The 57,671-nt window shown below is 32.2% G+C and carries 55 protein-coding genes (1 of these 55 running past the window's edge); 41 read left to right on the forward strand and 14 right to left on the reverse strand.

Features of this window, described 5'->3' with window-relative positions; genetic code table 11:
• From ACVCZW_RS02185 to tsaB, 35 genes are all read left to right on the forward strand, one after another.
• Positions 1 to 253 (forward strand): hypothetical protein (locus tag ACVCZW_RS02185; RefSeq protein ID WP_452231542.1); only part of this gene is annotated, 253 nt, incomplete at its 5' end.
• Between the two features lie 184 nt (positions 254 to 437).
• Positions 438 to 938 (forward strand): hypothetical protein, encoded by a 501-nt coding sequence (locus ACVCZW_RS02190; protein ID WP_452231543.1) that lies wholly within the window; start codon positions 438 to 440, stop codon positions 936 to 938.
• A gap of 16 nt (positions 939 to 954) precedes the next feature.
• Positions 955 to 1,407: a hypothetical protein gene (locus tag ACVCZW_RS02195; RefSeq protein ID WP_452231544.1), complete on the forward strand. Its 453-nt coding sequence runs from the start codon at positions 955 to 957 to the stop codon at positions 1,405 to 1,407.
• Between the two features lies 1 nt (position 1,408).
• Positions 1,409 to 2,569, forward strand: a complete 1,161-nt coding sequence (locus ACVCZW_RS02200) for a hypothetical protein (RefSeq protein WP_452230957.1) — start codon at positions 1,409 to 1,411, stop codon at positions 2,567 to 2,569.
• Between the two features lie 177 nt (positions 2,570 to 2,746).
• Positions 2,747 to 3,652 carry a hypothetical protein gene (locus ACVCZW_RS02205; RefSeq protein ID WP_452231545.1) on the forward strand — a complete coding sequence of 302 codons (906 nt, stop codon included), beginning with the start codon at positions 2,747 to 2,749 and terminating at the stop codon, positions 3,650 to 3,652.
• 197 nt (positions 3,653 to 3,849) lie between these two features.
• Positions 3,850 to 6,156: an NADP-dependent malic enzyme gene (locus ACVCZW_RS02210; protein WP_452230959.1), complete on the forward strand. Its 2,307-nt coding sequence runs from the start codon at positions 3,850 to 3,852 to the stop codon at positions 6,154 to 6,156.
• Between the two features lie 101 nt (positions 6,157 to 6,257).
• Positions 6,258 to 6,839, forward strand: a complete 582-nt coding sequence (gene ruvA / locus ACVCZW_RS02215) for a Holliday junction branch migration protein RuvA (RefSeq protein ID WP_452230960.1) — start codon at positions 6,258 to 6,260, stop codon at positions 6,837 to 6,839.
• 6 nt (positions 6,840 to 6,845) lie between these two features.
• Positions 6,846 to 14,054 (forward strand): T9SS outer membrane translocon Sov/SprA, encoded by a 7,209-nt coding sequence (gene sov, locus ACVCZW_RS02220; RefSeq protein WP_452231546.1) that lies wholly within the window; start codon positions 6,846 to 6,848, stop codon positions 14,052 to 14,054.
• Between the two features lie 60 nt (positions 14,055 to 14,114).
• Positions 14,115 to 14,495 (forward strand): glycine cleavage system protein GcvH, encoded by a 381-nt coding sequence (gene gcvH, locus ACVCZW_RS02225; RefSeq protein ID WP_452230962.1) that lies wholly within the window; start codon positions 14,115 to 14,117, stop codon positions 14,493 to 14,495.
• Entirely contained in the window at positions 14,488 to 14,862 is a 375-nt protein-coding gene (locus ACVCZW_RS02230; RefSeq protein WP_452230963.1) for a VanZ family protein, read from the forward strand. The genes gcvH and ACVCZW_RS02230 overlap by 8 nt, the downstream gene beginning before the upstream one ends.
• A 61-nt stretch (positions 14,863 to 14,923) precedes the next feature.
• Positions 14,924 to 15,652, forward strand: a complete 729-nt coding sequence (locus ACVCZW_RS02235; protein WP_452230964.1) for an energy transducer TonB — start codon at positions 14,924 to 14,926, stop codon at positions 15,650 to 15,652.
• A 116-nt stretch (positions 15,653 to 15,768) separates the two neighbouring features.
• Positions 15,769 to 16,563, forward strand: a complete 795-nt coding sequence (locus ACVCZW_RS02240; RefSeq protein WP_452231547.1) for an energy transducer TonB — start codon at positions 15,769 to 15,771, stop codon at positions 16,561 to 16,563.
• Between the two features lie 118 nt (positions 16,564 to 16,681).
• Positions 16,682 to 18,769, forward strand: a complete 2,088-nt coding sequence (locus tag ACVCZW_RS02245) for a gliding motility protein RemB (RefSeq protein ID WP_452231548.1) — start codon at positions 16,682 to 16,684, stop codon at positions 18,767 to 18,769.
• Positions 18,770 to 19,369: 600 nt separating this feature from the next.
• Positions 19,370 to 19,927 (forward strand): hypothetical protein, encoded by a 558-nt coding sequence (locus ACVCZW_RS02250; protein ID WP_452231549.1) that lies wholly within the window; start codon positions 19,370 to 19,372, stop codon positions 19,925 to 19,927.
• Between the two features lie 35 nt (positions 19,928 to 19,962).
• Positions 19,963 to 20,922, forward strand: a complete 960-nt coding sequence (locus tag ACVCZW_RS02255; RefSeq protein ID WP_452231550.1) for a hypothetical protein — start codon at positions 19,963 to 19,965, stop codon at positions 20,920 to 20,922.
• The gene (locus tag ACVCZW_RS02260; protein WP_452230970.1) at positions 20,923 to 21,534 is read left to right on the forward strand and encodes a hypothetical protein; all 612 of its coding nucleotides are present in this window, start codon (positions 20,923 to 20,925) and stop codon (positions 21,532 to 21,534) included.
• 190 nt (positions 21,535 to 21,724) lie between these two features.
• Positions 21,725 to 22,171: a hypothetical protein gene (locus ACVCZW_RS02265; RefSeq protein WP_452231551.1), complete on the forward strand. Its 447-nt coding sequence runs from the start codon at positions 21,725 to 21,727 to the stop codon at positions 22,169 to 22,171.
• Between the two features lie 566 nt (positions 22,172 to 22,737).
• Positions 22,738 to 22,905: a hypothetical protein gene (locus ACVCZW_RS02270; protein ID WP_452231552.1), complete on the forward strand. Its 168-nt coding sequence runs from the start codon at positions 22,738 to 22,740 to the stop codon at positions 22,903 to 22,905.
• 129 nt (positions 22,906 to 23,034) lie between these two features.
• The gene (locus tag ACVCZW_RS02275; RefSeq protein ID WP_452231553.1) at positions 23,035 to 23,202 is read left to right on the forward strand and encodes a hypothetical protein; all 168 of its coding nucleotides are present in this window, start codon (positions 23,035 to 23,037) and stop codon (positions 23,200 to 23,202) included.
• Complete coding sequence (locus tag ACVCZW_RS02280) at positions 23,159 to 23,806, forward strand: hypothetical protein (RefSeq protein WP_452231554.1); 648 nt, start codon at positions 23,159 to 23,161, stop codon at positions 23,804 to 23,806. Before ACVCZW_RS02275 ends, ACVCZW_RS02280 begins: the two co-directional genes overlap by 44 nt.
• A gap of 147 nt (positions 23,807 to 23,953) precedes the next feature.
• Positions 23,954 to 24,847, forward strand: coding sequence for a heme o synthase (cyoE, locus tag ACVCZW_RS02285; protein WP_452231555.1), 894 nt, complete (start codon positions 23,954 to 23,956; stop codon positions 24,845 to 24,847).
• Positions 24,848 to 24,849: 2 nt separating this feature from the next.
• Entirely contained in the window at positions 24,850 to 25,431 is a 582-nt protein-coding gene (locus tag ACVCZW_RS02290; protein ID WP_452231556.1) for a cytochrome c oxidase subunit 3, read from the forward strand.
• A gap of 137 nt (positions 25,432 to 25,568) precedes the next feature.
• Positions 25,569 to 26,546: a cytochrome c oxidase subunit 3 gene (locus ACVCZW_RS02295; RefSeq protein WP_452230976.1), complete on the forward strand. Its 978-nt coding sequence runs from the start codon at positions 25,569 to 25,571 to the stop codon at positions 26,544 to 26,546.
• A 56-nt stretch (positions 26,547 to 26,602) separates the two neighbouring features.
• Complete coding sequence (locus ACVCZW_RS02300) at positions 26,603 to 26,983, forward strand: cytochrome C oxidase subunit IV family protein (protein WP_452230977.1); 381 nt, start codon at positions 26,603 to 26,605, stop codon at positions 26,981 to 26,983.
• 68 nt (positions 26,984 to 27,051) lie between these two features.
• Positions 27,052 to 27,768, forward strand: coding sequence for a hypothetical protein (locus tag ACVCZW_RS02305; protein WP_452230978.1), 717 nt, complete (start codon positions 27,052 to 27,054; stop codon positions 27,766 to 27,768).
• 121 nt (positions 27,769 to 27,889) lie between these two features.
• Positions 27,890 to 28,639, forward strand: a complete 750-nt coding sequence (locus tag ACVCZW_RS02310) for an SCO family protein (RefSeq protein ID WP_452230979.1) — start codon at positions 27,890 to 27,892, stop codon at positions 28,637 to 28,639.
• Between the two features lie 96 nt (positions 28,640 to 28,735).
• Entirely contained in the window at positions 28,736 to 29,263 is a 528-nt protein-coding gene (locus tag ACVCZW_RS02315; protein ID WP_452230980.1) for a DUF420 domain-containing protein, read from the forward strand.
• 48 nt (positions 29,264 to 29,311) lie between these two features.
• A complete protein-coding gene (locus tag ACVCZW_RS02320) occupies positions 29,312 to 29,533 on the forward strand; it encodes a hypothetical protein (protein ID WP_452230981.1) in 222 nt (73 codons plus the stop codon).
• Positions 29,534 to 29,669: 136 nt separating this feature from the next.
• Positions 29,670 to 30,371, forward strand: a complete 702-nt coding sequence (locus ACVCZW_RS02325; protein ID WP_452230982.1) for an ABC transporter ATP-binding protein — start codon at positions 29,670 to 29,672, stop codon at positions 30,369 to 30,371.
• A complete protein-coding gene (locus tag ACVCZW_RS02330; protein WP_452230983.1) occupies positions 30,364 to 31,608 on the forward strand; it encodes an ABC transporter permease in 1,245 nt (414 codons plus the stop codon). The genes ACVCZW_RS02325 and ACVCZW_RS02330 overlap by 8 nt, the downstream gene beginning before the upstream one ends.
• A gap of 1 nt (position 31,609) precedes the next feature.
• Positions 31,610 to 32,866, forward strand: a complete 1,257-nt coding sequence (locus ACVCZW_RS02335) for an ABC transporter permease (RefSeq protein ID WP_452230984.1) — start codon at positions 31,610 to 31,612, stop codon at positions 32,864 to 32,866.
• Positions 32,867 to 32,973: 107 nt separating this feature from the next.
• Entirely contained in the window at positions 32,974 to 34,137 is a 1,164-nt protein-coding gene (locus tag ACVCZW_RS02340; RefSeq protein ID WP_452231557.1) for an efflux RND transporter periplasmic adaptor subunit, read from the forward strand.
• A 50-nt stretch (positions 34,138 to 34,187) separates the two neighbouring features.
• Positions 34,188 to 35,630: a TolC family protein gene (locus ACVCZW_RS02345; RefSeq protein WP_452230986.1), complete on the forward strand. Its 1,443-nt coding sequence runs from the start codon at positions 34,188 to 34,190 to the stop codon at positions 35,628 to 35,630.
• Positions 35,631 to 35,635: 5 nt separating this feature from the next.
• Positions 35,636 to 36,925, forward strand: coding sequence for an efflux RND transporter periplasmic adaptor subunit (locus ACVCZW_RS02350; RefSeq protein ID WP_452230987.1), 1,290 nt, complete (start codon positions 35,636 to 35,638; stop codon positions 36,923 to 36,925).
• 8 nt (positions 36,926 to 36,933) lie between these two features.
• Positions 36,934 to 37,611, forward strand: coding sequence for a tRNA (adenosine(37)-N6)-threonylcarbamoyltransferase complex dimerization subunit type 1 TsaB (gene tsaB, locus ACVCZW_RS02355; RefSeq protein ID WP_452230988.1), 678 nt, complete (start codon positions 36,934 to 36,936; stop codon positions 37,609 to 37,611).
• 82 nt (positions 37,612 to 37,693) lie between these two features.
• Here tsaB and ACVCZW_RS02360 read toward each other — a convergent pair whose 3' ends face one another.
• From ACVCZW_RS02360 to ACVCZW_RS02375, 4 genes are all read right to left on the reverse strand, one after another.
• Positions 37,694 to 38,506: a mechanosensitive ion channel family protein gene (locus ACVCZW_RS02360; protein WP_452230989.1), complete on the reverse strand. Its 813-nt coding sequence runs from the start codon at positions 38,504 to 38,506 to the stop codon at positions 37,694 to 37,696.
• A 120-nt stretch (positions 38,507 to 38,626) separates the two neighbouring features.
• The gene (locus ACVCZW_RS02365; protein WP_452230990.1) at positions 38,627 to 38,986 is read right to left on the reverse strand and encodes a DUF1304 domain-containing protein; all 360 of its coding nucleotides are present in this window, start codon (positions 38,984 to 38,986) and stop codon (positions 38,627 to 38,629) included.
• Between the two features lie 106 nt (positions 38,987 to 39,092).
• Complete coding sequence (locus tag ACVCZW_RS02370) at positions 39,093 to 39,293, reverse strand: dodecin family protein (RefSeq protein WP_055443742.1); 201 nt, start codon at positions 39,291 to 39,293, stop codon at positions 39,093 to 39,095.
• A 128-nt stretch (positions 39,294 to 39,421) separates the two neighbouring features.
• A complete protein-coding gene (locus ACVCZW_RS02375) occupies positions 39,422 to 40,324 on the reverse strand; it encodes a NifU family protein (RefSeq protein WP_452230991.1) in 903 nt (300 codons plus the stop codon).
• A 244-nt stretch (positions 40,325 to 40,568) separates the two neighbouring features.
• Here ACVCZW_RS02375 and ACVCZW_RS02380 point away from each other — a divergent pair, with 244 nt between their 5' ends.
• Positions 40,569 to 41,570, forward strand: coding sequence for a PorP/SprF family type IX secretion system membrane protein (locus ACVCZW_RS02380; protein WP_452230992.1), 1,002 nt, complete (start codon positions 40,569 to 40,571; stop codon positions 41,568 to 41,570).
• Positions 41,571 to 41,648: 78 nt separating this feature from the next.
• On the opposite strand, the gene ACVCZW_RS02385 is transcribed toward ACVCZW_RS02380, so the two are convergent.
• Both ACVCZW_RS02385 and ACVCZW_RS02390 read right to left on the reverse strand, forming a co-directional pair.
• Positions 41,649 to 42,806 (reverse strand): vWA domain-containing protein, encoded by a 1,158-nt coding sequence (locus ACVCZW_RS02385; RefSeq protein WP_452231558.1) that lies wholly within the window; start codon positions 42,804 to 42,806, stop codon positions 41,649 to 41,651.
• Between the two features lie 15 nt (positions 42,807 to 42,821).
• Positions 42,822 to 43,838 (reverse strand): SIMPL domain-containing protein, encoded by a 1,017-nt coding sequence (locus tag ACVCZW_RS02390; protein ID WP_452231559.1) that lies wholly within the window; start codon positions 43,836 to 43,838, stop codon positions 42,822 to 42,824.
• Positions 43,839 to 44,043: 205 nt separating this feature from the next.
• Between ACVCZW_RS02390 and ACVCZW_RS02395 the strand changes: the two genes are divergently transcribed.
• From ACVCZW_RS02395 to ACVCZW_RS02405, 3 genes are all read left to right on the forward strand, one after another.
• Positions 44,044 to 46,218 (forward strand): histidine kinase, encoded by a 2,175-nt coding sequence (locus tag ACVCZW_RS02395; protein WP_452231560.1) that lies wholly within the window; start codon positions 44,044 to 44,046, stop codon positions 46,216 to 46,218.
• A gap of 153 nt (positions 46,219 to 46,371) precedes the next feature.
• Entirely contained in the window at positions 46,372 to 47,106 is a 735-nt protein-coding gene (locus tag ACVCZW_RS02400) for a LytR/AlgR family response regulator transcription factor (protein WP_452230996.1), read from the forward strand.
• A 250-nt stretch (positions 47,107 to 47,356) separates the two neighbouring features.
• Positions 47,357 to 47,869: a gamma carbonic anhydrase family protein gene (locus ACVCZW_RS02405; RefSeq protein ID WP_452231561.1), complete on the forward strand. Its 513-nt coding sequence runs from the start codon at positions 47,357 to 47,359 to the stop codon at positions 47,867 to 47,869.
• A 342-nt stretch (positions 47,870 to 48,211) separates the two neighbouring features.
• Here the strand turns inward: ACVCZW_RS02405 and murI are convergent, their stop codons facing one another.
• From murI to ACVCZW_RS02445, 8 genes are all read right to left on the reverse strand, one after another.
• On the reverse strand, positions 48,212 to 48,991 hold the full coding sequence (murI, locus tag ACVCZW_RS02410) for a glutamate racemase (RefSeq protein ID WP_452231562.1): 780 nt from the start codon (positions 48,989 to 48,991) through the stop codon (positions 48,212 to 48,214).
• A gap of 119 nt (positions 48,992 to 49,110) precedes the next feature.
• Positions 49,111 to 49,620: an OmpH family outer membrane protein gene (locus ACVCZW_RS02415; RefSeq protein ID WP_452230999.1), complete on the reverse strand. Its 510-nt coding sequence runs from the start codon at positions 49,618 to 49,620 to the stop codon at positions 49,111 to 49,113.
• 30 nt (positions 49,621 to 49,650) lie between these two features.
• Positions 49,651 to 50,673: an OmpH family outer membrane protein gene (locus tag ACVCZW_RS02420; RefSeq protein ID WP_452231000.1), complete on the reverse strand. Its 1,023-nt coding sequence runs from the start codon at positions 50,671 to 50,673 to the stop codon at positions 49,651 to 49,653.
• A 186-nt stretch (positions 50,674 to 50,859) separates the two neighbouring features.
• Positions 50,860 to 53,478 (reverse strand): outer membrane protein assembly factor BamA, encoded by a 2,619-nt coding sequence (gene bamA, locus ACVCZW_RS02425; RefSeq protein ID WP_452231175.1) that lies wholly within the window; start codon positions 53,476 to 53,478, stop codon positions 50,860 to 50,862.
• 4 nt (positions 53,479 to 53,482) lie between these two features.
• Positions 53,483 to 54,223 (reverse strand): isoprenyl transferase, encoded by a 741-nt coding sequence (locus ACVCZW_RS02430; protein ID WP_452231001.1) that lies wholly within the window; start codon positions 54,221 to 54,223, stop codon positions 53,483 to 53,485.
• Entirely contained in the window at positions 54,224 to 54,916 is a 693-nt protein-coding gene (gene porG / locus ACVCZW_RS02435; protein WP_452231002.1) for a type IX secretion system protein PorG, read from the reverse strand.
• 98 nt (positions 54,917 to 55,014) lie between these two features.
• Positions 55,015 to 55,887 (reverse strand): NAD kinase, encoded by an 873-nt coding sequence (locus ACVCZW_RS02440; RefSeq protein ID WP_452231176.1) that lies wholly within the window; start codon positions 55,885 to 55,887, stop codon positions 55,015 to 55,017.
• Positions 55,888 to 55,889: 2 nt separating this feature from the next.
• Positions 55,890 to 56,549 carry a CBS domain-containing protein gene (locus tag ACVCZW_RS02445; RefSeq protein WP_452231003.1) on the reverse strand — a complete coding sequence of 220 codons (660 nt, stop codon included), beginning with the start codon at positions 56,547 to 56,549 and terminating at the stop codon, positions 55,890 to 55,892.
• A gap of 91 nt (positions 56,550 to 56,640) precedes the next feature.
• Between ACVCZW_RS02445 and ACVCZW_RS02450 the strand changes: the two genes are divergently transcribed.
• Together ACVCZW_RS02450 and ACVCZW_RS02455 are read left to right on the forward strand one after the other, a co-directional pair.
• Entirely contained in the window at positions 56,641 to 57,354 is a 714-nt protein-coding gene (locus ACVCZW_RS02450; RefSeq protein WP_452231563.1) for a pyridoxine 5'-phosphate synthase, read from the forward strand.
• A 59-nt stretch (positions 57,355 to 57,413) separates the two neighbouring features.
• Positions 57,414 to 57,671, forward strand: the beginning of a protein-coding gene (locus tag ACVCZW_RS02455; RefSeq protein WP_452231564.1) for an alpha/beta fold hydrolase. 519 nt of this gene lie beyond the right edge of the window; the window shows 258 of its 777 coding nt (coding positions 1-258); it begins with the start codon at positions 57,414 to 57,416; the stop codon falls past the right edge of the window.

Here is a 57,671-nt window from a genome sequence, read left to right on the forward strand (position 1 = left end):
TAATCATTATGAGGAAAATTTCAGTCCTATTATGTTAGAACCATGTGATTTTGAAACTTCTATTTTTGAAGAATCTATTTGTGAAAACCAACAGAAAAATAAAACATTTATAGAAGAAGTAATTCTTCATTATCGAAATAATCATGTTGTAAATGAAGTGGAAAAAAGCACTCTCAAAAAGCTAGCAATTATTTATGGTGCGAATCACTTTCCAGGAATTGAAAAACAGTTATTATCTAAAGGATACAATTGAATAAAGAGGTATATGCTCTATTGAGCGTAGGTTCTTAATAGTTCTCTAAAACCAAGGTAAATAGTGTTTGTCTTACATTAAGATAAATCTAAGTTTATTTTTAAGAGTGTCTGCTTATACACTTTAAAAAGCCGTGTATACCGAAAAACGAATTGAGTAGGTAATCTTATTTAAAATATAAATCATGAAAACTATACAATATATATATACTATTATTATGGTAATGTGTACCATGAACATGTCTGCACAAACTAAATCTATAGATGATATTAAAGGCATGCAGAAAGAATTAGCAGAAGTATTAAACGGTATGGTAGAAAGTGCAAAGCCGTATTATAAGGAAGGGGATACATATATGGTTTTTAAACAGAAGTTATACGGTGTCACGGAAATTGCTCCAATCTCAAAAGAAGGAGAGCAATTGATTGAAAAAGTGTATTATTATTTAAAAACAAAAGCGACAAGTAGTATTATTCTAAATGATTCTGGTGAGGTTATAGCAGATGCAATAACATATACAAATAGTGCCAAAAAACTAAATAAAAACGCAAACTTAGATCGTGAGCTTTTCGGAGTATCTGCTAATACAGTAGCAAGTAAATATAAAAATAATCATCCCTGTGGTTGTTGTTTTTTCTGCTTTAGATGTCAAGTACAATGTGCTCGTAACATTTTTGGTTTTTAATAATAGTAAATTAAAAATGAAAAAACACACACTCATAGCGATGCTGTGCCTACCTCTTATGCTCTTTTCTCAACAGAAAAACACAACAGAAAAAACCTCAATTAATGGAGAATTAACCTTTGGTAAAAATCCAGATTGTATAAGAAGAGGTGGTATTTGTACTTTTAATACGAGTCAGAGTAAAGCGCAAGGAAACACACAAATAATCTATAATAAAGAGAACAGTATAACTTTAATTATAGATAGAACCAAAATTACAAAAGAGGAAGAATATAAAATTGTTGGTCAATACCTAAATACAACCTCTAAGGTAAATGCATTAACCTTTATAATGGAAGAAGATTTAACGCTAGAAGCAGAAACCAAAACTGGTTTGAAAACAGCAAAGCATCTAACCAAAATAACAAAGGGCAATTATCCTGTATATATTACAAAAGATACGTTTACTATCATTTTAAAACTAGAATAGTATGGTACAATTTATAAAATATCTAGTTCTTTTAGTACTGTTGTTTATAACCTTTTCTGGATTTGCAGGTGTGAATGCAGAAAATGATATAGATACTGTTTTAACCGAATTACAACAAGAAATACAAACGATAACAACTCAGTATCGTTTGAAAAATTATGCGATACAAGAAAAGCTAATACTACTAAACAAAAATCTGCTGCATGCCAAAAGAGCAAACCAGCAAATTACACTTCTAATACAAAAAGACCAATTACAAGAACGTTTAAAACGAAATTCCTTATCGGAAGCTAGCGATATTAGTAAAATCCGTTATTTAAAAGGGTTACAGATTATTAAAATACTGTATGAAAAAACCTTGAGTTTAGATCATCATTTTGCAACCGTGGCTACTTTTAATGAAATAAATAATCTGAGTAACCCAAACCATTATCCAGAGTTTGCTAAGATGAAAGACGTAATTAGTAGTAAGCAAGACAAAAAAACAGGGTTTAACTTATCTAGCATTTTGGGAGATAATATATATACTTCCGTGGTGCATTCCATAGTGTCCTTATTTACTAATTCCAGTTCTAGCCAAATGGAAAAAGAAGCAGATTTAAAAGATGTGGAGTGTATTTTAGATTTTACTTTGCGAATGCATAATGATTTAAATACCATCTATTTTGAAACTGCTTTTTTACAAAAGAGTAATGATAATATTATTATAGAGTTAGAACAGTTGTTCGTAGATTTCACAAAACCTATTCAATATAAAACACCTTTAAAGGAATGTAGAAATGCAGACGATTGGGATGCTGTTAGAGAAAACCTTAATGGGTTTTTAGAGGAATTAAACAAAGTGATAATTGATGATGCACAACGTTACAAGGCGCATAAAATGCAGATAAACTTGGAGTTTCCAATAGATAGATTACTGCAATTTATAACACAATATAATTCGCATATAAATCAAGGCGCAAAATTCTATGAAAAGTTTGGAATCATGCTAAACAGTTATCAAAATGAAAAGCAATGTGCTTCAAAAATACCTGCAGAATATAAAACCTTAAAAGAAAATATAAAAGTTAGTATTGATAAATTTAATACCGCTTATAAACCTGTGGAAATTAATGGAAGTAAAATGAAACAAATCCTTTACGGCATTAATGAATACGATTAGTTTCTTTATTTTCTTCACTTCGGAAAAGCTATTGGATCAAATATTAGGTGTTTAACGATAGAAGTATTAATTTATAGATAAGATTAACATACGACTTCAAAATAAAATTAAGTAATTTTGAAATGTCTGAAGAATTATCTCGACTACTTCCGATTAATTAAAAAAAGAAAATAAAAAATGAAAATAGCACAGAACCTTTTAGGTTTGTTTTTAGTACTAAATCTTGTCGCATGTAAAGAAACTACGAAAAAAGAAGTAGTTACTAGTGTAGAAACGAAAACGTCTGAAACACAATATAATATTCCGGATTCTTGGATACAAGAAAGAGTGGAAAAAGCAAATAAACGATTGAATACAACCGAAGCGGGTAAAGTGCTATGGAATGCCATGAAAGCACACGGTGGATTAGATAAATGGTATGGCAATGGCTACTTTTCATTCCGTTTTAATTATGAACCAGTAGATGGTAAAGGTATTAGAGATTCTTATCAAACGATAGATACTTGGAGTAATAAGGCAAGACATAATAGTATTGCAGATTCAACATCTATTTTTGGTTGGGATGGTCAAGAGTCTTGGGTAAAAGCAAAAGATAGTTCATCGTTTGCTTATGATACTAAGTTCTGGGCTTTAACACCATTGTATTTTTCAGGGCATCCATTTGTATTGGATGGAGAAGGCGTAAATTTAGAATTATTGCCAGAACAAGAATTTCAAGGAAGCATGCAAAAAGTAATAAAAGCGACTTATGATGCTGGTGTCGGTTCTGCTCCAGATGATTATTATATCCTGTATATCAATACAAAAACGAATTTGGTAGATGCCTTTAAATATATTGTTTCCTATCCAAAGTACTTTCCAAATGGAGGGCACGCACCAGAAAAAATTACGGTTACACAAGGAACGACTACTGTAGACGGAATTGTTTTTGCAACTGGTTTTAAAACCTATTGGTCTACTACAGATAAAGATGGATTAGGCCAATACATTACGAAAATAACCGTTAGTGATCTTAGTTTCTCTCCTACCGTAGAAGAGAACTTCTTTTCTAAACCAGAAGGAGCAAAAGTGTTAAACGATTAGTATTGGTAACGAATAGTATTATAAAAGCCTTAGTAATTCTCTTTTGATTACTAAGGCTTTTTGTTTTTCATAGGTTTTATTTAATCCCAAAAAAAGGAATTAATGACATCCATTATTATGCTATTTCCGTGTACTTTTTTCTATGCTCTGTTCTTGTAATAGTTTATATTTGCTAGTTCCATAAAACCATAGTCATTATGAGCAAACAAAGTAAACGTAGAGAAGCTTTAGTATATCATGCAAAGCCAACTCCAGGAAAGATAGAAGTAGTACCAACAAAAAAATATGCGACTCAAAGAGACTTGTCTTTAGCGTATTCTCCAGGAGTAGCAGAACCTTGTTTAGAGATAGAAAAAGACAAAAACAACGCTTATAAATATACCGCGAAAGGGAATCTAGTTGCCGTAATTTCAAACGGAACAGCCGTTTTAGGTCTAGGTAATATTGGCCCATTAGCTTCTAAACCAGTAATGGAAGGAAAAGGACTTCTGTTTAAAATTTTTGCAGGAATAGATGTTTTTGATATTGAAGTAGATACCGAAAATATTGAAGAATTTATAGCTACCGTTAAAAATATAGCACCAACTTTTGGTGGAATTAACCTAGAAGACATCAAAGCTCCTGAAGCTTTTGAAATTGAAAGACGATTAAAAGAAGAATTGGATATTCCTGTAATGCATGATGACCAACATGGTACCGCAATCATTTCTGCGGCAGCATTATTAAATGCTTTAGAGCTTTCCGAAAAAAAAATAGACCAAGTTCAAATTGTAGTTAGTGGAGCGGGGCCAGCAGCAATATCATGTACCAGGCTATATCAAGCCTTTGGTGCTAAACGTGAAAATATTGTAATGGTAGATAGCAAAGGTGTTATTCGTGATGATAGAGGGAATCTTTCTACTGAAAAAGCAGAATTTGCAACACATAGAAAAATAGATACATTAGATGAAGCAATGAACAATGCAGATGTTTTCATTGGTTTGTCAAGGGCAGATGTAGTGACTCCAGCAATGTTAAAAGTCATGGCTAAAAACCCAATAGTTTTTGCAATGGCGAATCCAGATCCAGAAATAGCATATCAACTAGCAATCGATACTAGAGATGATATTATTATGGCAACGGGTAGAAGTGATCATCCTAACCAAGTTAATAATGTACTAGGGTTTCCATTTATTTTTAGAGGCGCTTTAGATGTTCGTGCAACAAAAATTAACGAAGCTATGAAAATGGCAGCAGTTAAAGCTTTAGCAGAATTAGCAAAAGAACCGGTTCCAGAGCAAGTAAATATTGCATATGGTGAAACTAGGTTAACATTCAGTAAAGAATATATCATCCCAAAACCATTTGATCCTCGTTTAATAGCAACCGTTCCCCCAGCAGTAGCAAAAGCAGCTATGGAAAGTGGTGTAGCTAAAGAACCAATAGAAGATTGGGCGAAATACGAAGAAGAATTATTAGAACGTCTTGGTAGTGATAATAAAACAGTTAGACTTCTACTTAACAGGGCAAGAACAAACCCAAAACGTGTAGTATTTGCAGAAGCAGATCAGTTAGATGTTTTAAAGGCTGCGCAAATTGTATATGAAGAAGGCATTGCACATCCAATTCTTTTGGGAAGAAGAGATGAAATTGAAAGACTAAAAGAAGAAATAGAGTTTGATGCAGATGTGCCAATTATCGATCCTAAATCGGATGAAGAATTAGAACGTAAAAACAGATATGCGGATGCCTATTGGCAACAACGTAAACGTAGAGGAATTACATTGTATTCTGCACAAAAAATAATGCGTGAACGTAATTATTTTGCAGCAATGATGGTTAATGAAGGCGATGCAGATGCACTTATTTCTGGTTATTCTAGAAGTTACCCTTCGGTAGTAAAACCAATGTTAGAACTTATTGGTATGGCGCATGGAACAACGCGTGTAGCAACTACCAATTTAATGATGACCAAAAGAGGTCCTTTGTTTTTAAGTGATACCGCAATTAATATTGATCCAACAGCAAAAGATTTAGCTATTATTGCGCAAATGACCGCTAGAACTGTAAGAATGTTTGGTATGGATCCTGTTATGGCAATGACTAGTTACTCTAACTTTGGTTCTTCAACAAATGAAAAAGCATCCAAAGTAAGAGATGCAGTTGCTATTCTTCATAAAGCATATCCAGATATGGTTATTGATGGTGAATTACAAACAGATTTTGCTTTAAATAGCGAAAAGATAAAAGAAGTGTTTCCGTTTTCAAAATTAGCAGGAAAGAAAGTAAATACACTAATTTTTCCTAATCTAGACGCCGCAAATATTACGTACAAACTATTAAAAGTACTTAATAAAGCAGATTCTATTGGGCCAATTATGATGGGAATGCGTAAACCAGTTCATATTCTGCAACTAGGAGCAAGTGTAGACGAAATTGTAAACATGACGGCAATTGCTGTTATCGATGCACAAGAAAAAGAGAAATGGGAATTAAAACAAAGTAAAAAGACAGGCAAAAAGTAAGTATTTTACCGATTAAATTAACGTTTTATTGTGATTTAACATATCACAATGGTATTGCACAATAATTTTATTACATTTGAGAGTTTAATGCGAATTTTTACATGATAACACATATACAAGGAAAGTTAGTAGAGAAAAATCCAACAGATGTAGTAATAGACTGCAATGGCGTTGGTTATATGCTTAATATTTCTTTACACACCTATTCTCAAATTCCAGATCAAGAAAACTTGAAACTGTATACACATCTTCAGGTTAAAGAAGATTCACATACTTTATTTGGGTTTTCTTCTTTGGCAGAAAGAGAAATGTTTAAGCTTTTAATTTCTGTAAGTGGTATTGGTGCAAGTATTGCTCGTACCATGCTTTCTTCATTAACACCAAAACAAGTTAGAGAAGGAATTGCCGTTGGTGATGTTGCTTTAATTCAATCTATTAAAGGTATTGGAGCAAAAACGGCACAACGTGTTATACTCGACTTAAAAGACAAAGTCCTAAAGATTTATGATATTGATGAAGTTTCAGTATCTCAAAACAATACAAGTAAAGATGAAGCGTTATCAGCTTTAGAAGTTCTTGGTTTTAATAAAAAGCAGGCAGAACGCGTGGTAGATAAAGTGATTGCTGTTCAACCAGACGCAAACGTAGAAGTTATTATTAAGCAAGCTTTAAAAAACTTATAATAAGATTTGAATACAACTAACTCTAAATCAGTAAAAGCAATTCAAAAGCAACTCTTTACTACAGTTGCCGTTTTATTGTCTTTTGTCGCTTGGTCGCAAGAGCCAACACCGCAGGACTCCACAAGCACAGGTTACAGTCTTGGTAATTTACAAATGCCAAATCCTACCAGTATTGTTTCGCAATACACCTATGATCCCACAACAGATAGATATTTTTATACAGAAACGGTAGGTACTTTTAATATTAACTATCCGGTAATCTTAACACCAAGAGAGTTTCAAGAACTAGTAGCCAAAGAAAACTCAAGAAGTTACTACAAGCAAAAAATAGACGCTTTCGATGGTAAAAAGGAAGGAAGCGAAGAAGAACAGAAAAACTTATTACCAGAATTTTATGTAAACTCCGGACTTTTTGAAACCATTTTTGGAAGCAATACCATTGAAGTAGTACCACAAGGTTCTGTAGAAATGGATTTAGGAGTGCTATTCACAAAACAAGATAATCCTTCGTTTTCTCCTAGAAACAGAAGTAATTTTACCTTTGATTTTGATCAACGTATTAGCTTAAGTTTATTAGGAAAAGTAGGAACGCGTTTGCAAGTAACCGCTAATTACGATACAGAATCTACTTTCGATTTTCAAAATTTAGTAAAGTTAGAGTACACACCAACGGAAGATGATATCATTCAAAAGATAGAAGTTGGTAATGTAAGCATGCCTCTTAATAGTTCTTTAATTACAGGAGCGCAAAGTTTATTTGGTGTAAAAACACAATTACAATTTGGTAGAACGACCATTACTGCAGTGTATTCCGAACAAAAATCAGATACAAAAACCGTAGTAGCTCAAGGTGGAGGAACACTAGAGGAATTCGATTTTTATGCTAGAGATTATGATGAAAACAGACACTTCTTTTTAGCACATTATTTTAGAAATAATTATGATGTTGCATTAAATAATTACCCATTTATAAATACGCAAGTTCAAATCACTAGAATAGAAGCTTGGATCACGAATCGAAGTAATAATACAGAAAATGTAAGAAATATTGTAGGGTTACAAGATTTAGGGGAAACGGCTAGAGTCGGTTCTGCAGTTGCAGTTAGCGGAGGTCCAAATGCGTATCCAGATAATGAGAATAATGCATTCGATCCAACCAATATTGGTGGCGCAGGATCACAACTTAATAATTTAATTAGAGATATTGCCACTGTACAATCGGGTATTAATGTTGCAGGAGTTACGGAAGGAGCAGATTATGCAAAATTAGAGAATGCACGAAAATTAACAGAAAATCAAGAGTATACGCTAAACACACAATTGGGTTATATTTCTTTAAACCAACGTTTAAATAGTGATGAAGTTTTGGCTGTTGCGTTTCAATTTACAGTTGCAGGGCAAGTATATCAAGTTGGTGAATTTGCAAATGATGGTGTAGACGCAACAGGAGTTACTACAGATACAGACGGGAATGTTACCGCTGTTACAAATAACAACTTAATTTTAAAATTATTAAAAAGTCCGATTACATCTACTTCCCAACCAATTTGGGACTTAATGATGAAAAATATTTATGATACAGGAGCGTATCAATTAAGTCAAGAAGATTTTAAATTAAATATTTTTTACAACGAAGGTTCTCCAGTAAATTTTATTACACCAGTTTCAGGAACGGCATTTCCAACTTTTGATGCCAATACAACCATTACTACAGATGATTCTGAAATTACCGAAACACCTTTAATTCGTTTATTTCATTTAGATAAATTAAACTACAATAATGATCCGCAAGTTGGAGGAGATGGTTTCTTCGATTTTGTTTCCGGAACCACGGTAATCCCGCAAAACGGAAAAATAGTATTCACAAAAGTAGAGCCTTTTGGAGAATACCTTTTTGATGTTTTAGCATTAGGTGGAGAGGATTATGAGATGACTACGTCATACAATGACAATCAGGCCAAATATGTGTATGATGTTTTATATAAAGAAACAAAAACAGCAGCTCTTGAAGCGGTTGAGAAAAATAAATTCCAAATAACTGGTCGATATACATCTTCTGGTAGTGGTGGTATTTCTATAGGTGCATTTAATGTGCCAAGAGGTTCTGTAGTGGTTACCGCTGGTGGCCGTGTGTTAGTAGAAGGAATTGATTATACAGTAAACTATCAAATAGGAACGGTGCAAATTTTGGACGAAGCGTTAAAAGCTTCTAACACACCTATTCAGGTTTCTACAGAAAATAATTCTATTTTCGGACAAACATCTAAACGTTTTTTTGGTTTAAATGTAGAACATAAGTTTAACGAAAACTTTGTTATTGGTGCAACATACATTGGCTTAAAAGAAAGACCAATAACCCAAAAAGCAAATTATAATAGTGAACCAATAAATAATCAGATTTATGGTTTTAATGTAAACTATTCTACAGAAGTTCCTTTTTTAACAAGATTAGTAAATAAACTTCCTAATATAGATACCGATGTTCCTTCTAATTTCTCTATAAGAGGAGAAGTTGCTGCTTTGCGTCCAGGTTCGCCTAGTGGAACAGATTTTGATGGAGAAGCAACATCGTATATAGATGACTTTGAAGGCTCGCAGAGCGCTATAGATTTAAAATCTGCTAGTTCTTGGCACTTATCGAGTAGACCTATTCGAGTAGATGATACAGATGTTTTTGATGTGCAAAACATTACCAATGGTTATGGTAGAGCAATGTTAAACTGGTATCATGTAGATCCGATTTTTTATAGTAGTAGTCGTCCAGATGGTATTAGTGATGATGATATGTCAGGTTTATATACTTCCAGAGTTTTTATTAATGAACTTTTTCCGCAACAAGACATCGCGCAAGGACAAACAACAGTCTTAAATACGTTAGATTTAGCATACTATCCAGAAGAACGTGGACCTTATAATTTTCAAACGAATGATATTGATATTCCTAACGGAACTTTAACAGCACCTCAAGACTCTTGGGCGGGGATTTCACGATCACTTACCTCTACAGATTTTGAACAAGCAAATGTAGAATATATAGAGTTTTGGTTACAAGATCCATTTCAAGAAAATGCAGCAAATCCAGGAGGTAAATTAGTTTTTAACCTTGGTAATATTTCAGAAGATATTGTTAAAGATGGTAGAAAATTATATGAAAACGGTTTGCCAAAAGATGGCGATGTTAGTGTTTTTACCCAAACAGATTGGGGAAGTGTAGTGCCTTTAAATCAATCCTTAATTTATGCTTTTGATTCTACTGGAGGTGAGCGTACCAATCAAGATGTAGGATATGATGGTTATGATGATAGAGAAGAAAAATCACTTTCTCCATCTTTAGACTATCAAAATTTGGAAGATCCTTCGAATGATAATTATTCTTATTTTTTAAATACAGATGGAGATGTTTTTGATCGTTATAAAAAGTACAATAATGTAGAAGGTAACTCGCCAGATGAATTTAGTGACACCAATAGAGGTAGTACTACGCAACCAGACGTTGAAGATATTAATAGAGATAACACAATGAATACCATTGATAGTTATTATGAATATGAATTAGATATTAGGCCTTCCGATTTAAATCTTAACAATCCATACATTGTAGATATCAAAGACGCGGAAACTAGACAATTACCTAATGGTCAATCTGTAGTTCCAATTTGGTATCAGTTTAGAGTTCCAGTATCTGACTTTACAAATGATGTTGGTGGTATTGCCGATTTACGCTCTATACGTTTTGCTCGTATGTATGTTAAAGATTTCTCAGAAGCTACAGTCTTTAGATTTGGTTCTTTAGATTTAGTACGTAGTGAATGGAGAAGATACTCACAGACTTTAGATGAAGATCTAGGTGATCCAGTATTAGATGTAAATACAGACTTTAGTATTGGTGTAATTAGTACTTTAGAAAATGATGGAGATTATGAATCGCCTCCAGGAGTAGATCCAGAAGAATTATATAATAACAATACGGTTATAAGACAAAACGAACAGTCATTAGTGGTGAATGTTTGCGATTTAGAATCCCATGATGCAAGAGCAGTTTATAAAAATATAAACGTAGATATGAGGCAGTATAAACACTTAAAGATGTTTATGCACGCAGAAGTAGGAGAAGATATGTCTTTATTAGAGGATGGAGATTTAGTTGGTTTTATAAGAATGGGTAATGACCTTTCCCAAAACTATTACCAAATAGAAGTACCTTTAATGGTATCTACGGGAACATCCAGATCCGATCTTTGGCCTGACGCCAATGGATTAGATATAGAGTTAGCTATTTTACAACAAATAAAAGCAAAAGCAATTGCCGATAATTTTAGTGCTACAAATGCAACATTTTATGATATTATTGATGGCGATTTAAGCGAGAATTCTGTTGCAGAATTTTCACCATACACCGTTGGGCAACAACGTGTCGCTATATTTGGTAATCCTAATTTTGGAGATATTAGAAGCTTAATGGTTGGGGTTAAAAATGCCGATGATAGAACTTCAAAATGTGGTGAGATTTGGTTTAATGAACTTCGTCTTGCAGAAATGGATAATGAAGGTGGTTGGGCAACCGTTATAAGTGCGGATGGAAATATTGCAGATTTTGCAAATGTTAGTGCAACAGGTAGATATAGTACCTCTGGTTTTGGTTCTATAGAACAAGGACCTCAAGAGCGTAGTTTAGAAGACGTACAACAATATGATGTGGTTACTAATATAAATGCAGGTCAGTTACTACCTAAAAAATGGGGAATTCAAATTCCTTTTAATTATGGTCAAGGAGAAGAAAGTATTACACCCAAATACGATCAGCTTTACGAAGATATTGAACTGCAAACAAGAATAGATGCGGCAGAAACTAGTGCCGAAAAAGAAACCATTAAAGAACAGTCGCAAACCTACACGAAAAGAAAAAATATTAGTTTTATTGGAGTAAGAAAAAATAGAACTACAGATAAAAAACCACAATTCTATGATGTAGAGAACTTAACATTTAGTTATGCATACAACAAAATAGAGTATCGTGATTTTGAAATAGAACGCTCGCTAGATCAACAAGTAAGAACAGGAGCAAACTATGCGTATAATTTTGCGCCATTTTCCATTGAGCCATTTAAAAAGAACGATTCCTTATTTACGGGTAAATATTGGAAAATATTAAAAGACTTTAACTTTAACCCATTACCTTCAAGCTTTACAGTTAATTCAGACTTTAACAGACAGTTTAATAAACAAAAATTTAGAGATGTAGATTTAACTGGAGACAATATTGGTTTAGAGGAATTGTTTAGAAGAAATTATACCTTCGATTTTCAATATACGGTAAACTTTAATGTAACAAAATCATTAAGTTTCGACTATACTTCATCTAGTAATAAAATTGTAAGAAATTATTATATCGATGATGAGTTAAACGGAAGGCAAGATCCAGAATTAACGGTTTGGGATGGTTTCTTCGATTTTGGTGATCCTAATAGACAATATCAAAAACTTGGCTTAAACTACAAATTACCTATAAATAAAATACCAACCTTTAGCTTTATTGATGCTACGTATACCTATAGCGGTGAGTTTCAATGGCAAAAAGGATCCGATTTATACGGAGATATAGAATATGTAGATACCGGTGGTGGTGGATTATCTGGAACCTATGATTTAGGAAACTCGATATCTAATGCAAACCAGCACAATGTGAATGCTTCTTTAGATATGAATAAGCTGTATAAATATCTTGGAATATCAAAAAAGAGAGCAAGAAGTAATGGTAAAGTAAGCAGAGCTAGTAGTGCAACGCCTCCGGGAGCAGGTGAGAAAGCTAAAAAACCTGTAAAAGTTAAAAAACCAAGTAAGTTAGCAAACTTCGGAATAGGTGTACTAACTAGTGTAAAACGTATACAATTAAATTATAACGAATCTAATGGTACATATCTTCCTGGTTATACGCAAACACCAGGTTTTGCAGGGACACTAAAGCCAACTGTAGGTTATACTTTTGGAAGTCAAAATGATATTAGAGAGTTAGCGGCAAGAAATGGATGGCTAACACAATACCCAGAGTTTAATCAGCAGTATACAGAAACACATGCAAAGCAATTTGACTATGCAATTAATATGGAGCCTTTCAACGATCTTAAAATTGATATTGTTGGAAATAGAATTTATTCTGAAAATCTAACCGAAAATTATAACGTAAACAGTGATTTAGAGTATATCCAATTAACTCCAAATACCTACGGAAACTTTACTATTTCGACAGCTTTAATTAAAACAGCATTTAATAAAAGTGATGAAAATGAATCTAAAACTTTTGAAGATTTTAGAACGAATAGATTGGTGGTTGCAAATAGGTTGGCCGAAAAATTCTATGGTAATGCAACCTTTAATAGAGATGCAGATGGCTATCCTGAAGGATTTGGGAAATCTAGTCAAGCCGTATTATTACCATCCTTTTTATCTGCTTACCAAGGACAAGATGCAAGTAAAACGAAGACTACTGCTTTAAGAGATATACCAATTCCTAATTGGGATTTAAAGTATACCGGTTTCATGAAACTGAATTGGTTTAAAAAACGCTTCAAACGTTTCTCTTTATCGCATGGTTATCGTTCTGCATATACTATTAATCAGTTTAGAACAAACTTAGATTATACCGCTCCAGATCCAACCGTGGATTATGCAAGTCAATCTGCAGATGCATTAGATCAATCTGGAGATTTTAAAAATGAGAAGCTATACAGCAATATTAACTTAACAGAAATGTTTAGTCCGCTATTTCGTATAGATTTTGAATCTAAAAGTGCCATAAAAGTACTTTTAGAAATGAAAAAAGATAGAATGCTATCCTTGAGTTTCGACAATAACTTGATGACAGAAATTCAAGGTAAAGAATACATTGTAGGTCTAGGATATAGAATTAAAGACGTACGAATGAAATCTAAACTTGCAGGACCAAACAAAACGATTATTAGTGATATCAATCTAAAGGCAGATGTTTCCTTTAGAGATAATAAAACGATAATCCGATATTTAGATTTAGAAAATAATCAAATAACCTCTGGTCAATCCTTATGGAGTGGTAAATTTACGGCAGATTATGCGTTTAGTAAAAACCTAACCGGAATTTTCTATTTTGATTATACTTTTTCAGAATATGCAATATCTACAGCATTCCCACAAACCACAATTAGATCTGGTTTAACATTAAGATATAATTTTGGTAATTAAAAGTTTAAAATTAAAGGACAATTAAATACATTTGCGAATAACTAATAACTAAAATAAAAAATGAACATTCCAGCAGAATTAAAATATACAAAAGATCACGAGTGGATCCAATTAGAAGGTGATGTAGCAACCATAGGAATTACAGATTTCGCACAAAGTGAATTAGGTGATATTGTTTATGTGGAAGTAGAAACTGTAGACGAAACATTAGAAGCTGAAGAAATTTTTGGTACAGTAGAAGCTGTAAAAACAGTTTCTGATTTATTTTTACCATTATCTGGAGAAATCACAGAATTTAACGAATCTTTAGAAGACGAACCAGAAAAAGTAAATTCAGATCCTTACGGTGACGGTTGGATGATAAAAATGAAATGTTCTGATCTATCAGAAGTCGAAAATTTAATGTCTGCGGAAGACTATAAAGCATTAATAGGTGCTTAGAAAATATGCCTTTGGGATTACCTTGTGCTATACTATAGTATTGGCAATAGCAAGTCTTATTCATATTTCTGGTTTGCCAGATATTAATTATTCCAACTCAGATAAGATATTTCATTTTATTGCATACAGTGGTTTATCCTGGTTTTGGTTTCAAGCATTTTATAATAAATTTAAATGGCCTTTTAATAAAGCATTATTGGTTTCTGCAATTGTTTCCGTAATCTTTGGTATAATTATTGAAGCATTACAAGGTATGCTTACCAAAACAAGAGTTGCAGATAATAATGATATTTTAGCTAACACATTGGGTGTAGGTATAACCGTTATCGTTTTATTGCTATTTAAGAGAACAGAAGTTAAAAAATAATAAACCCTTGCTTATTTGCCAAATAAATGGTTATTTTAGCAACAAGTAAAAACATATAATCATGGAACTTAAGAAAAATCCTAAAGCAAACGTTGGTAGAAATAGTAGCCTATACTTTTTAATAGGTTTAGCGTTAATGTTATTTTTAACAAATTTTGCGATTAATTATAAAACATACGACAAGTCTGTTATAGATATCGGACAATTAAACTTGGATGAAGAGTTAGAGGAAGAAGTGCCAATTACAGAACAAATTCAAACACCGCCACCACCACCGCCACCACCAGCAGCTCCAGAAGTTATTGAAATAGTAGAAGATGAAGCTGAAGTGGAAGAAACAGTGATAGAATCTACAGAAACCAGTCAAGAAGAAGAAATTGTTGAGGTGGAAGAAGTTCAAGAAATTGAAGAAGTAGAAGAAGATATCGAAGTTCCTTTTGCGGTTATTGAAAACGTTCCTGTATTTCCAGGATGTGAAGGAGAATCAAATAACAATGCAAGAAAAAAATGTATGTCTGAAAAGATTAGCAAATTTGTAAACAAGAAATTTAATACAGACTTAGCACAAGATTTAGGACTAAATGCTGGTAAACACAGAATAAGCATTCAGTTTAAAGTAGATAAAAACGGAAATGTAGTTGGTGTACGTGCAAGAGCTCCACATCCAAAATTAGAACAAGAAGCAGTGAAAGTTGTAAGTCAATTACCTAAAATGAAACCAGGTATGCAACGTGGTAAAGCAGTAACAGTACCTTACGGATTTCCAATCTCATTCCAAGTACAAGACTAAAACAATACGTTTTAAAGACTATATTAAAATCCCGTTACATTTTTTGTAACGGGATTTCTTTTTTGGTATGCTTATTGTTATTTTATCATAATATTAACATTTAAATCTTTAATATTATGAGAAAACTTAAAAATTATTACGACCTCAATGACCAAAAAGAGGAAAACGTATTAAAATCACAAAAGCATGATGCAAATTTACAAAAAAACGCTACCATTTACTTTCAAGTAGGTTTAATAATATGTTTGCTATTTAGCTACGGACTTCTAGAAATGAAGTTTGAAACAAAAGCGTTAGACTTAGGTGAAGCTTTTACAGTAGATCCAGACGATGATTTAATTAATATTAATTTTGTTATCGAAGAACCTGTAATAGTAAAGAAAGCTGTTGAAAGATCTAAACCGGCAAGATTAATTGACACGTATAAACCGGTTCCAGATGATACACCGGAGACAAAAGTTGTGGATGTTATTGTAGCTCCTCCAAAGGTAGATAAACCAATAGTTGCAATAGTCGATGTTCCTAATGTAAAGCTCCCTGAAGAACCTGTAATAATTCCTGTGGATTTTGTAGAAGAAGTTCCTATTTTTCCAGGTTGCGAAAGTGCTTCCACTAATGCAGAACGAAAAGCATGTATGTCTGAAAAAATAGCAAAGCACATTCAGAAAAAATTTGATACAGATATTGCTGCCGAGTTAGGTTTAAATGGCGTACAGCAGATTCATGTAATGTTTAAAATTGATCAAAACGGAAACGTTACAGATGTGCAAGCAAGATCTCGGCACAAGGAACTTGAAATTGAGGCGAATGAAGTGATTGGTAAATTACCAAAAATGACTCCAGGAAAACAACATCATAAAAATGTTTCCGTTATTTATGGAATTCCTATTAAGTTTAGCGTTCAGAATTAAGAGTAATATTCTTTTTGAAGTAAAGTCGTTAATAAGTTATTATTAACGACTTTTTTTAATTTACAGGATTATAAAAAAATAGTATCTTACCACATTATAAAAAACAGCAAAAATAACTATGAAGAAATTTATCTTTTTACTTCTTCTTATTCCATATTTCACCTTTTCACAAGAAGATTCTTTTTTCGAAAAGCCTCCGGTTTTTCCAAATTGTGAATCTGTAGAAATAGATGCCCTTCAGAATTGTTTTGATACGAATGTGTTAAACCATATTTACAATAGTTTTAAAACACCAGAAATCGTTTCCGAAGAAAAGTATAGCGGAGAAGTTGTGGTGCTTTTTGAAGTAGATAAAGAAGGTGCTTTTCGTGTTATTTATGTAGATGCTATGTATGACGACTTAAAGGACGAAGCTACTCGTGTTTTTGATGCGTTGCCTAAAATTAAACCAGGAACTTATAATGGTAAACCTACATATAAGCAGTATTCCCTTCCTATTCAAATACCTATTATAAATCAAACGGTTCCAGCTAAAGCGGTTACTAAAGAAGTAACAAAACTATCTATTGAAGAAGCTATTAAAACGGAATATGATAGTGTGAATAAAAAACTGGTTCCATACACAAACAAAGAATTTACTAGCCAGTTAAATATACCCTTTACACATAGTGCATATGCTAAATTTGATAGAAATATCAATCTAGTTGGTACAAATAGCCATACCGCTTCTAAGCCTTTTGTGTATGAAGAGGTATCTAAATATTACGATTTTCAAGGAGAAAAAGAAAAATTACAAAAAGGAAAAGAAACGCTGTTGTCTAGAAAACTATGGAACGAACATTTAGTGCGCTACCAAGCAGAAAACTATTGGTTTACTATAGATCCTATTTTTGATTTTGAAGTCGGTAAAGACACAGAAGCAGATTTTAGCTCGACATATAATAATACAAGAGGACTTTATATTCAAGGAGGATTAGGAGATAAGTTTAGTTTTTATGCTTCGGTGTATGAAAGTCAAGGACGCTTTGCACAATACTACAATCAATATGCAGAATCTATAAAAGCATCGGATGAAGTTGCTATAATTCCAGGAAGAGGAATTGCAAAACGTTTTAAAAAGGATGCTTATGATTACCCAGTTGCTGAAGCATATTTATCCTATGCACCAACCGATTTTTTAAACGTGCAATTTGGTCATGGTAAAAACTTTATTGGGGACGGATATCGTTCCTTGTTTTTAAGTGATGTTGCTAGTCCTTCACCATTTTTAAAGATTAACACGAAATTCTGGAAAATTAAATATACCAATACTTGGATGTGGCTAAAGGATGTTACACCAGCAGGAACAGATGAAGATGGTGCTTATTTAAGTAAATATATGGCAACGCATTTTTTAAGTTGGAATGCCACAAAACGTTTAAATATTGGTTTTTTTGAATCTATTGTTTGGGCAAAATCCCAAAACAGAGGTTTTGATGTAAATTACTTGAATCCTATTATTTTTTATCGTGCTATCGAGTTTGAAACTGGGCAAGATGCAGGAAATGCTATTATGGGTTTATCAGGAAAATATAAAATTAACGATAACATCAATGCATACAGTCAATTTGTGTTAGATGAGTTTTCGTTAAGTGATATTACTGGAGGCGAAAAAAGTTGGAAAAACAAATTTGGTTACCAACTAGGACTAAAATATTACAACGCTTTTAAAGTAGATAATCTTTTATTACAAGCAGAATACAATAGAGTGCGACCATATACCTATTCTCACAATACTACCTTTTTAAACTATGGACATAACAACCAATCTATGGCGCATCTTTGGGGAGCAAATTTTAGTGAATTAGTACTTATTGGTCGTTACAATTACAAACGCTGGTTTGCAAATGCAAAAATGGTTTTAGGTTCTCGTGGTTTAGATTTTGATAATGGTATTAGTTATGGTAGTAATATTTACGAAAGCTATACCGACAGACCAGGAAATACAGGGATTACTGTAGCACAAGGAAACAAGACCAAAACGTTTTATACCAACCTGCAAGCGGGTTACTTAATAAATCCTGCGACCAATCTAAAAATATTTGCAGATATAAGTGTTAGAGATTTTAATCCGGAAGCGCAAACAACCACTACATTTAAGAATAATACAGTATGGTTTAATTTCGGAATTAGAACCGACTTATTTAACTGGTATTTTGATTTGTAGTCTAGTTCCTGCGAAGGCAGGAATCTCATAGTTATGTATTTCGTTCTATTACAACAACCTTCACGTAAACCCTTTTAATTTACGGTTTTACCGTAACGCCTTTTGCTGTTTTTCGATGAACTGCACACATTCTTGAAAAAAGCCTTTGTTAAATTGTTTTTTTTTTTTTTCATATTTGAGTAATAAATTTTTAGGCTTAATAAATAGACGTATTTAAAAGCTGAAATTTATTTCAAACTTTCCCTAAGAAAATATAATTAATAGTAAGTAAACAAAAGCATCTCGTTTTTGTTTGGCAAACCTATTGTTTAATATATTTAAGAATTGGTAAAAAAAATGAAAAACATTTTAAAAACAAGCATTAAGATTATAGTGCTATTTTTTGCTTTAACGTTGGTTAATTGTGAGAAGGATGATTAATTTAAAGAAAATACTTCGCAAAACGAAAACACAAATAAAGTACTTGTAAAAAGAGTAACACTTAATGAAATTAAAGAGAACAGTGAGTTAAACAATACATTTTATAAGATTAATAAGTATTTAGATGTAAGCAAAATCAATACTGTTAATTCAAAAATTAACGCTTCAGATGGTAGTTTTGTGATTTTAACAGATGAAATAGTGCAAACCGTAACGGATAATTCTGAAGCTTATACCTTTAAAATAGAAACGCCTATACATTCAGAGGCTACTTTCGAGAATTTAATAATTGAAAAACGAGCGAATCAAGAAGTTTTTCATTTTTATTTTTATATTTATAGTTATATAACGATATTGTTTTCAGATAATACAGAGTATTCATTACTTATTTCTATAAAAGAAATTGATAGTGATTTAATAAATATGGATAATTTTTATAATTCTATAAATGCTACTAAGATGATGATGATAGATGGTTGTTTGGTTTCTGTAGATGATCTGGGAAATGAAGATGTAATTTGGTGTTTGGGTTCTCAAGGTGGTAGTGGTTCGGGAGGTTTTGGCATTGGAGTAAATGGTTCTTCTTCTTCTTCTTCTTCTTCTTCTTCTTCTTCAAACTATACAGGAAGTTGGTTTTACATGCAAAATAGTAATGGTTCTTGTAATAGGACTATTACACTATTGATGCTGGAAATCCAAGCCCAACTAATCCAACTAGCCCAACCAGTCATCCAATAGTACAAACAGAATACAATGTAGAATGTCCTAGTTACATGAACGATAATCAAGACCCACTTCATAATGATGATTTTGTTCCAACAGATTTTGGTGGCTCTACAAATAATAACTCATCTACTGTAGCAACACTAACCCCAAAAACTGTAGATTATAAAAAAAAGATAATTGATTGTTTAGGTGCTTCTCTAGATCCAGATGCAGAACTTTGGCTACAATCAACTTCAAATTTTCATAATATGAGAAGTATTTCTATCTATTTAAGAAATAATTCGCCTAATAGTAATACTTGCCCAAGTCTAGAAGTTCTTGCTTTTGCTGAAAAAGCTATGGAGGCAATGAATGAAGGTGGTGAAGTTGATATGCCAAATAAAATCATTTTAGATTCAACTTTTGTAAATAATGTTCAATTAAAATGTGTATATGATAAGTTGGTAAAAGATAATAGTGCTCTTTTTAAAAGTACTGTGGGTGCTTTTATTAACGATCCAAAATTTAACCTTACTTTTAAAGTTGGGAATTGTGTCTTAACAGATGATCAATGTACTGATGATAGTGACCCTTTTAATATTGTTATTACTTTTGAAGATGTAAATACTAACCCAATCGAAATGGCACAAGCTATATTACACGAGTCAATTCATGCCGAAATAGCTAGGTTTGTGAAGCTATTTCAGTCAGGAGTTGATGTGAATAATAGGTCGCGTTTGTTTCAGTTATATGCTTACTATAAAAACTATACAGATGCAGTAGATCCTGGTTTTAATTGGGACAATGCTGCTGACCATCAATATATTATTGAAAACTATATTAACAAAATAGCATTAGCATTAAGACAATTTGATAATAATAGATATCCCCTAGCTAATTACAAAGATTATGCTTGGGATGGTTTAAGAGCCTATGATTATCGAGGTGTACTTACAGATGCCGAAGAAAATAACAATATTAATCTGCGAGTAACACAAACCAATCTTAACATTCAAGTCTGTAACTAAATGAAACAGTTTTTATTTGTATTCGGTATATTTTTGCTTTTTTTTTCTTGTAAAGAACAAGATAATTTCTTAGAACAGAATACCGAAAGTTTAATCTCTTACATTATTAATGTAAAAGCTTATCCACTACCTCCACTGCCACCATTGCCGTCAGATACTATAAGTAGTTGGAAAATATCGGCAAAAGTAATAGATTCTTTACGTGACTTAAAATTGAGGGTTGGAGTTTACCCTATTCTTGAAAAGCCTATTCTTAACAATATATTAAATCTTGAAGGTGTTGATATTGAATTTACGGATTTAATAGAAAACTTTAATATTATTGAAGTTAATAACAACATTAATATAGAAAAAATTAATGCAAATAGTAGGCATGTTATTACAGTCGCTGATACATTAGTTTTGAAAAAATCAAAAAATTGGAAAGATTATGATCTGTTATTTAGATTTTCTAATATATCTTTTAATGATTCTTTTAATAAGGCAGCATTGAGATTAGGAATAGGTAGAAGTTCTTTAGGTGGTAGTGGAGGTCTTTATTTATTTAAAAAAGATAACACTAACAATTGGCAGATGGTAAAGTATTATCAATTAGAGGAATGGGAGTATTAAGTTGTCTAGATTCTATTTCTTTTTTTAATATTTTTTTAAAAAAACTCTTAGTAAATCAAAATGCAATGAAAAACATACTTATTATATGTATTCTTTTTAGTTCTTTTCCCTCGCTAGCGCTCGTTAATAACGAGTGCTCCTAAAGTTTATTAAAAAGGAATAAAGAGGTTGTCTTTTGTTATTACATTTTTTGAAAAATATTAATTGTTTTGTTGTTGTATGCACTCGTCAAAGACGAGCGCTAGCGTGGGTGGTCATTTGTTCTGAGTTCCATAATGACTATTGGTTTTTCATGACAATGAATGCTCCTTATGCAGGGAATCATCCAGTAAGTGGAACTCGACAATTTGGTTATGAACAAAACAATGATGGTTCATATAACTTTTTTGTTAGAGGTGTAGATCGATTTAATTCGTATATTTTATCAGATGTTGCTCAAGCTATGACTGATACAGACCCTTTTCTTGCTGCTGATTTAATGTGGTATTCATTACAAAAGAACATGGATAATTTTGTTAATAGTTATGGAGGAGCTTCATCTATAGGTGAATCAATAACAGATAATAGAGTTGATTGGCAGAAAGTTAAAGATGTATTATTAGGTAACCGACCAATTAGTGTTTTTGGATGTAACTAAAAAAGTGATTATTATGAATATAAAAAATTATCAAAAATTAAGTTTTTTCTATTATTTATTCCTTGTTATCGTATTTTGTATGACGACTGTTTCTGCAAAAAATATTGTGAAACTTCTGAATTTTGAAGATCTTGAAAAGGTTTATTTTTACTCATATTATCCAATTGTTTTATATGTAGTCATCATTTTTATTTTAATCATTTTCATAACACTTTTTTATTTTGACGTTAAAAGAAAATTTTTCAAAAATATTAAGAAAAGAAGCTTATATCTAATTTTAATGTTTGTGTTTTTATTAGTTATTTTGTTTTATAGAACATAAAATAATTAAATATGTAATAAGAAATCTAGAGATATTTTTATAATAAAAACCTTTTATGTTAATAGCTATATAGAAAATCTTTTAAAATACAATTTGATTTTTTACTACCTATAATTTAAAAACTCACATTAAAGATTTAATACAAACTAATCTCGAAAAAACCACAAACTAAAACCTTGTGGTTTTTTCTTTTTAAATATCGTTTTATAAAGTATCTTTGCACTCGCAAAACAAAGCGTTTTATTTGAGCACAACAGCCACATCTACAGTACAGCATTTAATAATTTCAGATTTTAAAGAAATTACTAAAATGCGTTTGGCATTAAGTGTCGTGTTTTCTTCGGTTGCAGGATATTTGTTAGGCGTTGAAACCGTAGACTATACCACACTTTCCCTCGCTAGCGCTCGTTAGTAACGAGTGCTCCTAAAGTTTATTAAAAAGGAATAAAGAGGTTGTCTTTTGTTATTACATTTTTTGAAAAATATTAATTGTTTTGTTGTTGTATGCACTCGTCAAAGACGAGCGCTAGCGTGGGCAGGAATGAATAGTATTACACAACAATACTGTAAAGATATTACAAAAGGATCTTTTTATAATACTCCAGCTATGCCTTTAATAAATACAGGAAATAATACGCCTTTAGAACTTAATAATAAATGTTTAGATGAGCAAAATAATACCAGTGATGCGCAAGGAGATGATTGTTAGATTAACTATAGCTTTACTAGCATGCTTTTGTTGTTTTTCTTGCAATAAAATAGGAGCTGATGAACAACTGCTAAACATTATAATAAAAGAGAGTAATTTCTCAATAAAGGACTCTATATTTTTTGATAAAAAGAGTACAAATAAAAAAGCAGTTACTTTTTTTGAAAGACGAAAATCTAAAAACATGGCATTTAAGCATATTTATAAAGAGGAGTATAATAATAAAATTCACGATTCTGTTTATAGAGAAATAGACTCGGTATTACATATAGAACTACCCATAAAAAGGAATAATTATATTATGAACGGTAAAGGGATTAGTGAAATTGCAGAAATTTTTTTAAAAGATTCTTTCAATTATAAAGATGTGGCTATTAAAAATTGGAATCTAAATAATAATATGGAAACAGTTTTTGTTAAGGAAAAAATACAACATGGACGTAGTATTAACATTTCAAAACCTGTATATAACTTAACAAAAGATAAGGCTATTGTTTATAAAAAATTAGGTGGTAATTATTTAGAAACAACACTTTATTTTTTAAAAAAAACGAAGGAAAAGTGGGTAGTGATTTATAAAGAAACTCGCAATGGTTTTTTTTAAATAGAAAAGCCAAATCTAGATTAGTTACTTACTACAACTATATATGTAAATTAGTATGAAAAACCCACAAACTAAAACCTTGTGGTTTTTTCTTTTTAAATATCGTTTTATAAAGTATCTTTGCACTCGCAAAACAAAGCGTTTTATTTGAGCACAACAGCCACATCTACAGTACAGCATTCAATAATTTCAGATTTTAAAGAAATTACTAAAATGCGTTTGGCATTAAGTGTCGTGTTTTCTTCGGTTGCAGGATATTTGTTAGGCGTTGAAACCGTAGACTATACCACACTTACTCTTTTAGCCTTTGGAGGTTATTTTATGGTTGGTGCATCTAATGCGTTCAACCAAATTATAGAGAAAGATCTAGATGCTTTAATGGATAGAACCAAAGACAGGCCAGTTGCAGCAGGACGAATGTCTGTGAATACTGCCTTTGTAATTGCTTCTATTTTTACCATTTTAGGAATTGCTATTTTATATATCATAAACCCGCAAACAGCAATGTTTGGCGCAATCTCTATATTCTTATACGTTTGTGTTTATACGCCGTTAAAAACAAAAACACCATTATCTGTTTTTGTAGGTGCTATTCCAGGAGCAATCCCATTTATGTTAGGTTGGGTTGCTGCAACAAACGATTTTGGTATCGAGCCAGGAACTTTATTTGCAATCCAGTTCTTTTGGCAATTCCCACATTTTTGGGCCATTGGTTGGTTTTTATTCGACGATTATAAAAAAGGAGGTTTCTTTATGTTGCCAACAAGAAAACGCGATAAAGGTACAGCAGTGCAAACTATTGTGTATACCGTTTGGATGATTTTAGCCTCGCTAATTCCAGCATTTGGCTTTACAGGAAAATTATATTTAACACCAATTTCGGCAATTATAGTTGGTCTTTTAGGCTTAGGTATGCTATATTTTGCTTTTCAATTATTTAAAAAAATGACAACACAAGCAGCAAAAACATTAATGATTGCTAGTGTTTCTTATATTACATTGCTACAAATAGTATATGTATTAGATAAATTTATACGTTAATCATGGATTTAACTCAAGGTACTTTAAAAGAAAAACAGGGCAGAGCAAAGAAGATGATGCTTTGGTTTGGTATAATTTCATTAGTGATGTCTTTTGCAGGATGGACCAGTGCTTTTGTAGTAAGTAGTTCTAGACCAGACTGGTTAAAGGATTTTGTGCTACCAAATGCTTTTATTATTAGTACTGTTGTAATTATATTAAGTAGTATTACATTCCTTTTAGCAAAACGTGCTTTAAAAAATAATAACAGACAACAGACTACTATTTTATTATTAACCACTTTAGTTTTAGGGTTAATTTTTATTTTTAATCAATTTACCGGCTTTCAGCAAATCATAGATTTAGGGTATAATTTTACTGGTCCTACTAGTAATGTTACCATGTCTTATATCTATTTAATAGCAATGGTGCACATTTTGCACGTTGTTGTTGGTCTGTTTTGCTTGTTGGTCGTAATTTATAATCATTTTAAACAAAAGTACAATGCTACCAATATGCTAGGCTTCGAGCTAGCTGCAACCTTTTGGCATTTTATTGATATACTTTGGGTATATCTCTTTTTGTTTTTATATTTTGTAAGATAATTTTAACGCTTTTTTAAGGTTCTTTTTTAGCGTATTAGCTAAAGCTTGCTTAGAGTCCTTTAAAATTTAGTGTTGTATGTTTCGTTAGAAAAATAAAATGATTATTTTTGTGCAACTTTAATAACTAAACCAATTATATGAATACTACAGTAGCTACTGGAACAGAAGGTAAAACTTGGGGTGGAGGCAACAAACCTCTAACAGCAAGTTATGGAAAGATGATGATGTGGTTTTTCATCGTTTCCGATGCATTAACCTTCTCAGCGTTTTTAGCAGCCTATGGCTTCTCAAGATTTAAATTTATTGATTCTTGGCCAATTGCAGATGAAGTGTTTACTCACTTTCCTTTCTTACATGGTGTAGAAGCACCAATGTATTATGTTGCTTTCATGACATTTGTACTTATTATGTCGTCTGTAACTATGGTGCTTGCAGTGGATGCCGGTCATCACATGAATAAAGCAAAAGTTACTATTTACATGTTTTTAACGGTAATTGGTGGTGTTATATTTGTTGGATCTCAAGCATGGGAATGGAACACTTTTATTAAAGGTGAATTTGGAGCGGTACAAACAAAAGGTGGGAACATTTTACAGTTTGTAGATACGGATGGTCATAGAGTAGCTGTGGCAGATTTTGCTAAATTAGAAGCAGGAACAAGAACGCAACACGAAAGTAAAAACGGTTTATGGTTTGAAAGTGAAAGTGCTTTACCTGCATATACAATGTCCGAAATTACTAAAGGTTTAGAAGCGCATCCAGATGTTTTAGTAAGAACACAAATTATTAATGCAGAAGGTAAAAAGACCGTCTTATCTAGAGAAGAGTCTATAAGTCAACTAAAAGATAACGGGGTATTATTTGTGCAAGGAGCAAACCTTCATGTAAATGAATATGGAGCGCCATTATTTGCAGACTTCTTTTTCTTTATAACAGGTTTTCACGGTTTTCACGTATTTTCGGGAGTAGTACTTAATATCATTATTTTCTTTAATGTAATTTTAGGAACATATGAAAGACGTAAAAGCTACGAAATGGTCGAAAAGGTTGGACTTTACTGGCACTTTGTAGATTTAGTTTGGGTATTTGTATTTACATTCTTCTACCTAGTTTAATTAATTAAAAATTTATTTTTCATTTCCGTTACCTAGGAAATCTAAAAACATATATAATGGCACACGAACATAAATTAGAAATATTTAGAGGTTTAGTTAAATTTAAATCGAACACTTCAAAAATTTGGGGAGTATTAGCTTTCTTAACACTTGTTACTGTAATTGAAGTAGCGTTAGGTATTGCAAAACCAGAAGCTTTAATGGGTAAGTTTTTAGGAATGAAAATCTTAAACTGGATATTCATTATATTAACTATTGTAAAAGCATATTACATCACGTGGGATTTTATGCACATGCGTGATGAAGTAAAAGCGTTAAGACGTATGGTAGTATGGACTGCAGTATTCTTAATATTATACCTTGTATTCATTCTTTTACAAGAAGGAGGTTATATAGAATCTGTATATTCTTCAGGTTTTATTAAAAACGATTTTTAACACAAAATCTTTCAGTTAAATTATATATAAAAGGCGGTTATTAAACCGTCTTTTTTTATTTTTGTACTATGAACAAAAAGCTGATTAAAAGAAATGTGATTCTTGGAATTTTATTCTTCCTTCCAGTATTATTTCTATTATTTTTATATCCTGCAAAACACAACTATATTGCTTTAGATATTTTAGAGGAAAATGTTTTAGACATTGCTTCTTTTACTTCCACAGAAAACGAAAAAGTTTTACTTAAAGATCATATAACTATTTTAGGGTTTTTAGGTAATAATCCAATGGATAAACTTACTGCTATGTCTAACTTGAAAGAGTTGATGTACGATAAGTTTAAAGGTTTTAAAAAGTTTCAGATTGTTATGGTGGTTCCAAATAACGCTAAAGCGGAAGTAGAACAACTAAAAAGCGAGCTAAGTAAATACGACTATTTAGAATATTGGAAATACGTTTCGGCTTCCGATAAAGAAATTCAAAAATTATATAAAAGCTTACGTTTAATTAGTGATCTAGATGCAAATCTAGCAACCGATGATGTGGTTATTATTGATAAAGAATTAAACTTAAGAGGAAGAATAGATGATAGAGCAGATTATGAAAAGCAAAAGAATAGGCCTGCATATCAAATGAAATCATACGATTGTATTGAGGTTGCTGAGTTGAAAAATAAGATGAGCGAAGATGTAAGAATTCTTTTTACAGAATATCGACAAAAACGAAAAGGAAACTTTAGTTCGGAAACCAGAAGAGCTAACGATTTAAAAAATGTATCAGAATAAGATATATTTATTCTGAAGATGTGCCGCATAGTATGTATTACAATTGGAGAGAAGGATATTAATTAGTACAATTTTCCTGTAAGGTTTTTAAAACTTTGCAGGTCTTATATAAAAAAAGAACATGAGCAAAAAATCAAATTATTCATATATAGGTATCGCATTAACTGTTTTAGTTTTCGGAATTATTTTTATTCCTAAAATAGTAGATAGAGTGACAAGTAATGACATCACTAGAGAAGAAAGCAGAAGTGTTAGTGTGTCTAATGAAGATCGAACGATGCGAACGTCAGATTTAGCTTTTCTAGAAATAAATGGAGAAGCAAAAAAAGTACCTAGCTTTAGTTTTGCAAATCAAGATGGTAAAATGATTACCAATGAAGATTATCTTGGTAAAGTGTACGTTATTGAGTTTTTCTTCACAACCTGTCCTACTATTTGTCCTAGAATGAGTAGTAACTTGGTAGAGATTCAAAATACGTTTCCAGATAATAGAAACTTTGGTGTAGCCTCATTTACAATTAATCCCGCACATGATACACAAGAAGTATTAAAGGCGTATGCCGAAAAATATAAAATGACTAATCCGAATTGGCATTTAATGACAGGAGATCAAGAAGCAATCTATAAACTAGCGAACCAAGGTTTTAATTTATACACCGCAGAAGAGGAAGAAGCGGAAGGAGGTTTTGAGCATTCAGGGAACTTTGCGCTAGTAGATAAAAATGGTTTTATTCGTTCTAGAATAGTAAACGGGAATCCTGTTATTTATTATAACGGTATGATCTCTGAAGAAGAAGGAGTAGATGATGATGGTCAAGCGCAACAAATAACAATGCTTAAAGAAGATATCAATAAACTACTAAGCGAGTAATAATTAACCCAACTTCAAGTGTTTTGTGAAGAGCGCTTAAATTGTATCGAGAAACCACTGGTTTCCAAGAATGATAAATGGTATCGAGAAGAAATTATGGAAAATATAGAAAACGAAAAAAAGTATAATAAGTGGATCGTTGTTCTATCCATTGCAATTCCTATTGTAGTTGCCATTCTATTTGGTGTTAAAATACCAAATGTAGAGCCGTTATCCTTTTTACCTCCTATTTATGCTACAATAAACGGATTCACTGCAGTGATTTTAGTGGCTGCATTTTTAGCTATTAAAAAGAAAAACATTGTCCTTCATGAAAATCTAATGACCACCGCTGTAATGTGTTCTGCAGTGTTTTTAGTGCTGTATGTCGCATATCATATGACTAGTGATTCCACTAAATTTGGAGGGGAAGGAATCATTAAATATGTGTATTACTTTATACTTATTACGCACATTTTATTATCCATTATTATCATTCCTTTTGTGTTAATTACTTTTGTTAGAGCAATTACCAAAAATTTTGAAAGACATAAAAAAATAGCACGTATCACTTTTCCATTATGGTTATATGTTGCCGTTACAGGAGTTATTGTGTATCTTATGATTTCACCTTATTATATTTAAATTGGTTGTTCCGTTTGGTTTGATGAAGCAGCTTTTATTACAATAGTTATGAAACAAAAAGTATTCTTTTTTATTTTCTCTGTTCTCTTTTTTCTAGAGACAAACGCGCAATGTGCCATGTGTAGAGCAGTTTTAGAAAGCGAAGATGGTTTAGTAACCGCTGAAGGTGTAAATGATGGTATTGTTTATCTTATGGCTATTCCATATATCATGGTTGGTGGTATCGCTTTTTTTATCTACCGAAAATTTTCTACTACAAAAACCGATTAATTTTGTTTTTCTGTAACATTTCTTTCTTTTAGCAGTCTTACTACTATAGCATTATTATTTCTTAACAGTTTGTTAGGATAAATCATTTCAAGGTTTATGTAATATTGTAGTGCTAATCAATCATCAATCAATCATCATGATAGAAATCAAAGATTTACACAAGTCTTATCATATGGGGAGTAATTCTCTTCACGTTTTAAAAGGTATTAATTTTAGTGTGAAAGAAGGAGAACTTGTCTCTATAATGGGGTCTTCAGGATCTGGAAAATCTACCTTACTTAATATTTTAGGTATGCTAGATGAAGCAGACGAAGGATCTTACACATTAGGTAATGTTCCAATCAAAAATCTGAATGAAAAAATAGCAGCAAACTATAGAAATAAGTTTTTAGGATTCATCTTTCAATCCTTCAATTTAATAAACTACAAATCTGCATTAGATAACGTTGCATTACCTTTATACTACCAAGGTGTAAAACGTAAAGAAAGAGCTGAAAAAGCAATGCACTATTTAGAAAAAGTAGGTTTGGCTGAATGGTCTCACCATTTACCAAGTGAACTTTCTGGTGGTCAAAAACAACGTGTTGCCATAGCAAGAGCATTAGCAAGTGATCCTAAAGTTTTATTAGCAGATGAGCCAACAGGTGCATTAGATACTAAAACTTCATATGAGGTGATGGATCTTATTCAAGGGATTAATGACGAAGGAAAAACCATACTTATCGTTACGCATGAGCCAGATATTGCACAAATGACAAAGCGTATTGTAAACCTAAAAGATGGTTTAATTATAGACGATAGTAAAGTAGAACAGGTAAGAGCTTCAGCACATGTTTGATCTAGAACGTTGGCAAGAAATATTTGATACCTTAAGTAAAAACAAGCTTCGTACTTTTTTAACAGGGCTTTCTGTGGCTTCTGGTATTTTTATATTAGTAATACTTTTAGGTTTTAGTACCGGAATTCAAAATGGTGTTCGGTCTCAGTTTTCAAGAGATGCAACCAATTTGGTGAGTATTTGGGCAGGAACAACTACTAAAGAATACAAAGGGCTAAATCCTGGAAGACGTATTCAATTAAAAAATGCTGATTTTAATGCCATATCCAATAAATATACAGATAATATAGAACATGAATCTTCTTTCTATACTATTTGGGGTGGATTAGTAAACTACAAAAAGGAATCTGGAAATTATAGAATTCAAGGAATTTTACCAGGAAATCAATTCATTGAAAATGCAGATGTAAGCCAAGGACGCTTTATCAATATTGCAGATGTAGATGGCTCTAAAAAAGTAGCAGTCATTGGTAATAAAGTCAGTCAAGACTTATTTAAAGGCGAAGACCCTATTAATAAAAATATATCCCTTTATGGTATTAGCTTTAAAGTAGTTGGCGTTTTTTATGATCCAGGAGGAGAACGTGATGAAAGTAAAGTTTTTCTACCATTATCGACAGCGCAATTAGCTTTTAATGGTGCAGACAATATTCGTAACATGAAGTTTACGTTAAAAATGGCGGATGACTTTGATCAAGCAGTTGCAGAATCGCAAGCTATTTCTGCTGCTATAGAAAACGAAATAAAGCTAAGACAAACTGTTGCTCCAGACGATACAAATGCAGTAAGAGTAAACAATACACTAGAAGAAGCAAAAAAAATATTCTCATTGATAGACACCATTGCAGCTGTTTTTTGGTTTGTAGGTATTGGTACTATTATAGCCGGAGTAGTTGGTGTTGGTAATATCATGCTTATTATAGTAAAAGAACGCACCAAAGAAATTGGTATACGTAAAGCACTTGGAGCACAACCTTGGTCTATTGTAGGTATGATCTTGCAAGAGTCTGTTTTTGTAACTATGTTTTCTGGTTTATTCGGACTTATTCTTGGTTTAGGTTTACTAGAACTAGTGGGCCCACTCATAGAAAGTGATTTTATAAAATATCCACAAGTAGATTTTAATACCGCAATAGCAACCGTTTTTATTTTAGTATTTGCAGGTGCTTTAGCAGGATTTATTCCAGCATATAGAGCCGCTAAAATTAGACCAATTGTAGCACTTAGAGACGAATAATATGTTTAGCAGAGATCGTTGGGACGAAATATTACAAGCACTTACAGCAAATAAGTTTAGAACTTTTTTGACTGCTTTTGGTGTGTTTTGGGGAATTACCATTCTAGTGCTACTTCTGGCATTAACAAATGGTTTGAGAAATGGGGTAACTGCAGATTTTGGAAACTTTGCCACAAACTCCATGTTTATGTGGACGCAAAGTACCACCAAAACGTATAAAGGTTTACCAAAAGGGAGACGTTTTAATTTTAAATTAGAAGATGTAGAAACACTGAAACGTGAAATACCTGCATTGCGATATGTTTCTCCTAGACACCAATTAGGTGGTTATAATGGTGCAAATAATGTGGTTAGAGGAACAAAAACAGGAGCGTTTACTATTTATGGTGACTATCCCGAATATATAAAACAACAACCTATGGATATTCTTCAAGGTCGTTTTATAAGTTATTCAGATATAGATAGCAAACGTAAAGTATGCGTTATTGGCGAAGATGTAGTGAAGGCTATGTATGATAAAGGCGAAGATGCACTTGGTACTTATGTTAAAGTGAATGGCGTAAACTTTTTAGTTATAGGAACTTTTAAAGCTTCCAATAGTGGCGATCAAGAAGAAGATGCAAATACTATTTTTATGCCTTTTACTACTTTCGGACAAGCTTTTAATAGGGGTGATAGTGTAGGTTGGATGGCAATTACGGCAAAAGATGGTACTAGTGTAACTTCTGTAAAAGCGAAGATTTTAGAATTAATGCGAGCGAGCCACAAAGTACATCCCGAGGATGAACGTGCTATTGGTAATTTCGATTTATCGGAAGCATTTGGTCGTGTTAACGGTCTGTTTTCTATACTAGGATTTGTAGGCTATTTTGTTGGTGCTTTGGTATTAATGTCCGGAATCATTGGTATTAGTAATATCATGCTTATTGTTGTTAAAGAACGCACAAGAGAAATTGGAGTAAGACGTGCTTTAGGTGCTTCACCTTGGACTATCAAATCACAAGTATTACAGGAAAGTTTATTGTTGACTATTATTTCGGGAATGGTAGGTATTTCTTTTGCAGCCTTTGTGATTTTTATAATGAATTATATTCTAGATCAAAGTGGTCCAGTAGATAACTTTGCAAATCCGAGTGTAAGTATGTCGGTAATATTTATAGCATTATTTATATTAGTAATTTCCGGTTTATTAGCAGGGCTAATTCCAGCAAATAGCGCAACAAAAATGAAACCAGTAGACGCTTTACGAATGGAGTAAAAGGTATTCCGTAAAGAAAAAATAAGAAATCAAATAATTAAAAAATCATCCAGAATGAATACGAAGGATGGTATACGTTACAATCAAAAAACAATAAATTAAAACTCATGAAAAGAACCAAAACTATAATCGTACTAGCAATTATTATTGCTGTTTTTGGGGCATCGCTATATTATTTATGGCAAAAAAATCAAGAAGATCCAGTTACTTATACCACAGATACTGCTAGTGAACAAACGATAACCGTAAAAACGGTAGCAACTGGAAGTATTGTCCCAAAAGATGAAGTTTTAATTAAATCGAATATTTCTGGAGTAGTAGAAGAAATATTTATCGAAGCTGGTGAATATGTTAAAGCAGGAGATTTAATTGCTAAAATTAGAGTAATTCCTAATGTGTCTTCTTTAACCAATGCAAAAGGTAGTATTGCTATTAATCAAACAGCATTACAAACTTCGCAAATAAACCTACAAACCCAAGAAGCAAGTTATAATCGCCAAAAGGCATTGTTTGATAAAGGTGTTATTTCTGCTAATGATTTTGAAGCTATTAATAATACCTATTTGCAAGCAAAACAAAGTGTGGAGCAAGCAAGAATTAATGTGAATACTGCAAGGCAAAATTACGATATTGTAAAAACGGGAACTACTTCTGGTTTAGGGAATATTGCGCAAACACAAGTAAGAGCTACGGTTTCAGGAATGGTTTTAGATGTTCCTGTAAAAGAAGGGAACCAAGTAATTGAAGCAAATAACTTTAATGAAGGGACTTCTATTGCATCACTTGCCGATGTGAAGAAAATGATTTTTGAAGGTAAAGTAGATGAAAGTGAGGTTGGTAAAATAAAAGAAGGTTTACCTTTAGAAATCACAGTTGGAGCAATTGAAGATACAAAATTTGACGCTGTTTTAGATTATATAGCGCCAAAAGGAGTTGCCGAAAATGGAGCCATTCAATTTGAAATAAAAGGAACGCTTCAAAAAATAGATTCTATTTTTATTAGAGCTGGCTTAAGTGCGAATGCATCTATTATTTTAGAAAAAGCGGAAAATGTACTAGCTATAAAAGAAGCATTAGTGCAATATGATGAGGAAACAAAAAAGCCTTTTGTAGAAATAGAATCTAGCGATCAAACTTTTGAGAAGAGAGATGTTGTGCTAGGTATTAGCGATGGTATTTTTGTAGAAGTAAAAAGTGGCGTTTCTAAGGAAGATAAAATAAAGGTTTGGAATCAAGTACAAGGTACTCCTAAATACGCACAAGAGAATTAATTTAAAATAACTGTAACACATTTACATTTATATAGACTTATACTTTAATTATGAAAAAACTTATTTTTATAGTGTTTGCTTTTTTAAGCATTTTAACACAAGCCCAAGAAAAACTATGGACGCTTCAAGAGTGTGTAACTTATGCGTTAGATAACAATATCTCTGTAAAGCAAAGTGAGTTAGATTTACAAAATGCGGAGATTAATAAAAAAGATGCTTTTGGTAATTTTTTGCCAAGTATCAATGGTTCTGGTTCGCATTCCTGGAATATTGGTTTAAACCAAAACATAACAACAGGTTTACTTGAAAACCAAACCACGCAATTTAGCTCGTTAGGATTAAATTCTAGTGTGGATATTTATAAAGGGTTAAGAAACTTCAATGAATTAAGACGTTCTAATCTTGAAATATTAGCTGGTCAATACCAATTAGATAATATAAAAGATAACATGTCGCTAAACATAGCGAATGCTTTTCTTCAAATACTATTTAATAAGGAACAACTAAAAGTATTGCAAGCACAACAAATAATCACCCAACAAGAATTACAACGTACTAATGATTTAGTAGAAGCAGGTTCTTTACCAAGAGGAGATTTGTTAGAAATTCAAGCTACAATAGCAACGCAAGAACAACAAGTGGTAGTGGCAGAAAATGCAATTTCATTATCTAAAATAAGTTTGGCACAATTGCTTTTATTAGAAGATTATGAAACTTTTGATATTGTAGATAATGCCTATGAAGTACCTCCAACTACAATTTTAAACGAGTCTCCTAAGACTATTATAGCAAAAGCTAAAGAAGCACGTTATGATATTAAAATTGCGGAAAACAATAGTGAAATTGCAGCATACAATCTTAAAATAGCAAAAGGAGCGCTACAACCTACACTTTCAGGTTTCTATAGTTATAGTACTAGAGCATCATATAGTGATCAGGTAACTGGTTTTAGTGTAGATGCTAGTAATCCATCAACAACTACGCAAATTGGTTTTGTAGAAGGTACAGGGCAATCTGTATTTAATACCTCTCCTAATCTTAATCCAGTATTAGGCGGTCCAGATCCAATCTTTGATCAGTTTAGCGCTAATGATGGTCATAATTTTGGAGTGCAATTAAGTATTCCTATCTTTAATGGCTTTGCAGTTAAAAATAATATCAGTAGAAGTAAAATAAATTTAGAGAGTACAAAGTATCAATTAAAACAAGCAAATCTAGATTTAGAAACGAACGTTTATCAAGCATATAATGATGCAAAAGGAAGTTTAAAAGCATATGAAGCAGCTTTAAAGACAGAAGATGCAAGAAGAGAAGCATTTAATTATTCGCAAGAAAGATATAATGTTGGTATGTTAAATGCTTTCGATTTTAGCCAATCTAAAAACAGATTGGAAAATGCAGAAAGTGAAGTAGTAAGAACCAAATACGATTATATATTTAAACTTAAAGTATTAGAATTCTATTTCGGAATTCCTATTACAGCATTAAACTAACAACCATGAGTAAGAAAACAGTAACCATTATTGTAATTGTAGTAATTGCATTACTAGCCCTTTTAATTGGAGGAAAAAAAGCAGGATGGTATGGTAAACAAGGTAATTTTAAAGAAGTAGAAACCAAAAATATTTCTAAAATTGATATTATTGAAACTGTTTCTGCTACCGGAAAAATTCAACCAGAAATAGAAGTTAAACTTTCTAGTGAAGTATCTGGTGAAATTATTGAACTTCCTATTGTAGAAGGGCAACAAGTTGAAAAAGGAGATTTATTAGTTCGTGTAAATCCAGATATTTATCAATCTAGTTTAAATAGAACACAAGCATCTTTACAAAATGTGCGTTCTGGTTTAAATCAAGCAGAAGCTTCTCTTAAAGAAGCAAAGTCTAATTACGATAGAAATCAACAACTATTTGATAAAGGTATTATCTCTAAAGCAGATTGGGATAAAGTAATTTCTTCTTATGAAATTGCACAAGCAAGCAAGCAATCTGCATATTATAATGTACAAAGTTCTGCCGCTACAGTAAATGAAGCTCGTGATAACTTAAACAGAACGAATATTTATGCACCAATGTCTGGAACTATTTCTAAACTAGATGTAGAATTAGGAGAACGTGTTGTAGGTACACAACAAATGGCAGGAACCGAAATTATGCGTGTTGCCAACTTGACGAATATGGAAGTGGAAGTAGACGTTAACGAGAATGATATTGTAAAAGTAAATATTGGGGATTCTACAATTGTGGAAGTAGATGCGTATTTAAAAAAGCAATTTAAAGGCTTGGTTACAGAAATTGCAAACTCTGCTGATGGTGTTTTAACAGCAGACCAAGTAACCAACTTTAAAGTGAAAGTTAGAATTATTGAAGAATCCTACAAAGACTTATTAGTAGGAAAAGACGAAAGTTATTCTCCTTTTAGACCAGGAATGACAGCTACTGTAGATATTATTACCAATAAACGCGAAAACGTAGTTGGTGTGCCAATTAGTGCTATTGTAATTAAAACAGATACCTCTACCACTAAAAAAGCGGTTAAAAAAGATGCTATGCAAAGCGAAAGCGAAGAGAAGTTTGAATGCGTTTTTATTAAAGATGGAAGCAAAGCGAAACTCCGAGTAGTAAAAACGGGTGTTCAAGATAATTCTAATATTGAAATTTTAGAAGGCTTACAAGAAGACGATGAAATTATTACAGGACCATATAACACGGTAACCAAATCGTTGAAAAATGGAGATGATGTAGAAATCAAAAAGGTAATCTCTAAAGATAAAAACGAAGAAGATTAAAAGATATTTTGGCTATAATACTTAACATAGAAACAGCAACAACAAACTGCTCGGTCTCTCTTTCTAAAGAAGGAGAGACTTTTGCTTTACAAGAAGATAACAGTAAACAGTATTCGCATGCAGAACGTTTGCATCTGTATATTGACGACTTGTTAAAACAGAATAACATAAATCCTACCGACCTAGATGCTATAGCGGTAAGCAAAGGTCCTGGATCTTATACCGGATTACGTATTGGTGTTTCGGCAGCAAAAGGACTGTGTTTTGCATTGGATAAACCTTTAATTTCGGTTTCTACATTAGAAGCGCTTGCTAGACAAGTTAAGGCCGATGACGGACTAATTGTACCTATGCTAGATGCAAGGCGTATGGAGGTCTATTCTGCGGTATTTGACGCTAGTTTTAATACCGTGAGAGAAATTGAAGCTCAGATTTTAGACGAACATGCTTTTGCAAGTTATTTAGAAAAAGGAAAAGTCTATTTTATTGGTAATGGAGTAGAAAAAACCAAAACGCTAATTACACATGAAAACGCTGTTTTTATCGATGATAAATTACCATCAGCAAATGAAATGTCTGTGATTGCAAATAACAAGTACGAAAAAAACGATTTAGAAAATGTCGCTTATTTTGAACCCTATTATTTAAAAGATTTTGTGGCTTTAAAACCGAAGCCTAAAGTATAAAACATAAAAAGTATAAAACATAAAAAAACCTTTCCACTTTTAAAGTAGAAAGGTTTTTCTTTTTAGAATAACAAAAAAGCTATTAAGATTCCTTGTGTATTTCTACTTGATGTGGATACGGAATTTCTATTCCAGCAGCATCAAGAGCTTCTTTAACATTTTCTGTTGTTTCAAAGTAAACAGCCCAATAATCTTCTGCTTTACACCAAGGTCTTACAGCAAAATTTATAGAACTATCTGCCAGCTCGGAAACATTTACAGTAGGAGCAGGGTCTTTAAGTACTTTTGGATTAGCAGTTAAAACTTGCATTAAAACTTCTTTTGTTTTTTTGATATCAGAATCATAACCAACACCAAAAGTTAAATCTACACGACGGGTTCCTTCGGTACTATAATTTATAATGTTTCCGTTAGATAAAGATCCATTAGGAATAATAATTTCACGATTAGAAAGTCCGGTTAATTTAGTAGTAAAAATTTCAATTTCTTTTACAACACCAACTTCGCCTTGTGCTTCAATTAAATCACCAATTTTTATAGGTTTAAAAATCATAAGTAAAACACCACCAGCAAAATTACCAAGTGATCCTTGTAAAGCCATACCGATAGCTAGACCAGCAGCGGCTAAAAGAGCAGCGAAAGAAGTAGTTTCTACACCTAAATTACCAAGAATAGTTATTACTAATAGTATTTTTAAAATCCAACCAATTAAGTTTAATAGGAATTTTTTAAGACTTTCATCATAGTCTCTTTTATCCATTATTTTACTAACGGCCTTCATTATTTTTTTAATAACCCAAGAACCAATAATCCATATTGCAATAGCTCCAAGAACTTTAATACCATAGGTACTTAAGAACTCTATGCCCATGTCTGTCCATTTTTGTATTTCCATAATTTTATTTTGTGATTAATTAATATTTTTTTTGTAAAAATAAGTACTTAATTAAAGAGTAGTGTTAAACAAATACTATTTAAAAAGGTATTCTTTGAACTTCTGATTTCATCGATGTAATTAAAAAAAGAATAAGACAGATACTAATGCTAACATTGCGGGAACCGATTGAAAGTAGAACAATCTGATTTTTTTTGTAGAATACGCTCCGTAAATTCCAGCAATGACAATGCAACTTAATAAAAATAGTACCATGCTTGTGTTGTTAAACAATAACCCAAAAACTAGACCTGCTGCTAAAAAACCGTTATATAAACCTTGATTAGCTGCTAATACTTTAGTCTTTTCAGCAAATGCAGCGCTCTCTATACCAAAGGTTTTTATCACTTTTGGTGTGGTCCATAAAAACATTTCTAATGCTAAAAAGTAAAAATGTTCAAAAGCTACAAAGGCTACTAATACGGTTGCTAAAATTTTCATATGTAATTATTCTTTTAAAGAAGTAGGAATCAAAGTTAGCGAATTTAAAACATAAAAAAAGCGTTCTATTTATAGAACGCTTTTTAATGTATATACTTTTTGAAGTTTATTTTACTTCAAAAGTTAATTTTAAGTTTACTCTAAACTCGGTAACTTCATCATCATTAACCACTGCACTTTGCGATTGTACAAAAACAGATTTAATGTTTTTTACACTTTTAGAAGCATGTTTTACTGCTTTCTTTGTTGCATCTTCCCAACTTTTGTCAGAATTTGCTAATACTTCAATTACTTTCATTATTGCCATAATATGTATTGTTTTAAGTTAAACATTGTTTGAAACCTAAATTTACAAATAATTACAGTAAAAGTAAAATGTAATTCATATAGATCGAACTATTAGATAAAATACGATTTTAACAGATAAAAGGCCTTTTAACCATTTATAGCTTCCACAATCTCGACTCTACCTTTCATCATTTCTCGAAGCATATTTTCAATACCACTTTTTAAAGTATACGTAGAAGATGGGCAACCACTACAAGCACCTTGTAAGATAACTTTTACTGTTTTGGTCGTTGGATCATAAGATTCAAACTGAATGTTTCCACCATCACTAGCAACAGCTGGCTTTACATATTCTTCTAAGATATTTATAATTTCTTTAGAGGTATCGTCTAGATTTTCATAAGTTTTATCTAACGCTTCCGTAGATTTTTTTACTACTTCTGGTGCATTAGCAATCACTACTTCTTTTCCGTTTTCAATAAATGTTCTAATAAACTCACGAAGCTCCATGGTGATATCGTTCCATTCTGCAACTTCATACTTGGTAATAGAAACATAATTTTCATCGAGAAAAACACTTTTCACAAAAGGAAAGTGAAATAATTCGGAAGCTAGAGGAGAAGATTTTGCTTCATCAATAGAAGTAAATTCAAAAGTAGCAGCAACTAATTTTTTGTTCGCTACAAATTTTATAACAGAAGGATTAGGAGTGCTTTCTGCATAAACCGTTACTGGAACTTTTTTTGGTGTTGCTTCTTCTTCTACTACAACGCCATCATTATTTAAATAACTTTCTATTTGTTCTGCAACTTCGGCTTGTACATCTTTCCATTCTACAATATTAAAACGCTCTACAGCAATAAAATTACTAGTAATATATACCTTTTTTACAAAAGGGAGGTAGAATAATTGTTGTGCTAAAGGAGAGTTTTTTGCCTCGTCAATGTTGTTAAACTCAAAGCTTTGGTGCTTGGTTACAAATTGGTTTAACTCAAACTTAATTATAGTTGGATTGTTGGTTTCTTGTATAGAGACTTTAAACGTATTCATTGTCTATTATTTTTTTTGCAAAAATACTAAAAGAACTCAACAGTTATCTATATATTTAGCTTTTCTTATGCGAGTTATTATGGGTTTACGACAAAGAACTTAAATCTTTAACTTTTATTACTTTATTTATAAAGACTAATTTTTATATATTTGGTGACTAATAATATAATTTAATTTAAAATATTAAGTTGTAACACATGTAAGAAAGTGCACTTTTAACCAATTTGCCTTGAAAACCAAAACTATGAATTTAAAAAAGTTATACCTTTTAGCTGTTGTAGTGTTTTGCACACAGTTTGTAAACGCTCAAGAAGGACTCCCTATTTACACAGATTACTTAACCGATAACTACTATTTAATCCATCCTTCAATGGCTGGAGCTGCAAATTGTGCGAAGTTAAGAATTACAGGTAGACAACAATGGTTTGGCCAGGATGATGCGCCACAACTAGCTACTGTAAGTGTAAACAGCAGAATTGGTGAAACACAATCTGGTATTGGAGCTATTGTATATTCAGATAAAAATGGGTACCATTCTCAAAACGGTATGTATTTAACATATGCACACCATTTAATGTTTTCTAGAAGTGAAGTAGATTTAAATCAGCTTTCTTTTGGGTTAAGTATAGGAATGATACAATATAAATTAGATGAAACTGCTTTCTTAAATGAGCCTTTTGATCCTATTATTGCAGGAATAGAGCAAAGCTCGACTAATTTTAATATGGATTTTGGTTTTTCTTATAACTTATATAATTTCTATGCACATGCAACAGTAAAGAATATGTTGAATAATAAAGGGATTAATAATGATATTGAAATTACAAGTAACCTAAGACGTTATTTGCTTTCTGCTGGTTATGGTTTTGGTAAGTTTGGTAGTGATTGGTCTTATGAACCTTCTATCTTGTTTCAATATAAAGATGGAACAAAAGAGGCTTCTTTTGATTTGAATCTTAAAGCATATAAGAAAATGGACTTTGGTCAAGTTTGGGCCGGATTATCATACAGACGTAGTTTAGATGGTGCGGAGTATATAGATGGTAGTAGTATAAATAGCCAAAAATTACAATACATTTCACCAATATTAGGTGTTAACTATAATAACTTTATGTTTGCATATACCTATGCATATCAAGCAAATTCTGTAGTGTTTAACAATGCTGGTTTTCATCAAATAACACTTGGATTAAACTTTAACTGTAGAAAAGAGCGATACCATTGTAATTGTCCTGCAATTAACTAATGAAATTTATAATAATTATAATAATAAAAAAGCCTTCATAATTTGTGAAGGCTTTTTTATTGGATTTCTTTTAGATAACTATTCCCATTTATAATTTTTCATTTTCGCTTGTGTTTTAATCGCACCAAGCATCGCGTTTTCTAAATTGTCATTTTTACCTTTTTGTTGCTTTACAAGATGTTGCTTACGTTTTAAGTTTAAATCTTGAATTTGGGTTTGTATTACTTCACGCTCTTTTCGTTTGGTATCTAAATAGCTTTTCATTTCTGCTTTGGTTTTACCTTTAAGTGCTGTCGGTAATTCGCTTTCTTTTAATGTTTCATAGGTAAAAGATTCGTCTTCGCTAGCATCAATTAAATCCCAAGAAGCATTTTTATACAAATGTGAACTTTTACTCACCGCTCTACTCACCGCATTTGCTTCACTATAACCTTGTGCATTATTATCTTGCTCTGCTTGATTTTGCATTTTGTCTTTCCCAGAGCTTCCATAAGCAACATAGGTTGCGTTTAGCTTACTGTTTAATTGTAAAATGGTATCATCATAAGGCGAAGCTACATGTACGGTTGCTTGATTATGATTTATTGCCATATAATTACCATGTGTTAAATCTGCTCCATCTTTCCAGTAGCTAGAAATACCTTGGTTGTAATCTCCGCAAAAAATAGTATTTACGGTAACATCTTTAATTTTTGCTAATGCACTAGCGTCTTTATAACTTACGCTTCCTTGCGTAAAAGGCTCATTGCCGGCAATAAAAATTAGTTTTAAGTCGTCTGGATTGGTTCCCCATTGCAATTGATCCATAGAAGTTTTAATAACCTGACCACAAAACTCATTGCCGCCTCTTGTTGTTAGTGAAAACAGTTCCTTAGATATTTCATCTAAATCTTGACTAAAAGCTAATACCTGACGAATAAAGCCTTCGTTTCCATTTAAATTGTCATTGCCATATTCATACAATGCAATTTGAAGATTTGGCTTGGCATCATCACATTTCGCATACGAAAGTTCATTTACAATTTCCCAGAGTTGTGCTTTTGCTTGATCTATTAATCCGTCCATACTATTACTAGTATCTAATAATAATGCCACTTTAATAAATTGTTTGTTTGGCTTATTTTTTGCTGGTTGATGTACAGCCAATGCTGTTTGTTGTTTTTTTTCTTTCGCTTGGCATGCGGTTAGACTAACAAAAAAGAATGCTAGTAAACTCATTTTAAATACTGTTTTCATAGTTTTTGTTTTTAATTATTCTGTTGTTTTTATTTCTTTTATATCAATGCTTCCGTCTGGAGAAATGATGTAATATTTGTTTTTTATCACTTCCTTTTCAGTTGGTTTTTCTTCTTTTGGTTTTGGAGTATATTGTAGTTTAATTTCCATTCCTATTTGTATAACCGGTTCTACAATAGAAGGGTTTATAACCACATCGTAATGACTATAAGAAATAGGATCATAATAATAAGACGTTTGTTTTTTTACCTGAAAAACACCTCGGTTTTTCTTTAGAGCTTCCATAGAAATACTATTAAAAGCTTGGTAGTTTTTATAAAAATCTCTTGGGAAATAACAATACTTATTGTCTGCAATAATTGGCGTGTATAGCGTTAAGTCGAAGCCCAAGTTTTTGTAGAATTCTTGTTTTTCTTTTAATTCTTTTAAAATTTCTATACGAAGGTTTTTATATGCTTCCTGAAGGTTATCTATAAAGTAATCGACTTTAACCAGATTGTAGATTTCGTTGTTTGCACAAGCCGCCAGAATGTTTTCAAATTGCTCGACTTTAGTAAACTTAATATGAATATTTTGCTGTAATTCAAATCCTTTTGGTACTTCGACATAGGTTTTGCTGAATAATTTTTTCTCCACAATTGTTTCGTAAACAGGAACAAAAGAGATTACGTCGATAACAAAATCGTTTGTAGAAATACCTTTTGAAGCTAAATCATTTCTTAGTTTTTGGGTTCGTTCTTTTATTAAGTTATTGGTTTCTTCTGAGGTTTCTCCTATTTGTGTAATGTTGAAAACCGCCGTGTAGGAACTCGCAACCATATTGCTTAAAGCTTTTACATCTAAAGTTATGGTTGGATTTGGTATTACGTTTTGGTGTTGAAATGAATTGCTATTATTTCCGTAGACATACCCATTTCCTAAGTCTTTAGATGCAATGTTTTGTCTAGAGATTGAAATGGCATTTCCTTTTATTTGCGCAAAGTTGGAAATCGTGTATAAAATAATTAGGGTGGTAAGTATGTGCTTTTTCATGGGTTGTTTTTAAATTCTTAGTAAACTTAGCACCAAAGTTTTTAAAGAAAAAGCGCCAATGCGTGAAATGGCTATATGCATGCGTAAAGCCTTTTTTATAATTAGGGAACGCAACTTTTTAAGGGTAAAAAAACCAAAAAGACAGGTGTTGTAGTTTTTAAGTGTAAATTAAAGTGTGTAAGTTTATACTTTGTAACAATACCAAATGAAATACATACTAAAACATCTTCTCCTCTTATTATTTCTGTTTTTAACAGACGGCTTTTTTGCGCAACAAAATGCGGAAATAAAGGGAAATAAAGAGGTAGCTAGCTTTGTGATTAGAGGTTCTGTAGTAGAAAGCGAAACGCTAAAACCAATTACTAATGTGCAAATTTCTGTAAATGGAGGCGCATATACAACTACCAATCTTTCGGGAGATTTTAGAATTCAAGCCAAAAAAGGAGATGAGTTAATCATTTCGCATAAGGGAATTAAAACCGTTTATTACACGGTAAAAAATGAGGATAGAATTACAGTCGAAGTAAAACCTACTGCTGAAGATGAACAAGGGATTTACAAACGAAAAACTGCTATTAAACCCTTTAATAGTATCCTAGATTCTGCAGATGCTTATCTAAAAACGGATGCGGAAAAAAGTATTCAGTTTATTACCGAAGCATTATCCCAAAGTAATTCTACCAAACAAAATGCCGAAGCGTATGAGATTCTTGCAGATGTATATATGCATTGGAAACAGTATGATTTAGCGATTTCAAATTGCAAAATTAGCCTTCAGAATAATACCTTAAACGAAGTAGCTTTAAAGTTAGCAAAAGCATATTATAAAAATAAAGACTACCAAGAAAGCTTGCAAACGTATCAAAACATAAATAACAATGGTCTTTCTAACTATCAAAAAACGGTTTATTATGAAGGTTTAGGAGATGTGTACAAAAAGATTGTACAATTAGATACTGCAATTTCAAGTTATAAAAAAGGACTAGCAATAGCAGAAAAACATCTTATTAAACCAAAAATTACGGACTTAAATTCAAAAATTGGGGAAGCATATAATGAAAGTGGAAAGTTAACGGAAGCAAATACTTATTTTAAAAATTCATTGGACTTAGCTTCGCAAGAGAATAAAAAAAGAGCCGTAGAAGAGAAAGTTAAAGTTGCCGATTTTCAGAATGATAATATGGCTTATGAAGATGAAATACAGTTACGTAAAGAAGCTATAGAAGAAATTTCAGAGTTAGAAACCGATACTTTAATAGATAATGAAAGCGCATTAACCTTACAAAAGCAAAACTATAAAATTGGAAATGCATATTACCAACAAAAAGATTATGTAAATGCGGTTCCTTATTTAGAGAAAAGCATCGCCGAAGCGGATAATAAAGAAGATTTATTGGTAAAAAAGGATGCGGTACGTAAACTGTCTGAAACCTATAGAGACGCTGGTAATTCTGTGGATGCATTAGAAGCGTATAAAACATACCAAGAAACGGTAGATGCTTTATATGTTAAAATGGAACAGGAAATTACACAAGCTGCCAGATTTAATAAAAACATTACCGAAAAACAAAACAGAATTACCAGTTTAGAAAGTGATCGCGCATTAACACAGAGTAATTACCAACTTTCTATAGAACAAAGTAAACGACAAAAACTGGTCATTTACTCTCTTTTTGGAGGTGTAATTTTGTTATTAGTTGCGGCGTATTTAATGTATAAATATATCAAGCAACAAAAATTTGCTAACAATCTGCTGGCTTTAAAATCGCTACGAAGTCAAATGAATCCGCATTTTATTTTTAATGCATTAAACTCGGTAAATAGTTTTATAGCATCCAATGATGAACGTACAGCAAATAGATATCTTTCCGATTTCTCGCAACTCATGCGCGCAGTATTAGAAAATAGCGAGCAGGATTTTATTCCGCTTCAAAAAGAAGTAGATCTATTAGAACTTTACACGCAATTAGAGCATTTTAGATTTAAAGATAAGTTTGATTATAGTATAACCGTAGATGAAAACGTTGCTATTAACGAGTTTCAAATCCCACCAATGCTTTTACAACCGTACATAGAAAATGCAGTATGGCATGGCTTACGCTATAAAGAAGAAAAAGGAAAGCTTGAAATTAATATATCTCAAAGGAGTCCCGATGAAATTACCATTGCAATTTTAGATGACGGCATAGGAAGAGAAAAGTCGAAAAGCTTAAAAACCGAAAATCAAAAAAAGCAAAACTCGCAAGGAATGAACAATATTAAAAAACGTGTTGCTATTTTAAACGAAATGTATAAAGATAAAGTAGCTGTTTTTATTGCGGATTATCAAGTCGAAGGCGACAAAGGAACTAGAGTAGAGGTAACTCTAAAAAAAGATTAGAGATTAATCATTATTGCTTAATATAATAGCGAATAAAATCAAGCAATCTGTTTATTATATGCGGTATGCTGTTTTGATAATTCTAAAGTTTAAGCACGCAAATAAAAAATAGAAATAACCTTAATAAGATTCCTGCCTTCGCAGGAAGTGAACATGAAACTAAACGCTATTATAGTAGAAGATGAAAAAACGAGTAGGGATATTTTAACAAACTATCTTGCTAAATACTGTCCTAATGTCAACATTCTTGGGGAAGCTGCAAATGTAGAAGAAGCCCTGGTGTTAATACGAAACAACGATTTAGATCTTGTTTTTTTAGATGTAGAAATGCCTTATGGAAATGCATTCGATTTGCTAGATAAAGTGGGCGACAGAACTTTTGAAACCGTTTTTGTAACCGCATATAATCATTATGCAATAGATGCTTTAAATGCACACGCAAGCTATTATTTAATGAAACCAATATCGATAGATGAACTCATTAAAGCAGTAGATTATGTAGTAGAAATTAAAACCAAAGAAGACGCTTTACAAGATGCCATTCTAGTCCCGAAAACAAATACAGTACACGGAAAAATTACCATTCCGCAACAAGATGGTTTTGAAGTTTTAGAAACGGCAAACATCTTGTATTGCAAAGCAGATGATAATTATACCGAGATATATTTAAGCACCAATAAAAAGAAGCTAGTAAGCAAAACCTTAAAATATTTTGAAGAAGCCTTACAAGGATCTGGTTTTGCCAGAGTGCACAAAAGCTATTTAGTAAACGTAAACGAAATTACTAAATATGTAAAAGGAAAAGGAGGACACGTAGTATTAAGTAGCGGAAAAGAAATCTTGGTTTCGGCATCTAGAAAATCTGATTTGCTATCGTATTTTAAATAGTATTCCTGCGTTAGGCAGGAATCTCCTAAAAAGAATGAAACTGTTTTTAGTTTAAGAAAATCTAAAGCGTTCGAGCGAAGCAAGAAATTTTTCAACAGTAAAGAACAAAGCCAACAAGGTTTAAAATATTTAAATTTGAATGCATGTCATTCCGAGCGCAGTCGAGGAATCTCAAACTAAAAATAAAAAAGAACCAAGAAGGAACTCCTGAAATTAACTCATGAGATTCCTTTTTTTAAACTAAAATAATATGCCAGTAATCAAATCCGTAAACAACAAACATCCACAAATACCAGAAGACTGCTATGTAGCAGAAAACGCAACTATAGTTGGCGAAGTAAGCTTTGGTAGCCAATGTAGCGTTTGGTTTAACGCCGTAATTCGCGGTGACGTACACTTTATTAAAATGGGAAATAAGGTAAACATACAAGACGGCGCAGTAATCCACGCAACGTACCAAAAATCCCCAACAACTATCGGTAATAACGTATCTATTGGTCATAATGCCATCGTCCATGGTTGCACGATTCACGATAATGTTTTAATAGGTATGGGAAGCATTGTAATGGACGATTGCGTGATAGAAAGCAATAGTATAGTCGCAGCAGGAGCGGTGGTTACAGCAAACACTAGAGTAGAAGCAGGAAGTATTTACGCAGGTGTTCCAGCCAAGAAAGTCAAAGACATTAGCGAAGAGTTAATTCATGGTGAAATTAATCGCATTGCCGAAAACTATGTGAAATATTCCAGTTGGTTTAAATAATAAAATAACAAGGGAGAGCAGATTAAAAATAGTAATTATGGCGTTACCACAAGGGTCGCGCTTTCCGTTATATCTTTTTTTCGTGTTCTCGATACAATGCTCCTTTGTCGCATCACGCGAACTGACGTAAAAAAGGATGCCACTACAATCGCTAACGCAGATAGAGCTTCCATATTTAATGAACGTATTATTGGTGCTTGTGCCTCTCTTAAATTTAAGATAAGAGGATTTCCTAGATATGGAAATTCGGAGCGTTTGAAAGTGTGATTTTAAAAGATTATTCCATAGGAAAAACAAAGTCTTAAATACATTCCTTCCTATAAATGAAAAGTACCAAGAATTTTAAAAATCTAAATATGTGCCAGTAAAATCTTCACCTAAAAGTTGCGACATCACTTTAGGGTTTGCGTTAGAATAAAATTGTAAACTAGGTTTATTAGTGGTATTATTTAAAAGATCATGTTGTCTTAAAACGGCTTTCGTTTGTTTCGCCACCGCTTCGCCAGAATCGATTATCTTAACATGACTTGGTAATATCTCTAATAACTGCGGAATCAAATACGGATAATGTGTGCAACCCAAAACCAGGTAATCTATATTGGCATCCAGCATCGGTTTTAAGTACAATTGCAAAAGGGCTTTCATTTCTGTAGACCCAACATTGCCATTTTCAATTAAAGAAACAATACCTTCTCCAACTTGCTCTATAACCTGAATTCCATTGGTGAATAAATCCGTTGTTTTATGAAACAACTCGCTAGATAAGGTTCCTTTAGTTGCAAGAATACCAATCGCTTTTGTTTTGGTATTTAAGGCAGCGGGTTTAATGGCTGGTTCGATTCCAATAAAAGGCACGTTATAATTTTCGCGTAGATGGTCAATGGCGTTTGTAGTTGCCGTATTACAAGCGACAACAATAAGTTTGCATCCTTTGTTGAGCAATAGTTCGGTGTTTTTTTTACTCAATGTAATGATCTCTTCTTTACTTTTATTTCCATAAGGTGCATATTTACTATCTGCTAAATAAATAGTATGCTCATGCGGAAGTAAAGCATTAAGCGCTCTCCATATAGAAGTACCGCCAACACCAGAATCAAAAATACCAATAGGTTGCTTACTCATAGACATATTTATGTGGATTATAAAAGTAAATAAATAATATTCATTTTTAGGAAAGCGTTATAAATAAAAAAAGCCACCTTTTATAAGGTAGCTTTTTTTTAAGTTATTGTAAATGTATATTAGAATCCTAATTCTTTTTTAACATCTGCAAGTAAGTCTTTACCATCTGCCATGATAACTCCACCACCTTGAGTAGAATCTAACACATAAGCAAAACCTTGTGCTCTAGCTACTTTTAATATAGCCGCTTTTGCTTTTTCAGTAATTGGCTTTAATAAAGCTAATTCTTTCTCTTGCATGTCTTTTTGCGCTTGCCCTTGGTATTGTTGTATGTTTTGTTGCATTGTTTGCACCTCTACCATACGTTTTTGGTTTTCTTCCGCGGTTTTAGTAGAAGCTTCTGCATCGTATAATTTCATTTTGCTTTGGTACTCTGTAGCCATTGCTTTAATATCTGCTTCATAGGTTTTACCTAATTTGTCCATTTCACCTTGCGCAGTTTTCATTGCAGGCATAGCCGCAATAAGATCTTGTGTGTTTATATGTGCAACTTTAGTTTGTGCTTGCATAAAGCTAGTTCCTGCAATAAATAATGTTGCTGCTAATAAAAGGGTTTTAATTTTTTTCATTTGTAATAGTTTAATGTGTGTTATGAATTGTTAATTATCTTCTTCTTCGCCGTCGTTGGCATTATTGTTTTCGCGTTCTTCTTTTGCTTTTTTACGCGCTTCTAATATTTTCTTTTTTCTTTCTTCTAGTGCTTGTTTACGTGCTTCTCTTTCACTTAATTTTTTGGCAGCAGCTTCTTCTCTTGTTGTATCTTCGTTACTATCTGTTGTTTTTGTATCGTTTTTACTATCCGATTCTTCTATTTCTTCATTGTCATCCCCAGCATCATTTGTTTCACTAACCGTGCCTTCTTTTAATTGTTTTCTAGCTTCAACAATACTATCTCTTCTTTTTTGTGCTGCTTCTTTTTTAGCTTCACGAGCTTCTAGTATTTCTTTTCTACGTTGTTCTGCCTCTGCAGCACGAGTTGCTTTTTTATCTTCTAATGCTTGTTTTCTAGCATCTAATGTTTCGTTTACTTCAGGTACAACTTCTTCGTCTTTAGCATTTTTTCTTTCTTTCTTAGAATTTGCTTGATCTCGTTTAGAGGTACGTACAATTGCTCGTATCACTTGTTCGCTAATATCAAACCTATCTGCAGAATACAACATTACTACATCTGCGGACTTATCAAATATAAAATCAAACTTTTTAGTGGTTGCTATATCTTGCACTGCCGCAAATATTTGATCTTGTATGGGTTGAATTAATTGTCTTTTCTGAATCATTAAATCTCCAGTAGGACCAAATCTATTCTGTTGGTATTCTAATATTTCAAGTTCTTCAAAATTAATATCTTCTTCACGTTCTTTAACAAGTTCACTAGTTAAAAGTGTTTTCTCATTACTTAAATCTTTTCGTTTTTGCTCAATTACACCTAAACGAGAATCTATTTCCGTTTTCCATTTTTGAACTTTACCTTCCAATTGCGTTGTTGCTTCTTGGTATTCTGGTATGTTTTCTAAAATGTACTCCGTGTCAATATAACCTATTCGTACACCTCGTTGTGCTTGAGTAGTAGATATGCTAAGCATGAATACAATTGCCAGTAAAAAAAGAACTTTTAATTTCATCTGTTTTATATTTTATAATTTATAGGCCTTATAAATTCTAAAAAAGGACAGATGATTATTTATGGGTTTCTGTCACTTTTAGAATTAAGCTTTTCAAAATTAACGAATTTTAACTTTAAAAATTTTAATTCTTCTTTTAAATAATCAAAATGTTAATAGAAAATATCGTGCCAAAATTTTTTATAATTAAAATTGTTGTCCAATTATAAAGTGTGTTTGCCATCCACTTACTTGATTCCCTTGACCTGGAACGGTATCAAATCCGTAACCGAAATCAATTCCTAATAAACCAAAAGCAGGCATAAATAAACGTAAACCTAAACCAGCAGACCTTTTAAGATCAAAAGGATTGTAGTCTTTAAAGTCATTATAAGAGACACCACCTTCAAGAAAACCTAGCATATAAATTTTTGCAGATGGTTTTAATGTGATTGGGTAACGCAACTCTAATGAGAATTTATTGTAGATAGAACCACCATCATTTGTTACTAAGCCATTATCATCTAATGGTTGTATAGATTGGTTTTCGTAACCACGTAATGCAACAGACTCTCTACCATCTAAACTATAACTTCCTAAACCATCACCACCAACGAAGAAACGTTCGAAAGGAATAACACCTCTATCATTGTTATATGCACCTAAGAAACCAAATTCTAAACTAGGACGTAATACTAATTTTCCTACCACTTTAGTATACCAATCTGCTTTAAATTTTATTTTGTAAAATTCTAACCATTTGTAACGTTCTTGGTCAATTTCACCCATTCTTGTATAGGCATCTGTTCTTTGTACATCGGTATAAGTACCATCCGTAGAATTGTAAATTTCTTCCTCTGCATCTCTTTCTTCTGCTAGCGCACCATAATCAACACTATTAAGTAAAGAGTAAGGTATCGATAGTTTTGCACTTACGTTGAAATTAGAACCACCTGTTGGGAAAACGGGATCGTTATAGGTGTTGTTTCTACTTAAACCAATAGTGTATGCCAAGTTATTAGAGTAACCATCACCAAAAGTAAATAAACCAGTGTTATAGTTTTTTAGGTCGTAATGTTGGTAACTTACCGCTTGAGAAAGGGTAAAGTAATCATCTGGGACAGAAAGTCTTTTTGCTAAACCAACAGATAAACCTGTAATGTTAAAACGTTTGTCTTTATCTGCATTTCCAGTACTTGAATCATATAAAAACTGCTTCGAGTGAGAAATAGATGTAGAAAACTGAACTGGCTTTTTACCACCTAACCATGGCTCTGTAAAAGAGAAGCTATAGGTTTGGTAAAATTTACTTGCTTGTAAACGAAGTGCTAGTTTTTGGCCATCACCACGAGGTACAGGTTTGTATGCTTTTTTGTTTAGAATATTTTTAATAGAAAAGTTATTAAAGGATAAACCTAAAGTTCCAATAAAACCTCCTCCACCATAACCACCTTGTAGTTCTATTTGGCTAGATCCTGTTTCTACAACACCATATTGTAAATCGATAGTTCCTTCATTAGGATTCGGGTTTTTAAAGTCTGTACTAATTTGCTCCGCATCGAAAAATCCTAATTGACTTAATTCTCTAATCGTACGTACCACATTGGATTTACTATATAATTGTCCTGGTCTTGTACGAAGCTCACGGTAAATTATCTTATCGTTGGTAACTTCATTACCATGTACGGTTACACTATTGAAATAGGTAGGCTTTCCTTCAGAAATTCTAATTTCCATATCAATAACATTCCCTTCGGCATTCACTTCTACTGGGTTTATAGTAGAAAATAAATAACCAAAATTTTGATATAGATTAGTTAAATCGTCTGCATCTGGTTTTGAGTTATCTGCAATTCGTTCTTGTAATAAGACACCATTATAAGTTTCGCCTTTATTTACACGTAAAACTCTTTTTAATTGTTCGTCTGTATATACCGTGTTACCAATAAAAGAAATATCACCAAAGCTATATTTTTCTCCTTCTTCTAGGTTAATATTTAAAGTTACTGTATTATCATTATTTATTATTAAGCTATCTGATAACACTCTGGCATCTCTATAACCGTTTTCTTTATACTTGTTTATTAAACTTGTTAAATCGGCTTTGTAGTCTTCTTCTATGTATTTGGAACGCTTCCATACTCTAAAGTAGTTTCTTTCTTTAGTGTTCTTCATCGCATTACGAAGCTTGCTTTCTTTTAAAACAGAGTTCCCTGTGTATACAATCTCTTTTACTTTTACCTTTTTACCTTTATCTATTGCTAAAACCATATTGACTTTAGCTTTATTTATAGAATCTGTTGCTTCCGCTTCTACCGTATTAATATGCGCTTTAGCGTTATAAAATCCATCTTTTTTGTACTTGTTTTGTAGATAGTTTTTTGTTGTAGTTACTAAGTTTTCTGTAACCTTAACTCCTTTTTGAAGTTTGTTTTCTTTAATTATAGTTTCTTTTTTACCTTTTTTTACTCCAGTAATTTTAATATCATTAAGCTCTGGTAAATCCGATAGTCTTATTTCTAAATAAGCACTGTTGTCTTCTATTTTTAATAGGTAGATATCTATATCGTTAAAAAGATTAGAGTTCCATAGTTTTTTTATGGCACTACTTATGTCTTCCCCAGGGATTTGCACTTCACTTCCTTTTCTTAATCCAGAATAGGTAATAATGGTTTGTTCACTAAAGGAAGTATTACCATTTACGGTAATTTCTGCAATAGTATATTTATTGCCTTTTGTAAATGTAGTTTCTTGAGCAAATGTGCTTAAACTAAATATGGTTACTGTTAGCGCTAAAAAATGTTTAGTAATTGCTTTTAAAGGCATTAACTTAGCTAAGTTGTTCACTTGTTTTCCCAAATCTTCTTTCTCTTTTTTGATATTCTATTATGGCTTCGTATAAATTTTGCTTTGTAAAATCAGGCCATAAGGTTTCCGTAAAATACAATTCTGCATAGGCTATTTGCCAAAGCAGGAAGTTACTAATACGCTGTTCACCGCTCGTTCTAATAAGCAAATCTACATCTGGTAAATTTTGCGTGTAAAGATGCTCATTAATAACTGATTCATCAATATTTTCGGGCGAAATTATATTATTTTTAACTTTAATTGCTATTTTTTTAACGGTATTTAGTATTTCTTCTCTAGAACCATAGCTTAAAGCTAAAGTAAGCGTCATTCTATTGTTTGTTTTTGTTTTGTCAATAACTTCAAGAAGTTCGCGATATGCTTTTTTAGGTAAGGCTTCTAGATTACCAATGGCCGCTAATTTGATGTTATTCTTTTGAAGTGTTTTTATTTCTTTCTTTAAAGCAGAAACTAATAGCTTCATTAAAGTTTGTACTTCTAGTTTTGGTCTATTCCAGTTTTCTGTTGAAAAAGCATAAAGTGTTAGGTTTTCAATACCTAATTCTGCTGTTGCTTCCACCGTTTCTCGAACAGATTTTGTGCCATTTTCATGTCCAAAAGCACGAAGCATACCTTTCTGTTTTGCCCATCGTCCATTACCATCCATTATAATAGCTAGATGTTTTGGTAATTTATCTATATTTATTTTTTCTTTCAAATCCATTTAAAAGGAGCAATAGCAAGGTGTTTCGCCAAATGTGTAGGTTAATGTAAAACCAGTAAATACATACCAGTCATTATTATTTAAGTTACCAAAAGCAAATCTATCATAAGCTTCTTCGGCATCTGGTACACTACCGTCAATTTCATCGGTAAAAGTATAGCGTGCTCCAATTTCTCCTGCAAGTATCAGATTTTGTGCTATTTGATGCTTGTATCCTAAAACCATAGGAATAGCATAAGCTATACTAGAGGTGTCATCATCTATTAATTCACCATTGAAATTAAAGTGAAAATTATTATGTTTTGCTACTGCAATTCCTGTATATAAATAAGGTGTAGAATTCGTTTTTCTACTATGTAAATTGAAATCTAAGAAGGTGAATTCGATTCCTGCCGAAGCTTCAATTACGGAATTGTTAAATTTGTAACCTCTTTCTTTTCTTCTAGGATCGTTAGATTTACTATCGTCTGCTTCTAGTTCTGAGTATATTAAGGAGAACCTAAAAGAATGCCTTGCACTTCTATTCCATTTAAAAATCCCTCCAATTGCTGGTTGGTTTGGCGAAATATACTTCGAGGAACCAACATCACCAATAAAATTACTACCACCAGCGAACACACCTATTTCATAAGTTTGTGCTTGCGATAGCTGAAAAGTTAAAGCAGTTATTAAAATAATATAAAAATACCTCATATAGAATTAAAGTTTGCAAATATAATAAATAAGATTAGCCTATAGCAATTTGAAACAAATTGTATGGGAATAAAACAGTATTTCGGTTAAAATATTGTTTAATTCCGTTTATCCTCACCCCAAAGTAGTTTTTTTCGGAGTGTGTCTAGAAAACTTTCTTCAATCAATTCAAGCATTTTCACCGTAAAGGATGCTTTTTTAATTTTTATAATAGTATTATTATTTAGTGTGGCTATTCTAGAATCTAAGGAAACTAAATGCTGGTCTTCTCTACCATCTACCATTAATTCTATTTCTGTAGAGTCTGGTATTACTAATGGTCTTGCGCTTAAATTATGAGGCGCAATTGGTGTAAGTACAAAACTATTGGTATCTGGTGTTATTACTGGTCCGCCGCAACTTAGTGAGTATCCTGTAGATCCTGTTGGTGTAGATACAATTAAGCCATCACTCCAGTAGGATGTTAAATACTCGCCATTTAGTTTGGTGTCTACAGTAATCATAGAAGTGGTGTTCTTTCTGCTTACTGCAATTTCATTTAAGGCAAAGTTTATTTCTTTAATATCTGTGTTTTCCGGAGTAGTCTCCATGCTTAATAAACTACGTTCTGATATTTTGTAGTTTCCAGCTAAAATATTTTTGAAAGCTTCTGCTATATCATCCGTTTGTATGGTCGCTAAAAAACCTAAACGACCAGTGTTTATTCCTACAATTGGAATATCTAAATCTTGCACGTACGTTATTGCGCGTAAAATAGTACCGTCACCACCAATACTTATTAAAAGATCAAAACTTTTGTCTAGATCTATAAAAGAGGCAATAGAAGTGTTTTTTATGGAATCTTTTATATGATTTAAAAATTCTTGTTCTATATGGATTTCGACATCTTCCTTTAAAAGCACTTTTAATAAAAGCTGAAATGCATCTATGGTTTTTTCAGAATAGTACTGACTGTAAATAGCTATCTTCATCATTACATGTTTAGATATTTATTAAGGTAGTCTGATCGCTCTTTTAAGCTTTCCATATAACTATCTTCTTCATGACCCGAAACCACATTATAGCTATAACGTCTAAAGGTTTGCATAATATCATTCAATCCTGTGTTTCCAATTTTGAGTGTTATTTGAACCACATCATTTTCCATTTTTGAAATAAAAGCACCTAGTAACTTACCGTCATTAGATTCTACAATTTGGCTTATTTCGCTAAAAGAATAATCATTTACTCCTTTTTCTATTATTAAAATCCCACCAGCTTCAGAGAAGAAAGGAGTGTCGTTGAATAAGCGGATAATATCTTTAAGCTCGTAATAGCCTAAGTAGGTATTGCTTTTGCTTAAAACAGGCATGATGTTCGTAGAGTTCTGAGCAAAAGCTTCTAGTATGTCTAGCCAATTAGTGTCTTCTCTAACAAAAAAGCCTTCCATAGAATAGGTAATATCACTAACAAGTTCTTTGCTTTCAAAACAATGCACATCCGTTTCAGAAATACAACCTAAATAAACATCTTCATTGTTTTTTATAGGAATATGTGAATAGGTAAGCTGATTGAATAGCACTTGCAAATCCCGTACACTATCCTTTAATGTAAGTGGTTTGATGTCGTTTATTATATAATTAGAAAGATTCATTTTTCTTCTTTTTTGCTTCTGCAAATTAATCAAAAAAATAGCACAATAAGGTGGTTCTAGTTTGTATTTTTGTACTATAATACTATATATAATGACAAAACTAAGTGTAAATATTAATAAAATAGCCACTTTACGAAATTCACGTGGTGGAGATTTACCTAATGTAGTACAGTTTGCGAAGGATGTACAGCGTTTTGGTGCAGAAGGAGTAACTATTCATCCTAGACCAGATGAAAGACATATTCGCTATCAAGATGCTTACGATTTAAAACCAGAAGTATACACCGAATATAATATAGAAGGAAACCCAATTCCGAAGTTTATAGAAATGGTTTTAGCAATAAAACCAACCCAAGTTACCTTGGTTCCAGATAGTGTAAGTGCAATTACTAGTAATGCTGGTTGGGACACGATTAAACATAAAGATTTTTTAGTGGAAGTAATTCAGGAATTTAAAGCGAACGGCATTAGAACCTCCATTTTTGTAGATCCAGATGTAAAGCAAATGGAAGGAGCAAAAGAAACGGGAGCAGATAGAATTGAATTATACACAGAAGCATTTGCACATCAATACAGTTTAGGGAATCACGACGCCATTATCCCATACACCGCTTGTGCTCAATTATGTAATACGCTTGGTTTAGGTATAAACGCTGGACATGATTTATCTTTAGATAATATGAAATTCTTTAAAGAAAACATTCCAGGATTATTAGAGGTTTCTATTGGTCATGCCTTAATTTCTGAAAGCCTTTATCTAGGTGTAGAAAATGTAATTCAAATGTATTTACAACGACTGAAGTAAGTATTCCGTGTTCCATCTAAATAATCAAAGTATAATCAGTCAAAAAAATTCGTGCATTCGTGGTAAATAAAGAAATATTACAATCCAATATATTAGGAGAAGGAAAACCATTTATTATTCTTCATGGTTTTTTAGGGATGAGTGATAACTGGAAAACACTTGGTACTCATTTTAGCGAAGCTGGCTTTCAAGTGCATCTAATAGATCAACGTAACCATGGTAGAAGTTTTCATAGTGATCTTTTTAATTATGATGCTTTAGTCGAAGACTTAAAAAACTATTGTGAAGCATATAAACTAGAAGATATTATATTATTA

Source organism: Lacinutrix sp. MEBiC02595 (assembly GCF_053601555.1).

Coding starts and splice junctions, on each gene's coding strand:
- bamA (WP_452231175.1), bottom strand. CDS start 53,478: ATGCCTTTAAAAGCAATTACTAAACATTTTTTAGCGCTAACAGTAACC.
- gcvH (WP_452230962.1), top strand. CDS start 14,115: ATGAACATTCCAGCAGAATTAAAATATACAAAAGATCACGAGTGGATC.
- ACVCZW_RS02440 (WP_452231176.1), bottom strand. CDS start 55,887: ATGAAGATAGCTATTTACAGTCAGTACTATTCTGAAAAAACCATAGAT.
- ACVCZW_RS02310 (WP_452230979.1), top strand. CDS start 27,890: ATGAGCAAAAAATCAAATTATTCATATATAGGTATCGCATTAACTGTT.
- ACVCZW_RS02320 (WP_452230981.1), top strand. CDS start 29,312: ATGAAACAAAAAGTATTCTTTTTTATTTTCTCTGTTCTCTTTTTTCTA.
- ruvA (WP_452230960.1), top strand. CDS start 6,258: ATGATAACACATATACAAGGAAAGTTAGTAGAGAAAAATCCAACAGAT.
- ACVCZW_RS02240 (WP_452231547.1), top strand. CDS start 15,769: ATGAGAAAACTTAAAAATTATTACGACCTCAATGACCAAAAAGAGGAA.
- ACVCZW_RS02200 (WP_452230957.1), top strand. CDS start 1,409: ATGGTACAATTTATAAAATATCTAGTTCTTTTAGTACTGTTGTTTATA.
- ACVCZW_RS02430 (WP_452231001.1), bottom strand. CDS start 54,223: ATGGATTTGAAAGAAAAAATAAATATAGATAAATTACCAAAACATCTA.
- ACVCZW_RS02275 (WP_452231553.1), top strand. CDS start 23,035: ATGAATAGTATTACACAACAATACTGTAAAGATATTACAAAAGGATCT.
- ACVCZW_RS02420 (WP_452231000.1), bottom strand. CDS start 50,673: ATGAAATTAAAAGTTCTTTTTTTACTGGCAATTGTATTCATGCTTAGC.
- ACVCZW_RS02305 (WP_452230978.1), top strand. CDS start 27,052: ATGAACAAAAAGCTGATTAAAAGAAATGTGATTCTTGGAATTTTATTC.
- ACVCZW_RS02445 (WP_452231003.1), bottom strand. CDS start 56,549: ATGAATCTTTCTAATTATATAATAAACGACATCAAACCACTTACATTA.
- ACVCZW_RS02370 (WP_055443742.1), bottom strand. CDS start 39,293: ATGGCAATAATGAAAGTAATTGAAGTATTAGCAAATTCTGACAAAAGT.
- ACVCZW_RS02395 (WP_452231560.1), top strand. CDS start 44,044: ATGAAATACATACTAAAACATCTTCTCCTCTTATTATTTCTGTTTTTA.
- ACVCZW_RS02385 (WP_452231558.1), bottom strand. CDS start 42,806: ATGAAAACAGTATTTAAAATGAGTTTACTAGCATTCTTTTTTGTTAGT.
- ACVCZW_RS02415 (WP_452230999.1), bottom strand. CDS start 49,620: ATGAAAAAAATTAAAACCCTTTTATTAGCAGCAACATTATTTATTGCA.
- porG (WP_452231002.1), bottom strand. CDS start 54,916: ATGAGGTATTTTTATATTATTTTAATAACTGCTTTAACTTTTCAGCTA.
- ACVCZW_RS02335 (WP_452230984.1), top strand. CDS start 31,610: ATGTTTAGCAGAGATCGTTGGGACGAAATATTACAAGCACTTACAGCA.
- ACVCZW_RS02235 (WP_452230964.1), top strand. CDS start 14,924: ATGGAACTTAAGAAAAATCCTAAAGCAAACGTTGGTAGAAATAGTAGC.
- ACVCZW_RS02405 (WP_452231561.1), top strand. CDS start 47,357: ATGCCAGTAATCAAATCCGTAAACAACAAACATCCACAAATACCAGAA.
- ACVCZW_RS02190 (WP_452231543.1), top strand. CDS start 438: ATGAAAACTATACAATATATATATACTATTATTATGGTAATGTGTACC.
- ACVCZW_RS02290 (WP_452231556.1), top strand. CDS start 24,850: ATGGATTTAACTCAAGGTACTTTAAAAGAAAAACAGGGCAGAGCAAAG.
- ACVCZW_RS02255 (WP_452231550.1), top strand. CDS start 19,963: ATGAACGATAATCAAGACCCACTTCATAATGATGATTTTGTTCCAACA.
- ACVCZW_RS02330 (WP_452230983.1), top strand. CDS start 30,364: ATGTTTGATCTAGAACGTTGGCAAGAAATATTTGATACCTTAAGTAAA.
- ACVCZW_RS02325 (WP_452230982.1), top strand. CDS start 29,670: ATGATAGAAATCAAAGATTTACACAAGTCTTATCATATGGGGAGTAAT.
- ACVCZW_RS02345 (WP_452230986.1), top strand. CDS start 34,188: ATGAAAAAACTTATTTTTATAGTGTTTGCTTTTTTAAGCATTTTAACA.
- ACVCZW_RS02390 (WP_452231559.1), bottom strand. CDS start 43,838: ATGAAAAAGCACATACTTACCACCCTAATTATTTTATACACGATTTCC.
- ACVCZW_RS02375 (WP_452230991.1), bottom strand. CDS start 40,324: ATGAATACGTTTAAAGTCTCTATACAAGAAACCAACAATCCAACTATA.
- ACVCZW_RS02360 (WP_452230989.1), bottom strand. CDS start 38,506: ATGGAAATACAAAAATGGACAGACATGGGCATAGAGTTCTTAAGTACC.
- ACVCZW_RS02315 (WP_452230980.1), top strand. CDS start 28,736: ATGGAAAATATAGAAAACGAAAAAAAGTATAATAAGTGGATCGTTGTT.
- ACVCZW_RS02210 (WP_452230959.1), top strand. CDS start 3,850: ATGAGCAAACAAAGTAAACGTAGAGAAGCTTTAGTATATCATGCAAAG.
- ACVCZW_RS02245 (WP_452231548.1), top strand. CDS start 16,682: ATGAAGAAATTTATCTTTTTACTTCTTCTTATTCCATATTTCACCTTT.
- ACVCZW_RS02300 (WP_452230977.1), top strand. CDS start 26,603: ATGGCACACGAACATAAATTAGAAATATTTAGAGGTTTAGTTAAATTT.
- ACVCZW_RS02280 (WP_452231554.1), top strand. CDS start 23,159: ATGAGCAAAATAATACCAGTGATGCGCAAGGAGATGATTGTTAGATTA.
- ACVCZW_RS02365 (WP_452230990.1), bottom strand. CDS start 38,986: ATGAAAATTTTAGCAACCGTATTAGTAGCCTTTGTAGCTTTTGAACAT.
- ACVCZW_RS02350 (WP_452230987.1), top strand. CDS start 35,636: ATGAGTAAGAAAACAGTAACCATTATTGTAATTGTAGTAATTGCATTA.
- murI (WP_452231562.1), bottom strand. CDS start 48,991: ATGAGTAAGCAACCTATTGGTATTTTTGATTCTGGTGTTGGCGGTACT.
- ACVCZW_RS02380 (WP_452230992.1), top strand. CDS start 40,569: ATGAATTTAAAAAAGTTATACCTTTTAGCTGTTGTAGTGTTTTGCACA.
- ACVCZW_RS02260 (WP_452230970.1), top strand. CDS start 20,923: ATGAAACAGTTTTTATTTGTATTCGGTATATTTTTGCTTTTTTTTTCT.
- ACVCZW_RS02195 (WP_452231544.1), top strand. CDS start 955: ATGAAAAAACACACACTCATAGCGATGCTGTGCCTACCTCTTATGCTC.
- ACVCZW_RS02340 (WP_452231557.1), top strand. CDS start 32,974: ATGAAAAGAACCAAAACTATAATCGTACTAGCAATTATTATTGCTGTT.
- ACVCZW_RS02295 (WP_452230976.1), top strand. CDS start 25,569: ATGAATACTACAGTAGCTACTGGAACAGAAGGTAAAACTTGGGGTGGA.
- ACVCZW_RS02205 (WP_452231545.1), top strand. CDS start 2,747: ATGAAAATAGCACAGAACCTTTTAGGTTTGTTTTTAGTACTAAATCTT.
- ACVCZW_RS02400 (WP_452230996.1), top strand. CDS start 46,372: ATGAAACTAAACGCTATTATAGTAGAAGATGAAAAAACGAGTAGGGAT.
- ACVCZW_RS02450 (WP_452231563.1), top strand. CDS start 56,641: ATGACAAAACTAAGTGTAAATATTAATAAAATAGCCACTTTACGAAAT.